General features: G+C 66.0%; 49 protein-coding genes (1 of these 49 running past the window's edge). 27 read left to right on the top strand and 22 right to left on the bottom strand.

The window, feature by feature from the left end; translation table 11 throughout:
- On the top strand, positions 1-643 hold the 3' portion of the coding sequence (locus tag ACU0B3_RS09475; protein ID WP_446260609.1) for a GspE/PulE family protein. Its footprint begins 860 nt before the window's first position; only the last 643 of its 1,503 coding nucleotides appear in the window; its start codon lies beyond the left edge, outside the window; its stop codon occupies positions 641-643.
- A gap of 1 nt (position 644) precedes the next feature.
- Positions 645-1,853: a type II secretion system F family protein gene (locus tag ACU0B3_RS09470; protein WP_446260608.1), complete on the top strand. Its 1,209-nt coding sequence runs from the start codon at positions 645-647 to the stop codon at positions 1,851-1,853.
- Positions 1,854-1,869: 16 nt separating this feature from the next.
- On the opposite strand, the gene ACU0B3_RS09465 is transcribed toward ACU0B3_RS09470, so the two are convergent.
- The gene (locus ACU0B3_RS09465) at positions 1,870-2,583 is read right to left on the bottom strand and encodes a hypothetical protein (RefSeq protein ID WP_446260607.1); all 714 of its coding nucleotides are present in this window, start codon (positions 2,581-2,583) and stop codon (positions 1,870-1,872) included.
- A 32-nt stretch (positions 2,584-2,615) separates the two neighbouring features.
- Here ACU0B3_RS09465 and ACU0B3_RS09460 point away from each other — a divergent pair, with 32 nt between their 5' ends.
- The 3 genes from ACU0B3_RS09460 to ACU0B3_RS09450 are packed head-to-tail and all read left to right on the top strand — an operon-like array spanning position 2,616 to position 5,022.
- On the top strand, positions 2,616-3,611 hold the full coding sequence (locus ACU0B3_RS09460; RefSeq protein ID WP_446260606.1) for an ABC transporter substrate-binding protein: 996 nt from the start codon (positions 2,616-2,618) through the stop codon (positions 3,609-3,611).
- A complete protein-coding gene (locus ACU0B3_RS09455; protein WP_446260605.1) occupies positions 3,608-4,156 on the top strand; it encodes a prepilin-type N-terminal cleavage/methylation domain-containing protein in 549 nt (182 codons plus the stop codon). The genes ACU0B3_RS09460 and ACU0B3_RS09455 overlap by 4 nt, the downstream gene beginning before the upstream one ends.
- Positions 4,153-5,022 carry a hypothetical protein gene (locus ACU0B3_RS09450; protein ID WP_446260604.1) on the top strand — a complete coding sequence of 290 codons (870 nt, stop codon included), beginning with the start codon at positions 4,153-4,155 and terminating at the stop codon, positions 5,020-5,022. The genes ACU0B3_RS09455 and ACU0B3_RS09450 overlap by 4 nt, the downstream gene beginning before the upstream one ends.
- A 104-nt stretch (positions 5,023-5,126) precedes the next feature.
- On the opposite strand, the gene ACU0B3_RS09445 is transcribed toward ACU0B3_RS09450, so the two are convergent.
- Positions 5,127-5,333 (bottom strand): hypothetical protein, encoded by a 207-nt coding sequence (locus ACU0B3_RS09445; protein WP_446260603.1) that lies wholly within the window; start codon positions 5,331-5,333, stop codon positions 5,127-5,129.
- 22 nt (positions 5,334-5,355) lie between these two features.
- Positions 5,356-6,915 carry a DUF4331 domain-containing protein gene (locus tag ACU0B3_RS09440; RefSeq protein WP_446260602.1) on the bottom strand — a complete coding sequence of 520 codons (1,560 nt, stop codon included), beginning with the start codon at positions 6,913-6,915 and terminating at the stop codon, positions 5,356-5,358.
- Positions 6,916-7,076: 161 nt separating this feature from the next.
- Between ACU0B3_RS09440 and ACU0B3_RS09435 the strand changes: the two genes are divergently transcribed.
- Positions 7,077-7,538 (top strand): prepilin peptidase, encoded by a 462-nt coding sequence (locus ACU0B3_RS09435; RefSeq protein ID WP_446260601.1) that lies wholly within the window; start codon positions 7,077-7,079, stop codon positions 7,536-7,538.
- Positions 7,539-7,613: 75 nt separating this feature from the next.
- On the opposite strand, the gene ACU0B3_RS09430 is transcribed toward ACU0B3_RS09435, so the two are convergent.
- Together ACU0B3_RS09430 and ACU0B3_RS09425 are read right to left on the bottom strand one after the other, a co-directional pair.
- Positions 7,614-8,636, bottom strand: a complete 1,023-nt coding sequence (locus ACU0B3_RS09430) for a sodium:calcium antiporter (RefSeq protein ID WP_446260600.1) — start codon at positions 8,634-8,636, stop codon at positions 7,614-7,616.
- Between the two features lie 82 nt (positions 8,637-8,718).
- Positions 8,719-10,299: a sodium:solute symporter gene (locus ACU0B3_RS09425; RefSeq protein WP_446260599.1), complete on the bottom strand. Its 1,581-nt coding sequence runs from the start codon at positions 10,297-10,299 to the stop codon at positions 8,719-8,721.
- A gap of 258 nt (positions 10,300-10,557) precedes the next feature.
- On the opposite strand from ACU0B3_RS09425, the gene ACU0B3_RS09420 reads away from it, so the two are divergent.
- The 13 genes from ACU0B3_RS09420 (at position 10,558) to ACU0B3_RS09360 (ending at position 26,761) form a co-directional block, all read left to right on the top strand.
- A complete protein-coding gene (locus tag ACU0B3_RS09420) occupies positions 10,558-11,922 on the top strand; it encodes a TrkH family potassium uptake protein (protein ID WP_446260598.1) in 1,365 nt (454 codons plus the stop codon).
- A gap of 3 nt (positions 11,923-11,925) precedes the next feature.
- Complete coding sequence (locus tag ACU0B3_RS09415) at positions 11,926-12,588, top strand: potassium channel family protein (protein ID WP_446260597.1); 663 nt, start codon at positions 11,926-11,928, stop codon at positions 12,586-12,588.
- Between the two features lie 63 nt (positions 12,589-12,651).
- On the top strand, positions 12,652-13,356 hold the full coding sequence (locus ACU0B3_RS09410; RefSeq protein ID WP_446260596.1) for a gluconate 2-dehydrogenase subunit 3 family protein: 705 nt from the start codon (positions 12,652-12,654) through the stop codon (positions 13,354-13,356).
- Entirely contained in the window at positions 13,346-15,130 is a 1,785-nt protein-coding gene (locus ACU0B3_RS09405; RefSeq protein WP_446260595.1) for a GMC family oxidoreductase, read from the top strand. Before ACU0B3_RS09410 ends, ACU0B3_RS09405 begins: the two co-directional genes overlap by 11 nt.
- Positions 15,131-15,140: 10 nt before the next feature.
- Entirely contained in the window at positions 15,141-15,917 is a 777-nt protein-coding gene (locus ACU0B3_RS09400; RefSeq protein ID WP_446260594.1) for a c-type cytochrome, read from the top strand.
- Between the two features lie 47 nt (positions 15,918-15,964).
- Positions 15,965-16,441, top strand: a complete 477-nt coding sequence (locus ACU0B3_RS09395) for a c-type cytochrome (protein ID WP_446260593.1) — start codon at positions 15,965-15,967, stop codon at positions 16,439-16,441.
- Complete coding sequence (coxB, locus tag ACU0B3_RS09390) at positions 16,438-17,376, top strand: cytochrome c oxidase subunit II (protein ID WP_446260592.1); 939 nt, start codon at positions 16,438-16,440, stop codon at positions 17,374-17,376. The genes ACU0B3_RS09395 and coxB overlap by 4 nt, the downstream gene beginning before the upstream one ends.
- Positions 17,373-19,874, top strand: coding sequence for a cytochrome c oxidase subunit I (gene ctaD, locus ACU0B3_RS09385; protein ID WP_446260591.1), 2,502 nt, complete (start codon positions 17,373-17,375; stop codon positions 19,872-19,874). The genes coxB and ctaD overlap by 4 nt, the downstream gene beginning before the upstream one ends.
- Positions 19,871-20,191: a hypothetical protein gene (locus tag ACU0B3_RS09380; protein WP_446260590.1), complete on the top strand. Its 321-nt coding sequence runs from the start codon at positions 19,871-19,873 to the stop codon at positions 20,189-20,191. The genes ctaD and ACU0B3_RS09380 overlap by 4 nt, the downstream gene beginning before the upstream one ends.
- A 14-nt stretch (positions 20,192-20,205) precedes the next feature.
- Positions 20,206-20,967, top strand: a complete 762-nt coding sequence (locus ACU0B3_RS09375; RefSeq protein ID WP_446260589.1) for a cytochrome c oxidase assembly protein — start codon at positions 20,206-20,208, stop codon at positions 20,965-20,967.
- Positions 20,968-21,008: 41 nt separating this feature from the next.
- Entirely contained in the window at positions 21,009-22,391 is a 1,383-nt protein-coding gene (locus tag ACU0B3_RS09370) for an NAD-dependent succinate-semialdehyde dehydrogenase (RefSeq protein ID WP_446260588.1), read from the top strand.
- 31 nt (positions 22,392-22,422) lie between these two features.
- Positions 22,423-23,571 (top strand): efflux RND transporter periplasmic adaptor subunit, encoded by a 1,149-nt coding sequence (locus ACU0B3_RS09365; protein ID WP_446260587.1) that lies wholly within the window; start codon positions 22,423-22,425, stop codon positions 23,569-23,571.
- Between the two features lie 4 nt (positions 23,572-23,575).
- Positions 23,576-26,761 (top strand): efflux RND transporter permease subunit, encoded by a 3,186-nt coding sequence (locus ACU0B3_RS09360; protein ID WP_446260586.1) that lies wholly within the window; start codon positions 23,576-23,578, stop codon positions 26,759-26,761.
- A gap of 158 nt (positions 26,762-26,919) precedes the next feature.
- Here ACU0B3_RS09360 and ACU0B3_RS09355 read toward each other — a convergent pair whose 3' ends face one another.
- From ACU0B3_RS09355 to ACU0B3_RS09320, 8 genes are all read right to left on the bottom strand, one after another.
- Complete coding sequence (locus tag ACU0B3_RS09355) at positions 26,920-27,801, bottom strand: intradiol ring-cleavage dioxygenase (protein WP_446260585.1); 882 nt, start codon at positions 27,799-27,801, stop codon at positions 26,920-26,922.
- Positions 27,802-27,810: 9 nt separating this feature from the next.
- Entirely contained in the window at positions 27,811-29,565 is a 1,755-nt protein-coding gene (locus ACU0B3_RS09350) for an FAD-dependent oxidoreductase (RefSeq protein ID WP_446260584.1), read from the bottom strand.
- Positions 29,566-29,569: 4 nt separating this feature from the next.
- Positions 29,570-30,625 (bottom strand): branched-chain amino acid ABC transporter permease, encoded by a 1,056-nt coding sequence (locus tag ACU0B3_RS09345; RefSeq protein WP_446260583.1) that lies wholly within the window; start codon positions 30,623-30,625, stop codon positions 29,570-29,572.
- The gene (locus ACU0B3_RS09340) at positions 30,625-31,488 is read right to left on the bottom strand and encodes a branched-chain amino acid ABC transporter permease (protein WP_446260582.1); all 864 of its coding nucleotides are present in this window, start codon (positions 31,486-31,488) and stop codon (positions 30,625-30,627) included. The genes ACU0B3_RS09345 and ACU0B3_RS09340 overlap by 1 nt, the downstream gene beginning before the upstream one ends.
- A 202-nt stretch (positions 31,489-31,690) precedes the next feature.
- The gene (locus ACU0B3_RS09335; RefSeq protein ID WP_446260581.1) at positions 31,691-32,398 is read right to left on the bottom strand and encodes an ABC transporter ATP-binding protein; all 708 of its coding nucleotides are present in this window, start codon (positions 32,396-32,398) and stop codon (positions 31,691-31,693) included.
- Complete coding sequence (locus ACU0B3_RS09330; protein ID WP_446260580.1) at positions 32,398-33,117, bottom strand: ABC transporter ATP-binding protein; 720 nt, start codon at positions 33,115-33,117, stop codon at positions 32,398-32,400. The genes ACU0B3_RS09335 and ACU0B3_RS09330 overlap by 1 nt, the downstream gene beginning before the upstream one ends.
- A gap of 87 nt (positions 33,118-33,204) precedes the next feature.
- Positions 33,205-34,479 (bottom strand): ABC transporter substrate-binding protein, encoded by a 1,275-nt coding sequence (locus tag ACU0B3_RS09325; protein ID WP_446260579.1) that lies wholly within the window; start codon positions 34,477-34,479, stop codon positions 33,205-33,207.
- Between the two features lie 31 nt (positions 34,480-34,510).
- On the bottom strand, positions 34,511-35,575 hold the full coding sequence (locus tag ACU0B3_RS09320) for a maleylacetate reductase (RefSeq protein WP_446260578.1): 1,065 nt from the start codon (positions 35,573-35,575) through the stop codon (positions 34,511-34,513).
- 91 nt (positions 35,576-35,666) lie between these two features.
- On the opposite strand from ACU0B3_RS09320, the gene ACU0B3_RS09315 reads away from it, so the two are divergent.
- Positions 35,667-36,617, top strand: coding sequence for a LysR family transcriptional regulator (locus ACU0B3_RS09315; RefSeq protein ID WP_446260577.1), 951 nt, complete (start codon positions 35,667-35,669; stop codon positions 36,615-36,617).
- 154 nt (positions 36,618-36,771) lie between these two features.
- On the opposite strand, the gene ACU0B3_RS09310 is transcribed toward ACU0B3_RS09315, so the two are convergent.
- The 4 genes from ACU0B3_RS09310 to ACU0B3_RS09295 form a co-directional block, all read right to left on the bottom strand.
- Entirely contained in the window at positions 36,772-41,037 is a 4,266-nt protein-coding gene (locus tag ACU0B3_RS09310) for a translocation/assembly module TamB domain-containing protein (protein WP_446260576.1), read from the bottom strand.
- Positions 41,037-42,851, bottom strand: coding sequence for an autotransporter assembly complex protein TamA (locus ACU0B3_RS09305; RefSeq protein ID WP_446260575.1), 1,815 nt, complete (start codon positions 42,849-42,851; stop codon positions 41,037-41,039). The genes ACU0B3_RS09310 and ACU0B3_RS09305 overlap by 1 nt, the downstream gene beginning before the upstream one ends.
- 130 nt (positions 42,852-42,981) lie before the next feature.
- A complete protein-coding gene (locus tag ACU0B3_RS09300) occupies positions 42,982-46,035 on the bottom strand; it encodes an efflux RND transporter permease subunit (protein WP_446260574.1) in 3,054 nt (1,017 codons plus the stop codon).
- An 8-nt stretch (positions 46,036-46,043) separates the two neighbouring features.
- Positions 46,044-47,087, bottom strand: a complete 1,044-nt coding sequence (locus ACU0B3_RS09295; RefSeq protein ID WP_446260573.1) for an efflux RND transporter periplasmic adaptor subunit — start codon at positions 47,085-47,087, stop codon at positions 46,044-46,046.
- A gap of 246 nt (positions 47,088-47,333) precedes the next feature.
- Between ACU0B3_RS09295 and repA the strand changes: the two genes are divergently transcribed.
- The 6 genes from repA (at position 47,334) to ACU0B3_RS09265 (ending at position 53,057) form a co-directional block, all read left to right on the top strand.
- Positions 47,334-48,560: a plasmid partitioning protein RepA gene (gene repA, locus ACU0B3_RS09290; RefSeq protein WP_446260637.1), complete on the top strand. Its 1,227-nt coding sequence runs from the start codon at positions 47,334-47,336 to the stop codon at positions 48,558-48,560.
- A gap of 2 nt (positions 48,561-48,562) precedes the next feature.
- The gene (repB, locus tag ACU0B3_RS09285; protein WP_446260572.1) at positions 48,563-49,483 is read left to right on the top strand and encodes a plasmid partitioning protein RepB; all 921 of its coding nucleotides are present in this window, start codon (positions 48,563-48,565) and stop codon (positions 49,481-49,483) included.
- A 173-nt stretch (positions 49,484-49,656) separates the two neighbouring features.
- Positions 49,657-50,706 (top strand): plasmid replication protein RepC, encoded by a 1,050-nt coding sequence (repC, locus tag ACU0B3_RS09280; protein ID WP_446260571.1) that lies wholly within the window; start codon positions 49,657-49,659, stop codon positions 50,704-50,706.
- Positions 50,707-50,851: 145 nt separating this feature from the next.
- Complete coding sequence (locus tag ACU0B3_RS09275; protein ID WP_446260570.1) at positions 50,852-51,556, top strand: ABC transporter permease; 705 nt, start codon at positions 50,852-50,854, stop codon at positions 51,554-51,556.
- Positions 51,550-52,263, top strand: a complete 714-nt coding sequence (locus ACU0B3_RS09270) for an ATP-binding cassette domain-containing protein (RefSeq protein WP_446260569.1) — start codon at positions 51,550-51,552, stop codon at positions 52,261-52,263. Before ACU0B3_RS09275 ends, ACU0B3_RS09270 begins: the two co-directional genes overlap by 7 nt.
- Complete coding sequence (locus ACU0B3_RS09265; protein WP_446260568.1) at positions 52,260-53,057, top strand: substrate-binding domain-containing protein; 798 nt, start codon at positions 52,260-52,262, stop codon at positions 53,055-53,057. The genes ACU0B3_RS09270 and ACU0B3_RS09265 overlap by 4 nt, the downstream gene beginning before the upstream one ends.
- Positions 53,058-53,063: 6 nt before the next feature.
- Here the strand turns inward: ACU0B3_RS09265 and ACU0B3_RS09260 are convergent, their stop codons facing one another.
- Genes ACU0B3_RS09260 through ACU0B3_RS09245 form a run of 4 tightly spaced genes read right to left on the bottom strand, consistent with a single transcriptional unit; the run spans position 53,064 to position 55,493 of the window.
- Positions 53,064-53,543: a DUF6505 family protein gene (locus ACU0B3_RS09260; RefSeq protein WP_446260567.1), complete on the bottom strand. Its 480-nt coding sequence runs from the start codon at positions 53,541-53,543 to the stop codon at positions 53,064-53,066.
- Complete coding sequence (locus ACU0B3_RS09255; protein ID WP_446260566.1) at positions 53,540-54,241, bottom strand: DUF4444 domain-containing protein; 702 nt, start codon at positions 54,239-54,241, stop codon at positions 53,540-53,542. Before ACU0B3_RS09255 ends, ACU0B3_RS09260 begins: the two co-directional genes overlap by 4 nt.
- The gene (apbC, locus tag ACU0B3_RS09250) at positions 54,238-55,302 is read right to left on the bottom strand and encodes an iron-sulfur cluster carrier protein ApbC (RefSeq protein ID WP_446260565.1); all 1,065 of its coding nucleotides are present in this window, start codon (positions 55,300-55,302) and stop codon (positions 54,238-54,240) included. The genes ACU0B3_RS09255 and apbC overlap by 4 nt, the downstream gene beginning before the upstream one ends.
- Positions 55,303-55,304: 2 nt before the next feature.
- Positions 55,305-55,493 (bottom strand): DUF6494 family protein, encoded by a 189-nt coding sequence (locus ACU0B3_RS09245; RefSeq protein ID WP_446260564.1) that lies wholly within the window; start codon positions 55,491-55,493, stop codon positions 55,305-55,307.
- 58 nt (positions 55,494-55,551) lie between these two features.
- On the opposite strand from ACU0B3_RS09245, the gene ACU0B3_RS09240 reads away from it, so the two are divergent.
- Positions 55,552-56,283 carry a hypothetical protein gene (locus ACU0B3_RS09240; RefSeq protein WP_446260563.1) on the top strand — a complete coding sequence of 244 codons (732 nt, stop codon included), beginning with the start codon at positions 55,552-55,554 and terminating at the stop codon, positions 56,281-56,283.
- Here the strand turns inward: ACU0B3_RS09240 and ACU0B3_RS09235 are convergent.
- Positions 56,277-57,671 (bottom strand): 4Fe-4S binding protein (locus tag ACU0B3_RS09235; RefSeq protein ID WP_446260562.1); only part of this gene is annotated, 1,395 nt, incomplete at its 5' end. The two genes, ACU0B3_RS09240 and ACU0B3_RS09235, sit on opposite strands and share 7 nt — an antisense overlap.

Here is a 57,671-nt window from a genome sequence, read left to right as displayed (position 1 = left end):
CGGCGTGGGCCAGATCCAGGTCAATGCGCGCACCGACATGACCTTTGCCCGCGGCCTGCGCGCGATACTGCGCCAAGACCCTGACGTCATCATGGTCGGTGAGATCCGCGACGGAGAGACGGCCAAGATCGCCGTGGAAAGCGCGATGACCGGGCACCTGGTGCTCTCGACGCTGCACACCAACACCGCCATCGGAGCGGTCTCGCGCCTGATCGACATGGGGGTCGAACGGTTCCTCTTGGCGCCCATGGTGCGCGGGCTGGTGGCGCAACGCCTCGTGCGGCAGCTCTGTCCGGAGTGCCGCGCGCCCCACGCCGTGACCGAGGCAGAGGCGGCGCTGCTCTCGGGCGCGCTTGCGCCGGGTGCGGAGGTTTTTGCGCCGGAAGGCTGCGAGGCGTGTGGCGGCACAGGCTATCGCGGACGCCTGCCGATCTACGAGATCGTCACGCCGACGTCGCGGCTCGAGACGATGATCCACGAAGGCGCCTCCGAGGCCGAGATGATTGCCGAGGCACGCAAGACGAGCCCCGGTATTGTGCAGGACGGCGCCGACAAGGTGCGCCGCGGCCTCACGTCGGTTGCCGAAGTCGCCCGCGCGGTGCGCGACGACGTCACCGCCGACGTGATCGCCGAGGCGCGCTGAGATGCCGGCCTTCTCCTACCGGGCCGTCGACGCGGCGGGCAAGCAGACCAAGGGCCTGATCGAGGCCGCCAGCAAGGCGGCAGCTCGCGCCGACCTGCGCAAGCGCAAGCTCCTGCCGCTGTCGGTGGACGCCACCTCGCAAAAGGGGACGGCGGCGCGGGGTGCGCGCGAGCACCGCCTCAGTCTCAAGCGGCAGGTGCTGGTGACGCGCCAGCTCTCGACGCTGATCGGCTCGGGCGTGCGGATCGAGGACGCGCTCAAGGTCGTGGCCGACCAGCTGACGTCCGCCCGCGACGCCTCGCTCCTGCTCAACCTGCGGGCTGCGATCACCGAGGGGCGCAGCTTTGCCGAGGCGCTCGAGGATGCGCCGCGCAGCTTTGACGAGAGCTATCGCGCCTCGGTGCGGGCCGGCGAAAGCTCGGACCGGCTGGCCGAGGTCATGGAACACCTCGCCCTCGCGCTCGAGGAGCGCGGCCGCAACCGGCAGAGCCTCGTGCTTGCGCTCATCTATCCCGCGCTCCTGGCGCTGGTGTCGATCGGCGTGATCGTGGCGCTGCTCGTCTTCGTGGTGCCCGACATCGTGCGCGTCTTTACCGCGCGCGGGGCGGATTTGCCGGGGCTGACCAAGGGGCTGATCGCCGTGTCGGGCTGGATGCAGGTCTGGGGCGTGCGCCTCGGCGCGGGTCTGGGTCTCGCGGTGTTGGCCGGCCTGGCGCTGCTGCGCCGTCCGCAGGCGCGGATGGCCTGGGACCGGATGCTGGCGCGCGCGCCGGGGATCAGCCCGATGGTGCTGCGGCTTAACTCGGCGCAATTTTCCGGCACTCTGGCCACGCTGGTGCAATCCGGGGTGCCGCTCGCGGACGCGCTCGGCGCGGCATCGGGGACGGTGCCCAACCGCTTTGTCCGCAGCCGCGTGGCGCAGATCACGCAAGAAGTGAATGACGGCGCGTCCCTGTCCAAGGCGGTCGAGGCGGCGGGCGTCTTTCCCGCGATGCTGGTCGCGATGATCGCCAGCGGCGAGGCGAGCGGCAGGCTTGGCGACAGCCTTGCCCGCGCCGCCGCCGATCAGTCTGCCTCGCTCCGCGCCACGGTCAGCACCATCGTCGCGCTCGTCGAACCCGCCGTCCTGCTGGTGATGGGCGGGATCGTGATGCTCCTCGTCATGGCGATCCTGATGCCGATTGTGGGGCTCAATGCGCTGGCGGGGTGAGCGCAGGCCCGCGCGGTCAGAACGGCAGCTGGAGCGCGATGGGTCCCGACCTTGGCAATACTGGAAAGACGTCCGCGGCGCGCGGCTCGATGGTGATGTCGAGCTCCCGCGCGCGCCGGATCACCACCTGCGCCATGGGCGGATCGCCTGGTTCCGCGAGTGTCATCCGGGCGTCGCGGCCCGCCTCGCCCAGCGTCAGCACAAGCGGCGGGATGGCCTGCGTGCGTCCATCTTTGGTGCATTGCCCGGCGGGCGTGGTGATCTCTCCCCCCGCCGAGGCGCTGCGCCAGCGCCAGGCCAGCCGCACATCCGAAACGCGGGCCGTCATGTCGCACAGCCACGCGCCCTCGACCAGCCCTGCGAGCCCCGGTCCCGCACGCCCCGCCGCCTGTGTCAGGATAGCGCCGCGCGGCCCTGCACGCAGGACGCCCGTGACACGCGTGTCCGAGCCCTCGAGCACGATGTCCGACGCAAGGTGCGGCAGTCCCGCAAAGGACACGGCGCTGTCCCATCGCACCCGGTAGCCCCCTGCGAGTGTGGCGCGTCCCCGCCAAAGCGATCCGTGCAGGGCTTCGACGCTTGGCGGCAGGCGCAGGGAGTGTGTAAGCAGGCTCAAGGGCGCATTAAGCGCAAGCGCCACCAGCATCGCACCGAGGAGGCACAATGTCAGAACAGACAGACCGAGGCCGAATAACACGCCGCCGCGCCGTGTCGTGCTTGTCCCTGGCATCCGTTGGCTCCTTGCTGGCCGGCTGCGGCGACGTGGCGCCCCTCTCGGGCGGGGGCCTGTCCCGGAACCGGAACGCGGGCCCGGGCAAGTCCGCGCTGCTGCTGCCGCTGTCTGGCACGTCGTCCGAGTTAGGTCAGACATTGCGCACCGCCGCAACCCTCGGGGGTGGCCCCGGGATCGGCATCGAGATCCTCGACAGTGGATCGACGCCCGAGACCGCGGTGGCCGCCGCGCGCCGCGCCGTCGAGGCGGGCGCCGAGGTGATCGCGGGACCTGTCTTCAGCGGGCAGGCCGAAGCGGTCGGCAACGCCGTGCGCGTGCCCGTTGTGACCCTTTCGAACAATGCAAGCCTGGCGGGCGGAGGCACCTACGTCTTTGGCGTCACACCCACGCAATCGGCGCGCGCGATCCTGTCGATGGCCGCGCAGCGCAACCTGCGGGACATCGCCGTCGCCGTGCCGCCCGGCACCTTCGGCGCCCAGTCGGCTGCGGCGGCGCGTCAGGTCGGCGCGGCGCTTGGCCTCGGCGTACGCCCCGACGTGGTGCAGGCCGGCAGCGGCGACCTGCTGGCGGCGCTGCAGGCGGGCGGCGGGATGCCGGATGCGGTCTACCTGCCTGTCGTGGACGCCAGCCTCGCCCCCACCGCCGAAGCTCTGCGCGGACAGGGTGTGCAGCTTTTGGGGTCGACGCAATGGTCCGCGCTCGACCTGTCGGGCCGGCCCGCGTTCCGCGATGCCTGGTTTGCGGCGCCCGACCCGCTTCGCTTTGCCGCCTTTGACGATGCGTTTGCGGATGCCAGCGGGCAACAGGCGGGCATCATCGCGGGACTTGCGTTTGACGCGGTGGACCTTTTGCGCGTGCTCGGCCAGCTTGGTCAATTGTCGGCGCGGGGCCTCACGCGGAGCGAGGGCTTCACCGGCGTCGTCGGTCCCTACCGGTTTGCCCGGTCAGGACTTTGCGAGCGGGGGCTTGCCGTGCTCAAGGTCGGCGCCGCCGATTTCAGCCTGATCGGCAGCACCTCCGTATGACCACACGCCGCGGCGAGGCGGGCCTCACCTTGATCGAGGTGGTCGTCTCGCTCGCGATTTTTGCCATTATTGGGCTGGCCGGGCTGGCGCTGCTGAACACCGTGGCGCGCACGGGGGACCGCACCGAAGGCCGGCTGGACCGGCTGTCCGAGATCGACCGCACCTTTCTGGTGATCCGCCGTGATCTTGCGCAGATCGCGCCGCAGCCGGTGACGCTCGAGGGCGGCGCGCTGACCTTTGCCCGCGCGGACGGAGACGGGACTGCCACGCTCACCTACCTGTTGGACGATGGCGCTTTGATCCGGCAGATCGAGGCCGCGCCGGTTTTGTCGCAACAGCTGCTCTCGGACATCACGGACATGCGCTGGCGTTTGATGGATCGGGCACGGACCTGGCACGACAGCTGGCCGCCGCAGGGTATTGGACCGGAGGCACGGCCCGCAGCGGCTGAGCTTTACCTAGAGGCTGTCAGGGTCGACCAGCCGGGCCTGCCGCCCGCGGGCGTGACGCGCCTGATCGCGCTGCCGGCAGGGCAGGGTCTGTGACCGCCGGGGACCCGCGGCGCGCCGAGGAGGGCGTCGTCCTCGTCAATGTGCTCGTGGTGCTGGCGATCGCTGGCGGGCTCGTGTTCCTGCTGATCGGCGCGCAGGAGGCGGCTCTGGACCGCGTGTCGCGCGCCGCCGATGCGGCCATAGCCGAGCAGATTGCGATTGGCGCGGAGGCATCCGTGGTCGACGCGCTGCGCCGCGATCTCGACACCGCGCCGGACACCGACCACCTTGCCGAGCCCTGGGCACGCGCGGTCGTGCAGGAGGAGGTGGCCCTCGCGACGGGCCGGTTTTCGGTCGCGGTGACGGACCTTCAGGCCAAGTTCGACATCAACCGCCTCGCGGCGCCATCGCTTGGCACGCAGGAATTTGCCAAGCGTCTTTTTCGCGCGCTCGACCTGCCGGAGGAGCGTGTGGGCGACGTCATCCGTCTGCTGCGCGCCGTGGGCCGGGTGGACGCGCTCGACGATCTGGCAGCCTTTGGCGTGCCGCAGGAGACGCTGGACACGTTGCGTCCCCATGTGACGGCCCTGCCTGTGGAGGGCACGATCAATCTAAACTCTGTCGACCCTTTCCTGCTGGGCGTCATGCTGCAAAACGACAGCCACGCGCTGCAACTGGTCAGCCGTCGCAGCCGGCAAGGGTTTCTGACGCGGGGCGATCTGGCCGCGATCGGGGCGCTGCGCCCGGAAAACAGCGGCTTTCAGTCGAACGTGTGGCTGGTGGATGTGACGGCCGAGGCCGGCAGCGCCGCCACCCGGCTGCAGACGGTGCTGGTGCGCCGCAACAGGCTGGGAGTGAAGGGGGTGGACATCCTCAGCCGCCGGTTTGTCTATGACGTGCCTGCGCCGGACACAGAGTAGGGCCTGCCGGGGAGGAACGATCAAATGTCGGTGGTGATGACTGGCACACAAAAACGGCCCCACGCGAGTGCGCAGGGCCGATTGTCTTCTTTCAGGTCTCCCGATCAGGGGTTGAACGGGTCCGCGGTAAAGCTGATCGACGCGATGTCGACCTCTTGTGCATCGACGGGTTCAGCCGTCTCTTCGGCACTCAGGACCGCGACGAAGTCGGCTCCGAGGGTCCCGATGCCAGAGGTGCTGCTGGAGCCGCCGGCACAGGCAGCCAGGACAAAGGCGCCAACGGAAAGCAGTGCTTTGGTTCTAAGCGTCATCTGTTGGTCTCCTCTGATGGCTTCAGTTCACGGCGCCGGGCAGGGGCGTGTTCAGGTAGGGGAACACAGCCTGCATGTCGCTTGCCGAGATCGGTGCGCCGTCGATGAACGGCTGATCGCCAACCGGTGCATCTTCGGGTGCGCAGAGACCGAGGTTCACGAGGTCGCTGTCGGTGTCCTCCACCGCGCCTTCGACGCCAAGCTCGGCACCGAGCGGGACGGGGTGGCAGAGGGCGCCCATCACGACGCGCAGCGCGATGTCGACGGTGTCGTCACCCGGGCGGCGTCCGTTCGGGAAACCGGCGAGGTCTTCACCCACGACGCCAAAGTTGCTCTGGCTCGCTTGCGGGGTCGGCGGGATGGCCGTGTTAAGGCGCATCATCTCGGACGCGGTTACCGTTGCCTGCTGGTTGAGGCCCGGAAAGCCCGTCAGGAAGGCTGTGACAAGGTCGTTGCGCGGGAAGTTCGACGGCGCGATGTTGTCGCTCGCACCGAGCGCATCGCGGAAGAGGATGTCGATGAGCGCCGGCAGCGTCGGGTTGGTCACGTAGGTGGCCAGGGCGCTGTCCTGCGTCGGCTGAGCCGCGTTGAACAGATCCTTGTCCGGCAGACCGATCACCACTTCGTTCACCAGAGGCGCAGAGAGGCGCGACTGCTGCACGAAGGCACCGCCGTAGACCGAGGTTGCGGCGTAAGTGGGCGAGGGATCCTCGACCTCACCTTGCGGCAGGCTCGACGTGGTCCAGGCGCCGATCACGCCGTTGCCATCCCCGACGACGCAGGCGATCGGCACTTCGATGGCCAGCGAGGTCACGTTGAACCGCCCGACGAGGTCATCGTTCGAACGGTCGTTCGAGATCGACCCTTCGAGCGGCACGAGGTTCACGAGGTCGAACACCTCGCCGAGGTTGACCGCAAAGGCCTCCTCGCGCTGGCCGACGAACACCTTGCCCGGAATATCGCAGCCCGGAATGTTCATCGTGTGGATGAAGTCGTTCGCGTAGCTCTCGTAGTCCGGCAGCGTCTTTTCACCGATGTAGTCCAGCGGCTTGGCAAAGACTTCGCCGTTCGAGCCTGTCACGTGGTTGCGGTCGCCCGAGCGGCGGTCGCCTGCGATGTGCATCAGCGTGTAGGTCTCGATCTCGTTGAGCGGATCGCCGTCCGCGCCCGTGATCTGGCCCGCGGTGCGCAGCGGGATCGCGACGGTTGCGTCGCCGACTTCAAGCGCGATGCCGGCGCCGTCGTTGGCCAGCTCGTTGTTGAAATCGAATTGGAAGGTGATGTCTTCGACCGCGTCGCCGTCGTTGTCGATGTGGATCTCGTAGATCGCATCGGGATCCATCGTGAAATAGTTGGGGCCACCATACGGCGCCTGCAGAGGCTGGTAGTTGGCGATGAACGTGACATAGCCCGCGCGACCCGGCTCGTAGCTGCGGAACATGTAAAAGTCCGACGCGTCGACCTTGGGTTGCTCGGTGATGCCGGGCGCCTCGCGGTGCGATGAGCCCGAGGCGGACGTCGCGACAAGCGCGGCAACGCCGGCTGTCACGGCAAGCCTCGAAACGGTTCTTTGGAAATTCATGCGTAACTCCCTTCGGACGGCGCCATGCGTTGCCACCGCCAACGTGTGAAAAGGTGCCTACTTTCCAGGCACATACTCGACTCACGTTTGGATGAAGGAATAGTTTCAGTGCCCGGGACTTTTTTTCGTAATTTCGCGCAATTCGTGTCAGCGTGCCGGGCATGTTGCTCGTTGTCACGCTGGGGCTTGCCCTCGTCCTTGTCAGGCTTTCGCTGATCGATCTGCGCGAATTCCGCTTGCCTGACGTCTACACGCTTGGCCTCCTGGCCACCGGGTTCGCCGTCACCGTGCTCTTCCGGCAGGTGTCGCTTGTCGAGGCGCTCATTGGCGCCATCGCGGGGTACGGTCTGTTCTGGGCGCTTGGCGCGTGGCATTTCCGCCGCCACGGGCGAGAGGGCCTGGGTCTTGGCGACGCCAAGCTCTTTGCCGCGTGCGGCAGTTGGCTCGGTTACGCGATGCTGCCGTTTGTCCTGCTCGTCGCAAGCCTCGGCGCCCTGATCTTTGTTCTGCTGATAAGGGGCGATCAGAGGGCGCGCATCGCGTTTGGACCCTGGCTCGCCCTCGGCTTCTGGGTAGGCTGGTGTCTGCTCGTCTGGCGCGGCGGGCTGGCGGGGCTGGTGTAGACGCGCGGATCACAGCAATCCTCGCATCTCGCGTTGGATGCCGAGGGATTTCAGTCTGTCCGCGTCATCGCAACTCTAGGCAAACTGGAGGGCGACAGCCCCGACGTAGAGCAAGAGGATCAGCGCACTCTCGAAGCCGATTCCCGCAGGGCCCTGCCGCTGGCGGATGATGAGCCCGAGGAGGAGGACGCTCGTCATGGCGAGGCCGACGCCGACCCAGAGCAGATCGGCATTCCCGACCGCATGATAAAGCGATCCCTGCCGGTAGGCCATGTCCCCGGCGGAGAGGAAGAGCACATCGAACGCGTTGCCGCCGATGATGCCACCCACGGCCAGCTGCAACGCGCCCCGGCGTACCGCCGCGAGCGTCGTGACAAGTTCGGGCAGGGAGGTCGCGACGGCTGTCATCAATGTTCCGACGAGGGTCTCGCTGAGACCGCTGCGGTCCGCGATGATGCCCGCGGACTTTGCGATGACCCATCCGGCGCCGGCGAGGATCAGGGCGAGGGCTGCGAAACGGGTGAACAGGGTCCGGGCAGGCACATCGTCGGCGGGATCGTCCGAGGGCGCGTCCTCGCGTGTGTCGTCTGTCCTGACCGGGCGCCACATCGGCTCCTTGCGGAGCTGCGCGCCCGCGCGAAGTCCAAGCACATAAAAGACCGGCAGCAGGAACGAGACGGGATGCACGCCGATGATCGTGATGTCAGGTCCCGTCGCGGCCACCACCGTCAGGCTTAACAGCAGCGTCAGCATCGCCGCCTGAAGCACGTTGGAAAGCTCCGCGGAGGCGTGTTCGAGGTTGGCCCGGCGAAACATGATATCCGCAAGCGACAAAAACGCCGTCTGCGCCGCGATGCCGCCCACGCCGTTGGCGAAGGCAAGGGACGCGCGCCCGTCGAGGGCTGCCGTAACGGAGACGACCGAGCCCGACAGCGAGGTTGCCATGCCGAGGAAAATGGCGCCGACCATGGCCTCGCCGAGGCGCGTCTTGTCGGCCAGGCGGTCCGCATCCTTTGTGATGACGATACCCGCGGCTCCGATGACGAGAGCGGCCGCCGCAAAAATCATCAGGATGTAGGGCGTTGCCAGACTGGTCATGCGAAATGCGCTCTCAGTCGCGCGGCCTCTAGCGAGGTGTGCGCTCCGGCGCGCGCCATGTCTTCACCATGCCTCTGTTCCATTACCAGAAGGCGACCGCGATGAGGACGATTGCCGCCAACAGCACCGCCGCATGGAGGCGCACGTCGCTCAACAGGCCGCCCTGGAAGCCGCCTTCGTGATCGAGGGCCTTTTTTGGTGACCAGATGACGTCATCACTGACCTCCTGGCGGTCGTCGAGAAGGCTGAAGACGACGAAGATGACCGCGCTGACCACCGTCATGATGACGACGTTGATCGTGTAATGCAGCGGCCAGACCTCGAGCATGCGCAACACGAACAGCACCGCGCCGAGGCCGTGACCGATAATCAGTGTGTAAAAAGCCGCTGGCCCCGTCCCGCGGCGCCAGAGGGCACCGCCAAGGAACAGCACCACGAGCGGCGGCACGAGGACCGAGAACATCTGCTGCAGGTAATCCCAAAGCCCGCCCGCGTACTGGATGAGCGGAGCCCAGGCGATGGCGATGATCATAAAGGTGATCGTCGCCATCTGTCCGTAGCGCTTGGATTTCTCGGGCGCGAGCTTTTCATCGGGATCGCTGATGAAGTCATGCACAACGAGGGTGGAAGACGAATTGAGGGTCGAATCCACGCTCGACATGATGGCCGCGATCAGCCCGGCCAGCACGAGCCCCGTGAGGCCGGCCGGCAGGATCTCCGTGATCATCATGGGAAAGACCTGATCGTTTTCGGGAATGTCGGGCAGGAGCGACACCGCCATCGCGCCGGGCAGAACCATGATAAAGAGCGGCGTCAGCTTGAGCATACCGCCCAGGATGGCGCCCCATTGCGCGTTCTTGAGGTCCTTCGCACCCAGCACCCGCTGAACGATGTACTGGTTGGTGACCCAGTACCAGAACCCCAGCAGCCAGACCCCGAAGAACAATCCGAACCACGGCAGTTGCGGATCGTCGATGGGTTTGACGACGCTGAGATGACCCTCGGGCAGCTGCGACCGCAAGTCCTCCCACGAAAAGCCCAGGTCGCGGAACATCATGAAGGCGAGGATCGCACAGCCCGCCAGAAGCACGACCGACTGCAGCACATCCGTAAACACAACGGCCTTGAGCCCGCCAAAAGCCGTGTAGATCCCGGCAAAGAGTCCGATGGCGAGACAGGTCATCCAGATGTCGACGTCGGGGAAGAAAACCTGCATCACGACCGCCCCGGCGTAAAGGCCACCCGCCGTGTCGACGATGACGGTAAAGATGATCGTCAGACCCGAGAAATAGAGCCGGACCCGGCGCGAGTACCGCAGGTCGAGATATTCCGGCGTCGTCGTGATCCGCGACTTCAAAAAGAGCGGCGCAAAGACAAACGCCAGTATCAAAAGCGGAATGCCCGACATCCATTCATAGGCGGAGACGGCGATCCCGTCGCCATAGGCAGACCCCGTGAGGCCGATGAGGGTGGAGGTGGAGATGTTCGACGCAAAGAGCGAGAAACCGATGGTTCCCCAGGCCAGCGAACGACCTGCGAGGAAGAGATCCTCGCCGCTTTTCGTGGACCGGCTGACCCAGATGCCGATGCCGATGATCAGGGCGAGATAGGCTCCGATCACGATCAAATCGAGTGTGGCGATTTGATTGGAAACGCTCTCCATCGCGGTCCGTCCTCGCTTGTGTCGATATGACACATCAAGCGACAGCCGCGCCCAAAGTTCCCGGTTATTCGGGCTCCCTTCCTCCGGCCTCTCGCGTGCAGGCCGTTGGAACTTTGCCGTTTCGCGCCCTGTTACTCCAAAGAGGTGAACGCGCAAAAAACTGGAGCTTGCGATTGTCACGCGATGGTTGAGGCAACGGCACATAGCGTCAGACCGCGGGAGTTGGGTCTTGCCGTGGTGCAACAGGCTCCTGTCCTCATGGCGCTTTTCCTGCCCCCCGCGCTTGTGTTCACGGCCTATGGGGAGCTCGCGTTGGCGGCATCGCTCCTCCCGCAAATCGCTCTGCTCGCCGCCCCTATTGTCTGGATGCGCGCGCCGGTCTTTCGCGACGGCCTCCGGCAGATCGAAGCGCTCACGGCATTCGCGCTGCTCTTCGTGATCGCGGGTTTTGGCGTTGTGCCGCCTTTTCTGGTCTTGGGATTTTCGCCGCTGGATGCCGTGTTCGAGGCAGCCTCGGGCATCACATCGACTGGTCTGACCGTGGCGCGTGATGCGGAGAGTTGGTCCCCGTCAGCGCATCTGTTCCGCGGTTGGGTGCAATGGTGCGGCGGGTTCGCCATCGCCTTTGCCGGCATCGCCATCTTCAGCGGGTCGCGCGGCGCATCTCTGGCCATGGCCGGATCGAATTTTACCGAGCGCGACCGGCTGAGCTCCGTTCGGGCGCAGGCGCGGCACATGCTGGTGATCTACGCGCTGTTGTCGCTTCTGGCCGTTGGCCTCTGCCTCGTGCTCATTCCGGGACCGGCAGAAGCCATCAGTGTTGCGCTTGCAGCGGTGTCGACGGGCGGCTTCGCGCCGCGCAGCGAGTCTCTGGCCTCTTACACGCCCCTGGCGCAGGGCGTGGTCATCTCGATCTGCGTCCTCGCGGCCGTGTCGTTCCTGTTCTACGTGCTGGCCTGGCGCGACGGTGTCCGAACGGCGCTGTCACGGTCACATGTCGTGGCGACTTGTGTGCTGATGATAGGAGGCGCCGCCGTCTATACGGCCGTCGCGGCGCTCACGGTGACCAGGGATCCCGCCGAGCTATTCCGCCACGCGCTCAACTTTCTGAGCGGCATCACCACCGCAGGCTTTTCAACCGGCGACCTCGCTGCCGCGCCGCTCCTGTTGTTGATCCTGGTGGCAGGCATGATCGTCGGCGCCGATCAGGGCTCCACGGGCGGCGGGATCAAGATCAGCCGCGTGGTGCTTGCCCTCTCCATGGTGCGCCTGTCGTTCCTGCGGGCGCGCGTGCCTGCCAGCGCGCGCACGCATCTCAAGGATACCGATGGTCTGGTCGTGACGGACAGGGTGATCGCGGTGGCCACGATCTTTGGCCTCTACGTCGTGTCGCTGCTGGCGGGTTGGGCCGTCTTCCTAGCGTCGGGCGCGGATCCGCTCGGCTCCCTCTTCGATGTCGCCTCCGCCCTGTCCACAGTCGGGCTGAGCAGCGGTGTCACATCGCCTGACCTCGCGCCGCATCTCAAGGCGACGCTGATCGCGGCGATGTATCTGGGGCGGCTGGAGTTCATCGCCCTCCTCGTCGTGCTGTTGCCGGGCACATGGAACACTCGGAAAGGATAAGCCATGCGAATTGTCGTCGTGGGTGCATCGCGGCTTGGCCGCGCAACGATCAAGGCGCTGCTCGAGAAAGGGCACGATGCCGTTCTGGTGGACAAGTCCGCCGAGCGTCTCGACGCGATGGCTGACGAGCTCGACTGCGGCATGATCGAAGGGGATGGCACCTTCCCACAAATCCTGACCGATGCCTTCGGCGACGGGGCCGATGGCTTGCTGCTGATGACGAACCACGACGACGTCAACATCCTGGCCGCCGTGGTGGGACGGTCCATCGGGTACGAGCGTGTGACGTTGCAGATCGTCAGGCCGGAACTCCTCAGTATCTGCGAAGAGCTGGGCCTCGAGGATATCGTCACGCCGCATGTGACGGTGTCCCAGTCCATCATCAGATCGCTCGAGGACGATGCCGATGTCTGGACGCAGCTCGATGCGACGGATGACCTTCATTTTGGCCGTTACGACGTGCCCGCCGATCTCGACGGGCAGACGCTGGGCGCGCTGGACCTGCCGGGAAATGCGCGCGCCGTGGCCGTGCTCGAGGATGGCAAGCAGGCATCGACCGACCCCGACACCTCGCTGGCGGAAGGCCAGACCATCGTGATCGCGACGAGCCAGGATCATCGCGGCGCGCTGGACGAGGTGTTCAGCGGCACTCGAAAAAATTCGTGAAAATTTCGGAACGACGCCGTGCGCGCGCCGTTAAAGAATCAGGCAATCAGCGTGGTACACACCATGACGACAGCGCGATTTTCCAGACGACAGGTCCTCAGCGGAGCGCTCGCTTCGTCCGTCGTGGCCTCCATGCCGATCAAGCACGCATTTGCGCAGATCGACGACCAGCCGTTCTTCTTTTTATCCAACAACGAGGCGCGGTATCTGGCCAGCCTGTGCGATACGCTGATCCCGCGCGACGATTATCCGAGCGCCAGCGAGGCCGGCGTGGTCGACTTCATCGACCTGCAGATGAGCAGCGGTTACGGCAAGGGTGAGGGCCTGTTCCTCGAGGGTCCGTTCGACGAGGGCACGCCCGAGCAAGGATACCAGCTGCCGCTGACCCCCGCGGAGTTCCTGCGGCAGGGCCTCGAACAGGCGATGCAGGGCGCCCCTGCAGACGCCGAGGGGTTTGAGGCGCATGCGACCGCATTGTCCAAGGACGAAGTGCCGTTTGGCGATCTGTCCTCCAAGCAGTTCTTCGACGAGGTCTGGAAGCTCACCAATCAAGGGTATTTCGCGGACCCGATCTATGGCGGCAACACCGACTATGCCGGGTGGAAGATGGTCGGGTTCCCCGGCGCGCACGCCTACTACCTGAGCTTCGTGGACAAGCACAACCGGCCCTACCGCCAGCCGCCGATGGGCGTGAACCACCAACCCGGCGGCAATGGCGCCATGCCGCGCCCCCACCCAGCAAACACAGGTGGAACAGATGACCGATAGGACGCTCCCGAAAACCGACGTCGTCATCATCGGCGGCGGTTGGACAGGACTGACGGCCGCCTACGAGCTCGCCAATGCGGGCCAGCGATGCGTGATCATCGAGCGCGGAAAGACCCGCCATGACGCGACCAGCTTTGCCGGACCCGAAGAGCACGATGAGCTGAAGTACGCCCTGCACTACGGGCACATGATGGACGTGAAGCAGAACACGCTCACGTTCCGCAACAACCGAGGTCAGCGCGCTTTGCCGATGCGCCGCCTCGGATCGTTCCTGCCCGGTGAGGGGCTGGGCGGGGCAGGGATCCACTGGAACGGACAGATCTGGCGCCCGCTCCCGTCGGACCTCACCATGCGCTCCCATTATGAAGATCGGTACGGTGCAGGCTTCATTCCCGAGGACCTTACCATTCAGGATTGGGGCGTCACCTACGACGAGCTCGAGCCGCACCTCGATTTCTTTGAAAAGGTCTGCGGCGCTGCGGGTTATGCCGGCAATCTGAACGGGGAGACGCGCAAGGGCGGCAACCCGTTCGAGGGGCCGCGCAGTTCCGAATACCCGACACCCGCCATGAAGCAGCCGATTTCATCGACGCTCTTCAAGGAAGCGGCGGAGCGTGCCGGGCTCAATCCCTTTCCCATGCCCTCCGCCAACGTGACAGAGCAGTACGAGAACCCTTATGGTGCCACGCTCCATGCCTGCCCCTATTGCGGGTTTTGCGAGCGTTTCGGGTGCGGGTACTTCGCCAAGGCCGATCCCATCATCTGCGTCTACGACCGCATCAAGGATCACGAGAATTTCGAGATCCGGTTCGAAAGCACCGTTTTGCGCGTCGAGAAATCGGAGGACGGGAAGACCGCAACCGGCGTGACCTATGTGGATGCCGACGGGCAGGAGGTGTTCCAGCCTGCCGATATCGTCTGCATGGGCGCCTATTCGCTGTGGAACGTGCACCTCATGCTCGTGTCCGGTCTCGGCACGCCCTACGACCCGGAGACCCGGACCGGGACGGTCGGGAGGAACTATTCCTACCAGACCATCGCGGCGGTCGACGCGTTCTTCGACGACAGCGTCACGACAAATCCCTTTATGGGAGCGGGCGCCCTCGGCGTGATCGTGGACGACTACAACGGCGACAACTTCGACCATTCCGGCCTCGATTTCGTGGGCGGCGGTTACATCGCCTGCAAACAATACAATGGCCGCCCCATCAGCTATCAGCCCACGCCGGAAGGCACCCCGGCCTGGGGCGCCGAGTGGAAGCGTGCGGTGCGCGAGAATTACCTGCGCCACGCAGACTTTGTGATCCACGGCTCGTCGATGTCGACGGCGGAAAATTACCTCGATCTGGACCCCACCTGGACCGACAAGTTCGGACGCCCGCTGATGCGGATGACGTTCGATTTCCCGGACAACGACCGCCGCATGATCAAGTACGTCCTGGATAAGACGGTCGAGCTGGCCGAGAGCATGGACCACGTCACGTCGGTGTCGTCCGCCAATCTCGCCGCGGAGGGCAGCAGCTACTCGATCGTGCCCTACCAGACGACGCACAATGTCGGTGGCGCGGTGATGGGCACCGACCCGACGACCAGCGTGGTCAACCGCTTCGGGCAGATGTGGGACCACCACAACGTCTTCGTGTTCGGCGCGTGCCTCTTTCCGCAAAACCTGGGCTACAACCCCACGGGGCCGCTCATGGGGCTGGCCTACTGGACGCTCGATCACATGAAAAACGACTACCTTGGCAATCCGCGTCCGCTCATGGACGCGTGAAGGAGGCTGCATGTCCCTGTCCAAAAAACTCTCTCTCGTACTGGCGGGGCTGTCGATCGTCCCGTTCATTGCCGTGGCCCAGATGAGTTCGGGTATTGAGGACAACAGCCTCGCGGACCTCGAGGCGCGGCTCTCGGACGAACGGACGCTCTTCAACGTTACAGTGGACGAGGCCCCGGACGATGACCTCCTCGAGCTTGGTCGCCTCGTGGCGATGGGTGGCGCAGAGAACGGCGGCTCGGGCATGGCCTGCATCACGTGTCACGGCGCGGCAGGCGCAGGGGAGGGGTCCGGCGCGTTTCCGCGGCTGACGGGGCTTCCCGGGTGGTACAGCTACAAGCAGCTCAACGACTACGCCTCCGGCGCGCGCCCCAATGAGATCATGAGCGGCGTGGCCCAGCGGTTGACCGATCGCGAGCGGGAGGCCGTCTCTGCCTACTACGCGGCCATGCGTGCGCCCCACATCCCGTCCATCGGAGAAGTGGATCAGGCGCTGCTCCAGTGGGGCGGACAGCTCGCGGCCGTTGGGTCGGCAGAGAGGGGCATCCCGGCCTGCGTGAATTGCCATGGCGCGCAAGGCACCGGCAATCCGCCCTCTGTCCCCTATCTGGCGGGTCAATACGCCGACTACATGGTCTACCAGCTTGAGCTTTGGAAGGATGGCGTGCGCGACAACGACGCGATGAATGTCATGTCCGCCATCGCCGAGAAGATGTCGAGCGAGGACATGCGCGCGGTCAGCGAATACTACGCGCGCGTCGCCAATCCCCTAACCGAGCCGGAGTAACGCGCGTGGGCGGAGCGTCGGGACCTCGATTTGTCCGCACCGCGCTCATGGCGTCGATGGTTCTGGTCGCCGGGGCCGTGGTGACACTTTGGGCATTGGCCTCGCCGAGCCGTGATGTCGTGGGCCAGCTTGTGTCCTGGAGCGAGGCCCGTTGGACCGAGCTGCGCGCATGGTACATTTCCCAACCGCTCGATGGGGAGCTGGAGTGGGACACGGCGCAGCTTCAGGTGCGCGGCGCGGACGCGGCGCAGGGGCCGGCGCTTATGGTCGCGTACGGGTGCGGCTCGTGCCACGTCATTCCGGGCGTCAGCGGCGCGCGGGGGACGGTGGGGCCATCGCTGACCCGCTTTGGAGAGCGGGCCTATATCGCGGGCATCCTCCCGAACGGGCCAGGCACGCTGACGAACTGGCTCATCAACCCGCCGCTCTACGCGCCACAGACCGCCATGCCGGACATGGGCATCACGCAGGAGGATGCGGAGGATATGGCCGCCTACCTTTTGGCACTCGGGCATGACCGATGAACGGTGACGAGAGCACGCTCGGACAATTCGCCAGCCAGTCCGCTCTGAACCCAGCCGGGCTGGGGGCGGACCTGACGCTGACATTGACGACGGCGCTGCACATCGCCGGGGCGCTGATCTTTGTTGCGGTGATGGGCGCGCTTGCATGGGCGTGGTTTCGCACGACCGGTGCGCGAACCTGGTGGCTCTGGGCGGGCGGCGTCGCGGCACCCGCGGTTGCGCTCGTCGTGCTCGTGGTAGGCTCCACGCTTACATTGGCCGCCATCCGCGCGGGCGGTGAGAACGCCACGATCATAGACGTGCGCGGCTACCAGTTCTGGTGGGATGTGACCTATGACCCGACGGGCGATCCGGTACGCGACGGCAACGAGGTCTTCCTGCCGCTGGGTGAACCCGTCACCTTTCGCCTGACATCGGAAGACGTCATCCACTCCTTCTGGATCCCTTCAATCAGCGGCAAGATGGACATGATCCCGGGCCGCGTGAACGAGCTGACGGTCACGGCGCACGAGCTGGGGCGGTTTCGCGGGCAATGCGCCGAATTCTGCGGCCTTTCGCATCCGCTGATGGCCTTCGAGGTCGTGGTCGTCCCGCCGGACGACTTTCGCGCCTTTGTGGCGGACCTGCGCGAGGAGGCGCGCGATCCCGATACGATCGCGCTGCGCGAGGGGCGCGATGTGTTCATGAATGCCGGCTGTGCCGCCTGTCATGCCATCCGGGGGGAGGCCGAGGGCGGCGTCCTCGGTCCCGATCTGAGCCGCGTCGGCGCGCGCGCCTCGCTGGGTGCGGGCATGTGGCCGATGAATGTCGGCAATCTCGCCGGATGGATCGCGGACGTACAGGATATGAAGCCGGGTGCGAACATGCCCTCCTACAATCACCTGACGGGGCCGGAGCTTCGCGCGGTCGCGCATTACCTGGACAGCCTCGAATGACGGACAGGGTGGCAACCGAACCGCACGAGCAGGGTCCGATCCTCAAAGGATCGCTGCCGACCTACGAAGAGGTCTGGGCGACGCCGAAGGGGTGGCGCGCACTCTCCTCCGTTTCCCACCGGGTGGTCGGCAAGCGCTTTATCGTGACCGGGCTGATCTTCTTTCTCATCGCGGGATTTCTGGCGCTTTTGGTGCGCACGCAGCTCATCGTCCCCAACAACACGTTCCTCGATGCGGAGACCTATAACCAGGTCTTCACGATGCACGGGACGCTCATGATGTTCCTATTCGCGATCCCGATCCTCGAGGGGTTTGCGATCTACCTGCTTCCGCTGATGCTCGGGGCGCGGGACATGGTGTTTCCCCGGCTCGGCGCGTTCGGATACTGGTGTTACCTGTTCGGCGGGATCATCGTGCTGTCCTCGTTCCTCTTCGATGCCGCGCCCGATGGTGGGTGGTTCATGTACACCCCGCTCTCGACCCGGGAATACACCGAAGGTTTGTCCGCCGATTTCTGGCTGATCGGGGTCACCTTTGCCGAGATCGCCAGCGTCACGGCGGCAGTAGAGATCATCGCCACGATCCTGTGCACGCGCGCGCCAGGCATGTCGCTGACGAAGATGCCGATCTTTGGCTGGTACATGCTCGTCACGGCCTTCATGATCGCGATCGGCTTTCCCCCCTTGATCATCGGCTCGCTGCTGCTGGAAGCGGAGCGGGTCATGGGCCTGCCCTTCTTTGACCCGGCCATGGGGGGCGATCCGCTGCTGTGGCAGCACCTTTTCTGGCTGTTCGGCCACCCGGAGGTCTACATCATCTTCCTGCCCGCCGCGGGCATGGTGGCGACGATGCTGCCGACCTTCGTGCGTCAGCCGCTCTTTTCCTACGGCTTCGTGGTGGCGGCCGTTGTGACGATGGGCTTCATCAGCTTCGGCCTCTGGGCGCATCACATGTTCACCACGGGGCTGCCGACGATTTCGCTGTCGCTGTTTTCGGCGGCGTCGACGGTCGTCACGATCCCGACGGGGGTTCAGATCTTTGCCCTGATCGGCACCCTCGCGCTGGGGCGTCCGCAGTTGAAGGTGCCGATGCTGTTCATCCTCGGGTTCCTGTTCATCTTCGTGATGGGCGGGCTGACGGGCGTCATGCTGGCGGCGGTGCCCTTCAACTGGCAGGCCCATGACAGCTACTTCGTGGTGGCGCACCTGCACTACGTGCTGATCGGTGGCATGGTCTTCCCGCTGATCGGGGCGTTCTACTACTGGACGCCGCATTTCACCGGGCGGATGATGTCCGAGCGGCTCGGGAAGTGGGCGTTTTGGCTGATGTTCTCGGGCTTTCACATCACCTTTTTCCTGATGCACATCACCGGGCTTCGCGGGATGCCGCGCCGGATCGCGACCTATCCCGAGGGGCTGGGCTGGGATCGGCTCAACATGCTCTCCACAATCGGGTCCTACATCTTTGCCGCGGGGGTGCTGGTGTTCGTCCTCGATTTCATCCGACACCGCTGGAGCGGGAGAGCCGCCGGACGCGACCCCTGGGGGGCAGGCACGCTGGAATGGCTCTATCCCGCTGTGGCGCCGGGCCACAACTTCCATGCGATCCCGCGCGTGACCTCGCGGGAGCCGCTCTGGGACGATCCGCACCTGATGGAGCGTGCCGCCCACGAGATTGACGGCAGCCTGCGCGGCGCACCGCATGGTCGGCGCGAGACGATCGGGTGTCATCCGATCACCGGGGAGCCGCACCAGATCGTGCGCCTTCCGCATCCCACCTTCATTCCGCTGTGGGCGGGGCTGAGTGTCGCGGTGGCCGCCGTCGCGCTTTTGGCAGGGGCGTATCTGGTTGCGGCTGCCGCCACGCTCGCGACGCTGGTGATATTCTGCATCTGGTCCTGGGAGCCGTCCTTTACCGGCGAGACCCACGACAGCGGTCCCGATGGCGTGCTGCCGGTGAACGCCGTTTCACGCCTCGGCCACACCCACGTGGCGATCGTCGGCACGCTCCTCATCGTTGGCTCGCTCTTTGCTTCGCTGTGCTTTGCGGTGCTCTACCTGTGGAACGTGTGGCCTGATTTTACGACGACGGCCGGTCTGGCGGATCCGGTCTATGCGACTGGCGCGGCGGTGCTGGGCGTCGGCCTCGCCGTGATCTGCGAGCTCGGCAAGAGGCGCACGCATGTGCTGGCCGACACGTTGTGCGGTCTCGTCTCGCTCGGGGCAGGGGCCGCGCTGCTCGCGTCGATGCGGGTCACCGATCCTCTCGCCTCGGCCCTCGGTGCGACACTCATGGTGATGGCGGTCTTCGTGGCGATCCATTGCGGCGTCCTTGCCCTCTGGAGCGCGATCATGGCCGCGCGCAAGCTTGCCGGTCAGGTGCGTGCAGAGCAGACCCTGCCGGAGCTGAACCGTGCGACCTATGCCAAGGTCACGGGGGCGATGCTGGTCATCACGGCGCTCTTGCTCTGCGCGCCGCAACTGGGGGGTCTGTCATGACCGAAGGCGACGCCGCACCCGACATCCCGAAGCTGTTGCGCGGCATCGCGCGCCCTGCGCTGATCTGGACGGCGCATTTCATCTTTGTCTATGCCGCGCTCTCGGCGGCCTGCGCGGACCGCGGTGTCGTGTCTTACGGCATCGTCGATCTTACCATCGTCATCATCACGATCCCCGCAGTGGTCGCTGCGGGATGGAGCATTTTCCGGTCCGGCAAGGCCGAACTCGCCGTGGCGGCGCGCTGGACGGGCATCATCTCGGTCGTGGCCATCCTCTTTACCGCCGCTCCGGCGCTTTTGATGAACAGCTGCGGCTAGCAAAAGGAGGCACTATGGACCCCTACATCCCCTTTTGCGGGACCCCCCCGACACCCCAGGAGCTGATGTCTCGGTGGCTTTTCGATCCGGCGCTGCTGACCGGTCTCGCGCTCTTCGGGGCGGTGCTGGCGTGGCGTGCGCCGAACCGTTTGTCCGCCGTGGGGTGGTCGCTTGTGGCGCTTCTCTTCATCTCGCCGCTCTGCGCGCTGTCGATGTCGCTCTTTGCGGCGCGCGTCGCGCAGCACGTCTTGCTGACGTTGGTGGCGGCGCCGGTACTTGCGCTGGCCTGGCCGCTGGTGAGCCGTCGCATCCCGGGCCAGGTCTGGATGGCCGCCTTCTTGTTCGCGGCGCTCTTTTGGCTCTGGCACAGCCCCGTGCCGTACGCCGCGACGCTGCAATCGGACCTGATCTACTGGCTGATGCACCTGTCGCTTGCCGGCGCGGCATGGTGGCTGGCCTCCAGCCTGATCGCGGGGCTCGCCGCGCAACCCGGGCAGGGGGTGCTCGCACTGGCCTTTACGGCGGGCCAGATGACGCTCCTGTCCGCCGTGCTGCTGTTCTCCACGACCGCCTGGCACCCGTGGCACGACCTCACCGCTGCGCCTTATGGGTTCACGGCTTTGGCGGATCAGCAACTGGCTGCGGCGATGATGTGGACCGGGGGCGGCGCGCTAATCCTTCTGTCCGTCGCGATGCTGGCATATCGCTTCGTCGTGCCGATCGCGCTTCGCGAACCGCAGGGCCGCGCGATCAACAAGATGGAACTGCCGCTTTAGCCAAACGTTGGCGGGGCGAACCCCCGTAAAGGATTTTGACGATGACCAGGCAGATCACGACCATCAACCCGGCGACCGGCGCGAAGATCGCGGACCATGACCTCATGACCGATGCCGAGCGGGATGCCGCCATCGATGCGTGCGACGCGGCTTTCCAGACGTGGCGCCACCGGTCTCTTGAGGACCGGGCGAAAGTCATCAAGGCGATTGGCAAGGGATTGCGCGACAATTCGGACGTTCTCGCCAAGCTGATGACCGACGAGATGGGCAAGCTCATCAGCCACAGCCAGCAGGAAGTGGAGCTGTGTGCCGCCATCTGCGATTGGACGGCCGGGCAGGGGATCGATGAGCTCCGTGGTGAAGACCGGGACCTGCAGGGGGGCGGACAGGGTCACGTCGCCTACGCCCCCATCGGCGTGATCTACGGGATCCAGCCGTGGAATTTCCCCGCCTATCAGGTGGTGCGCTACTCGATCGCGAACCTGATGGCCGGCAATGGCGTTCTGCTCAAACATGCCAGCAGCGTCACCGGAAGTGGCAAGATGCTCGAGCGCATCTACCGCGAAGCCGGGCTGCCGGAGGGCCTCTTCACCGTACTGACAATCAGCCATGACCAGTCGGACGCCGTGATCGAGAACGATGTCGTGCGCGGTGTCACGCTCACCGGCAGTTCCGCGGCCGGTCAGATCATCGCCGAAAAAGCCGGGCGCGCGCTCAAGAAGACAGTGCTCGAGCTCGGGTCCAACGATGCCTACATCGTGCTCGAAGATGCCGACATCAAGCTCGCTGTCGAGACCTGCGTGCAGGGGCGGATCTACAACAACGGCGAGACCTGCATCGCGGCTAAACGCTTTATCGTCGTGGAGGAGGCGTATGACGCGTTTGTCACCGCGTTCGTCGACGCCATGCAGAACATCGAACACGGCGATCCCTATCAGAACAACGTCGATCTCGGGCCAATGGCGCGCAAGGACCTGCGCGACGACTTGCACAAGCAGGTCGAAGAAAGCATCGAGAAAGGCGCGCGTTGCCTCTGCGGCGGTGCCATCCCGGAAGACGCCGATGGGTTCTTTTACCCCGCGACGGTACTCGACAACGTCGCGCCAGGGCAGCCCGCCTATGACGACGAGCTTTTTGGCCCGGTCGCCGCGGTGATCCGTGCGACAGACGCCGAGGATGCCATGCGCATCGCCAATGACAGCCGCTTCGGCCTTGGCGGCGGTATCATCACGAAGGATGTTGAACGCGCCCGCGACCTTGCGGTGAACCACTTCGATACCGGCATGGTCTTTATCAACGGCTTTGGCCTCGCGACGCCGAACATGCCGTTTGGCGGGGTCAAGAACTCCGGCTACGGGCGTGAACACGGCGGTTTCGGCATCAAGGAATTCGTCAACGTCAAGGCGGTCCACGTCGCGGCATGACGGAGCGCCGGGATCACATGGCAGCCGCCGCATGAAGGTCGGATCGATCTTGCTGACCGGGCTGGGCGCCGCGGCACTTGCGGGTGGCGTGGCGTTCGCGTTGCTCCAGGGTGACGATGAGCAAGCGGAGGCCGCAGAGCCGGAAGCGCCGGTCGTGGAGGTTGTCCGCCCCGAGCCGCTGGACGCGGCACCGGCCATCGTCACGACAGGTTTCGTGCGCGCCGCCGATGCGCTGGATGTCACTGCGCAGGTCGCGGGGGAGGTGAGCGAGGTATCGCCGGATTTCGAGATCGGGCGCATCGTGCCCGCGGAGACCCCGCTCGTGCGGCTCGCCTCCACGACGTTCGAAGCCGAGCTCGCGCAGGCCGAGAGTGCGCTGGCAGGAGCAGAAGCCGCGCAACGCGACGCCCGGAACTCGCTCGACCGTCAGGAGGAACTCGCCCGTGAGGACTTTGCCTCCGAGGCCACGATCGAGCAGCTTTCAGCCGCCGTCGCCGGAGCCGAGGCCGATGTCGCCTCCGCCCGCGCGGCCATCGTTCTTGCCGAAGAACGGCTCAGCGACACGCAAATTTCGGTGCCCTTCGATGCGATCGTCCTCGGCGCCGATGCGCCGCCGGGATCGGTTGTGCAGCCCGGTCGGATCCTGGGACGTGTGGCGCGCGCAGATCACGCAGAGCTGAGGACGGCGCTGACGGAGGCGGAGTTCACGCAATTCACCAATGCCGGCGTGCTCCAGGACACCGATATCACCTTTTCCGTGCAGGGCGGCGAGACAGCGCGGACCGCTCGCATCTTTTCCGTGTCGCCGCAACTGGAAGCTCAAACCCGCCTCATCGAAGTGCTCGCGCGCATTGAGCAGCCCTTCGCCGGAGACGCGCCGCTTGTGCTCAATCAACTGGTCGACGTGGAAGTGCCGCTGCCTGGCCCGCGCGAGCAGCTCTACGCGCTTCCGGCGCGGGCGCTCCTGCCGGGTCAGGAGCTGTGGCGCATCGGTGACGAGGACACGCTGGTGCCCGTCGCCTACACACTGCAGCGGCGCGTGGGCGGCCGTGTCATCGTGCAAGCCGAAGACCTGACGCCGGATACGCCGATCCTCGTAACGCCGCTGCAAACCCTCGCCGAAGGCATCGCAGTGCGGGTAGAGGACGCGCAAGAGGCCGGCCAAGGGGCCGGGGGCTGAACCGGTGTCCCGCCTGATCCGCACCGCTATCGACAACCGGGTGTTTCCGAACCTTTTGATGCTGGCCCTGCTGGCCATCGGCCTCTTTGGGCTATCAAACCTGACAGTGAAGAACTTTCCCGAGATCTCGACCGGCGCCGTGTCCGTCACGGTGCCTTTTCCGGGCGCCTCGCCGCAGGATGTCGCGGACGGGATTTTGAAGCCCATCGAGAACGAGGTTCGCGCCCTGGAGGGCGTGCGCAAGATCACCGGATCGGCGCAGCAAAGCCTGGCCACCGTGACCGTCGATCTGCAGCGCGGCGCGGATGTCGCCACCGTGCGCGACGATATCGAAACCGCCGTCGCCGGGATAACCACCTTCCCCGGCGGTGCTGAGGACCCGGTCATCGTCGAGGTCGACCCGCAGGAACTTGCCATCCAGTATATCCTGTCCGGCGATATCGCCTTGCCGCAGCTGCGCGACATCGCGCGCGCGGCGCAGGACGGGCTGCAATCGCTCGACGGGATCAGCTCGGTCGAAGTGACGGGCGCTCCCGGCGATGAGATCAGCGTGGAGATCGACCGCCGCGCCTTGCGGGCCTACGGGCTGAGCCTGAACGGCGTCGCGGATATTATCGCCGCGGAGAACCTCGATCTGTCCGGCGGCATTCTGCGGTCCGGGGAGACGCGCCTGCAGGTCCGTGCGCTCGGTGAGGAAGTCACCGGCGCCGATCTGACGGACATCGTGATCGTATCTGACGGGGAAGGGCCAACCGTGACGCTGGGCGACATCGCCACGATCCGTGACGGGCTGGCCGAGGACGCGACGCTGGCGACGCTGGACGGAGCGCCCGCAATCTACCTGACTGTCTATCGCTCCGGCAACGAGCAGGTCCTCGACATCGTGGAGACGTCGCGGGCCTTTCTCGAAAACGACTTCGCCGCCTATCTGCCAGAAACCGTGACGCTCACCGAATGGCGCAACGAAGCCGACAGCCTGCGGGGCCGCATCGACCTCCTGGTCAAGAATGCAGCCATCGGCGCCGCGTTGATCCTGCTGCTGCTGACGCTGTTCCTCGATCTGCGGATTGCGTTCTGGGTCTCCGCGGGGATCGCCGTGAGCTTTTTCGCGACGTTCGGGCTGATGTTGGTGTTCGGCGTGAGCATCAACCAGTTGTCGCTTTTCGGATTCATTCTCGCGCTCGGCATCGTCGTGGATGACGCCATCGTCGTGGGCGAATCCGTCTACGAGGAGCGACAGCAGGACGCCGAAGGCATAGAGGCCGCGAAAACCGGCGCCTCGCGCATGGCACGCCCGGTCGTCTATGCGGTTCTCACCACCATCGCCGCCTTCGTGCCGCTGCTGTTTCTGCCGGGCACGTCGGGGTCCTTTATCGGGCCGGTGGCGGCGGTGGTCATCATGGTGCTGGCGCTGTCACTGGTGGAGAGCTTCCTGATCCTGCCGCAGCACCTCGCGCATCTGTCGACAGACCCGCCCCGCCGCTGGTCGCCCCGCCGCGCCACGGACTGGGCCCGCGACCGGGTGGGCCGCGGGTTCGACCGGTTGCGCGACGGACCCGTCCACGGAGCCGCCCGCTTTGCGGCACGGCAGCCTCTCTTTGTCATCCTTGCCTTGTGCGGCGTGCTCGCCGCATCGACGGCCTTGTTGACCAGCGGCAAGATCCGCTTTGTCTTCTTTCCCGAGATCGAAGGCAATTTCATCGCATCCACCGTCGAGCTGCCCGCGGGAACGAGCGAAACGCGCACCTTGGAGGTGGCGCAGGATATCGCGGAGGCCGCCGGGCGGGCCGTTGAGCGGCTTGCCGACGCGCAAAGCCTCGACGCGGAGCGCGTCTTGCAGGCCACCGCCATCGCCGTCGGTTTCAATTCCGGGTCGGGTGGACCGGAAGGCTCGGGCGGCGGAGGTTTCCCGAACCGGGCGACGATCGATCTCAAGATCGAAGACTCGGAGACACGCGACTTTCCTGCCGCCGACCTCGAACGCCTCTGGCGCGAGGAGGTGGGCGCGATCCCCGGCGCACGGGAATTGACATTTTCTGCCAGCCTGGTGGGTGTGGGTGCTCCGATCTCGCTCCAGGTCTCCGCAGCGACCGAAGACGCCCGGGAGGGCGCCGTTGCAGAGCTGCGCGCTGCCTTGGGCGAACGTGACGGCGTCTTCGCCATCCGCTCGAGCGATGCGACGGCCGCCGAGGAGGTGCGCATCCGTCTGTCACCGGAGGCCGAAGCCCTCGGGGTCCGCCTGGCCACCGTCGCCTCCGAAGTCCGTGCCGCCGTCTTCGGCGCCCTTGCCGCCGACTTCGTGCGGGACCGTGAGGAGGTGGAGGTTCGCGTCCGCCTGCCCGAAGACCAGCGCATGACGCTTGCCGACATCGCCGAATTGCGGATCCCGGTGGGCGAGGCGCGCGTGCCCCTGTCCAGCCTCGCCAGCCTGACGCTGGCGCCAGCGCCCACAAGCCTGACGCGGCTCGATGGGCGCGAGATCACCGCCGTCGAGGCGGATGTGGATATCGCCGTGACCTCCGGGAGCGTGGAGACGTCACACGTGCTCGAAACCGTCCTTCCCGAGCTGCAGGACAGCTATCAGGGTGTCGAGATCTCGCTCGGCGGCGAGCAGGAGGAGCAGGGGCGTTTCGGCGCGGCGATCACGCAGAACTTCACGCTGGCGCTCTTTGCGATGTTCGCGATCCTGGCGCTCGCGTTCCAGTCGTTCACCAAGCCGATCCTGATGCTGGCCACGGTGCCTTTCGGGCTTTTTGGCGCGCTGGTCGGCCATGCGCTTGTCGGCATCAACCTCACGCTGCTGTCCATCTTCGGCATCATCGGTCTGTCGGGCATCCTCATCAACGCATCGCTTCTGATCCTGAACGCCTACGAGACCCGGATCGCCGGCGACACTGCGCCCGACGACACGACCGAAGCGATTGCCGATGCCGTGGCAAGCCGGACCCGGCCCATCGTCCTGACCACACTCACCACAGCCCTCGGCATCACGCCGCTCATCCTGGAGCAGAGCCTGCAGGCTCAGTTCCTGATCCCGACGGCGGTCTCGCTTGGGTTCGGCATCTTTTTCGGCGCGATCTTCGTGCTGTTGCTCATGCCAGCCCTGATCGGACTTCATGTGCGCGTTGCCGACATTCTCTCCCGCGACGTTGCGCTGCCGTTTGGGAAGTACCGGTCCGACGAGGGCTAGGGTCGGGACTTTGGCAACACCCCGTTCGGGGTTCTCGAACCACGCGACCCAACAGCGCGCACGGGCGCCGCAGACACGCGCGACGACCTGGTGGGCGGACTAAGGGCTTTCGACTTGCTCGGAGCCGGTGATGGCGGTGCAGAGGATGCAGGGTTTGCTCATGTGGCGGGGGCCAGGACGAAGTCGTGGATGACCTCATAGAAGGGCCCTTCGGCCCGTTCCGCCGCGATGCGCGCGGGGTCGTCGATGAGGTCGAACTTGGCCAACAGGCTCTCCTTGACGCCGAACACCGCATCCGAGCGGATGTACTCGTCATCGGGGTCAAAGATGTGCGTGACAAGCGTTTCGTAGCCCTCGGCCTCGAGGATGTAGTGCAGATGCGCCGGGCGGTAGGGATGGCGGCCGAGGCTGCCCAGCAGCTTGCCCACCGGACCGTCGTCCGGGATCGGGTAAAAGCGCGGTTTGGCCCCCCAGAAGGTGTAGCTCCCATCCGCCCCGGTGCGAAACACGCCCCGCAGGTTGAAGTCGGGCTGGATGCCCTTTTGCTGCACGTCGTAAAAGCCGTCGTCGTTGGTCTGCCAGACGTCGATCTTGGCGCCGTCGATGGGCTGGCCTTCGGTGTTGAGGATGCGCCCCTTGATCAGCATCGGGTGCCCCTTGCCGTCGAGGCAGATGTTGGCGCCCATCGGCAGTTCGGGCGCGTCTGGGACGTGAAACGGTCCGAGCACGGTGGATTCCGAGGCGCCCGAGGGTTTGCGGTTGTTGATCGCGTCGACCAGCATCGACACGCCGAAGATGTCGCTGAGCAGGATGAACTCCTGCCGCCAGTCGTCTGACATCTGACCCGTCCGGGTCAGGAACATGATCGCTGCCAGCCATTCCTCCTGGGTCGGCTCGATCTCCTTGACCGCGGCGTGGAGGTGCCGCGTGATGGCCTCGATGACCTGCGCGAGCCGCGGCTCGGTGGTCGCGGCGATCTGGCTGACGACGACGTCCGCCGAGTTCTCTTCGGTGAAATAGCCTTGTTCCTGAATGGACATGGTCGCCTCCTATCGCGCCAGAATCTGCGTCATCACGCGGGTCAGCTCAGCGACGGGATCGTCCGCCGCCCCGTCGTGCCGCCAGCACACGTGCTGGTCCGGGCGGGTCACGATGCACCCGGCATCGCCGATCTCGCGTGCGCGCGCCCAGTCGCCGGTGTGGTCGATGAACTCCTGACGCGGTCCGATCACGTGTGCGTCGAGCGTGATGCCGAGCGCGCTCGCAACCTCGGCTGCAGCCTCCGCCCACGCCTTGCCCCCCAGCCCGGTAAAGAGCGTGAACGCCCCGCCGCCCGCGAGATCGAGCGTCGAGTGCTGCCCGCCTTCCTGGTCGAAGAGCCACGCATGGGGAATGCGCGCCCCGGGCCAGGTGGTCGGCTGGTAGTGCAGGTCCGCGTCGAGCGCGAAGTCCGGCTCGATCTGGCCGTCGGTGACCGTCGCGTCCGAGCTGTAGCGCTGGTTCATCTCGACCCCGTGCGCGTCGAACTCGTACTTCTTGAAGGCAATCGCGGCATTGAGCGCATCCCGCTGCGCTTCCGCCTCGGGCGTGGCGTCGCAGCGCGCGTCCATGTTCGCCTTGATCCTCTCGACATCGTCGCCGCCGGTCATGCCGAGCGCTTCGAAGATCGGGCCGAACTCGCCGATGGACTGGTTGGCGCGGGTCACGATCTGCTTGGCCACCGGCGCGCGCTCTTGGGAGTAGCTGTCGAGCAGGCGCTCGCCTGCCTGCCCCTTGACCACGGCCGCCAGCTTCCACGCGAGGTTGAACGCATCCTGGATCGACGTGTTCGACCCCAGCCCGTTCGAGGGCGGGTGCCGGTGCGCCGCATCCCCCATGATGAAGACGCGCCCCTTGGACATCTGCGTGGCATAGGCGTCATTCACCGTCCAGGTGTTGGCGCTGATCAGGTCGATCTCGAGCTCCGGGTCACCCACTAGCTGGCGCGCCACTTCGGTCGCCATCGCCTCATCCACCACAGGTGCAGGCTCGTTGATGTCGTACCCCCAGACGATCAGCCACTCGTTCCACGGGCGGATGCAGCGCACCAGCCCCATGCCGATCCCGCCCACGTCCGCGCCCGGCTGCATCACCCAGTAAAGGACCGACGGCCGGTGCGCGACGTACTTCGACAGGTCCGCGCGGAAGTAGATGTTCATCGACCCGCCGACGCCCATCTTGCCCTCCATCGGCAGGTCCTCGTGCTGCGCGACCAGAGAATTGCCACCGTCGGCGCCGATCAGGTACCTGGACCGGATGGTGAACTCCTGCCCCGTCAGGCGGTCGAGACAGGTTGTCGTCACCCCTTCGGCGTCCTGCACGTGGCTCTTGTATTCCGTGCTCATCCGCGCCCGCGTGCCGCGCTTGCAGGCGGTCTTGAACAGGATCGGCTCCATGAAGGTCTGCGGCAGATCGTTCATGAACGAGGGCGAGGACAGCAGGTGCTCGGCCTTTGACAGCGGGTGCGTCCCCCAGGACTTCATCCGCCCGATCTCCTCGCCCGCGAGGCTTTCGCAAAAGACGTTCTCGCCCATCAGGCTTTGGTCCATTGCGTTGAGGTAGACCTCGTCCTCCACCTCGCGCCCCAGATCGCGCAACACCTCCATCGTGCGCTGGTTGGTGATATGCGCACGCGGTGTGTTGGCCAGCCAGTGGTAGCGGTTGATGACGATGTTCTCGACGCCGTATGTCGACAGGAGCGCCGCGCTCGTCGAGCCCGCCGGGCCGGTGCCGATGATCAGGACTTCGGTGGTGATGTCAGCCATGGTCTTACTCCTCAGAGGGCTTGAGCGCGCCACCCGTCAGGCGGCGGCGAATGGGAAAGAAATGCAGGCCCGTGCGCTCCGACAAAAGGCCCCAGAGGCCACGGGGCGCCACGAGCATGATCGCAATGGCGAGCACCCCGAGCGTCAGCAAGTACCAGCTGCCAAAGTCCGCAAGCAGCGATTGCAGCGCAAAGAAGACGAGGACCCCGATGATCGGACCCTCGATGGTGCCGATCCCGCCGATCACGACGATAAAGATCACATAGGCCGTCCAGTCGGTCACGCTGAAGGCCGCATCGGGGGAGATGCGCGCCTTTTGCATGTAGATCAGCCCCCCGGCGAGACCGGTGCCAAAGGCGGAGGACAGGAACACGACCCACTTCATCCGGCCGGCATCGACGCCGACGGACCTGGCGGCTTCGGTGTTGTCACGTACCGCCGCCAGCGCCAGCCCGCGCCGCGTGCGCAAGAGCCAGTAGATGCCGCCGATGGTGGCAAGCGCCAGCACGAGCGCCAGCCAGTAGGCCAGGATGTCCCGCGCCGCCGCCGAGCGCACGCCAAGCGTCTCCTCGATCAGTTCGACGAACCACATGTCGCGCGTCGCATCGCGGGGCAGGGAGGTCCCGGTGCCGCCGCCCAGCGTCTTCCACTGCGCCACCATCAGGCGCACCACCTCGGCAATTACCCAGGTCCCGATCGCGAAATAGGCGCCGTTGAGCCGAAAGGCGAAGAACGCCGTCGGCACGGCAATGACCAGCGCGGCCACGCCCCCAAGCAGGATCGCAGGCACCGGATCCATCCCCCAAAGGATCACCGCCCCGAACAGCGCATAAGCCCCCATCCCGACAAATGCCTGCTGCCCGATGCTCACAAGGCCCCCATACCCCGCCAGCAGGTTCCAGAACTGCGCCAGCACCAGCATCGTGAGGATAAAGAACATGTCCTGGATCGTGCCCCGCCCGGCGAAGACCGGCAGCGCGATCAGGGCGAAGATCGCCACGGCCGCCGTGATGGCGAACAGGCGGGAAGCCGGGGTCTGGGTCGTAACGGAATAGGCCATCAGTCGTTCGCTCTCGGAAAAAGGCCGCGCGGGCGGACCAGAAGGACCAGAAGAAAGGCGAGATGCCCGGCAAGGATCTGCCACTCGGGATTGATCGCCGCGCCCACGGTCTGCGCGACGCCGATGATGATCCCGCCGATGAGCGTGCCCCAAAGCGAGCCCAGCCCGCCGATGATCACCGCCTCGAAGGCGTAGATCAGCCGCGCCGGCCCGATGTTGGGATCGAAATTTGCGCGCAGCCCCAGGTACAGCGCCGCAATCGTCACGATCACCAGCGCAATGCCGGTGGCCGTCGCAAAGATGTTGGCCGGCTTGATCCCCATCAGGCTTGCCGTGGTCGCGTCATCCGAGGTCGCCCGAAACGCCCGCCCCAGCTCGGTGCGATAAAACAGCTGATTGAGCCCCACGATCACCAGCACTGCCGAGGCAAACGTCAACAGCGGCATCACCCCCAACGTCACCGGCCCCACATCGACCGAGGCCACCGTCAGCGCATTGGTCGGCAGGCGCTGGCTGTCGGCGGAAAACCCCTCGAGCAGCGCGTTCTGGAGCGCAATCGACAAACCAAAGGTCACCAGCAGCGGCGGCAGGATGTCATCCCCCAGCGTCCGGTTCAGCAGAAACTTCTGCAACACCCACCCCAGCGCAAACATCAGCGGCATCGCCAGGAACACCGCCACAAACGGCGAAAGCCCCAGGAGCGTGACAAGCACCAGGATCAGATAGGCCCCCATCACGATCAGGTCCCCATGCGCCAGGTTCACCAGCCGCATGATCCCGAACACGAGGCTCAGCCCGGCGGCAAAAAGCGCATAAAGCCCGCCCAGCAGAACGCCCTGCAACACCGTATCAACCCAGATCATAACAGACCCCTCCCACCGCAAGCAGCGCGCACCGCCCCCAGCTTCTTCTGGCGAAAAATATCCCGGGGGTGTGGGGGCAGAGCCCCCATGCAAAAGCCACATGCGCAGCTGGCAGAGCCCCCAAACCTTTTGCCATGCATGCGGGGCGCGCAGCGCCCCGCCCGCCGCGACGCCGAAGGCGGCGCAAAACCTCGCCCGCCGCTCAATGCCCCGCTCCGAAATAGGCGTTGTGGATGTCGTCGCGTGACAGGCTGTCCGGTGTCCCCGACAGCGTGATGCGCCCCTCCATCATGCAATAGACCCGGTCCGCGACGGCCATGGCCTGCGCGATGTCCTGCTCGACCACGATCATCGAGGCGCCCGCCGCCTTGATCTGCGGGATCGCCTTGTAGATGTCCTTGATCACCACCGGCGCGAGCCCGAGGCTGATCTCGTCGCACAAAAGCACGCGCGGGTTACTCATCAGCGCGCGCCCGATGGCGACCATCTGCTGCTGCCCGCCCGACAGCGCCGTGCCCGGATTGTGCCGCCGCTCGCGCAGGATCGGAAACAGGTCATAGACCGTCTCGAGGCGCCAGTGCCCGTGGGCTTTGCGCCCATAGGTGCCGATCAGGAGGTTCTCCTCGACCGAAAGCGAGGGGAAGAGCTTGCGCCCCTCCGGCACCATCGCCACGCCGCCCGCCATGATCTCGTCCGCCGAGGCAGCCCCGATCGGGGTGCCGTCATAGGTCACCGCCGCCGCCGCGTTGCGCAGGACACCGGCGATGGAGCGCATCAGCGTCGTCTTGCCCGCGCCATTCGCGCCGATGATCGCCACCGTCTCGGCCTCGCCAAGCTCGATGTCGACCCCGAAGAGCGCCTGAAAGTCGCCGTAGTGGGCCACCAAACCTTGTGTCTGCAAAAGCGCCATCAGACTTCGATCCCCAGATAAATCTCCTGCACCTCGCGGCTGGCCATGATCTCCTCGGGATCGCCGATCCCGATCACCTTCCCGAAGTCGAGCACCAGAAGACGTTCCACCACCGACGTCAGCGCGTGCAACACGTGCTCGATCCAGATGATCGTGACCCCCTGCGCATGAATGTCCTTGATCGTGCCGATCAACGCCTGGCACTCGCCTTGCGTGAGCCCGCCCGCGATCTCGTCGAGCAGCAAGAGCTTCGGCTGCGTCGCCATCGCCCGCGACAGCTCGAGCCGTTTGCGCTCCAGGAGTGACAGCTGCCCCGCCGGTACGTTGGCGCGGTGGATCAGCTCGGTGCGCTCCAGCACATCGGCGCAATCGTCCCGCACCTCGCGCTCCGAAAGGTTCCGCCCGTGCGTCGCCGCGACCAACAAGTTCTCGTAGACCGTCAGCTTCTCGAACGGCTGCGGGATCTGGAACGAGCGGCCGATCCCGGTCAGGCACCGCTCCATCGCCGAGACCTTGGTGACATCGCGTCCGTCGAAGTGGATGCTGCCCGCGTCCGCCCGGATGTTGCCGGTGATCAGGTTAAAGAGCGTCGACTTGCCCGCCCCGTTCGGCCCGATGATGCCGAGCGCCTGACCCTCCGGGACCTCAAAGCTGGCATCGTCCGTCACCTTCAAGGCGCCAAAGCTCCTGGACACGTTCCTGAGCGCAAGCATGGTCATAAGGGCTCACCCGTCCCGGACCTGATCCGGGACCTCTTAGATGACAAGGAGAGGCCCCGGGGCTTGCCCAGAGCACGTCGGCATGGGTCAGGACATGGCTTCCATCGTCCCACCCGTCGGGATGTTCGGATGGTCGGAATTGTCGACGATCACCAGATCGTAGCCGCCCCCGTCCTTCAGCCGCCACTGACCGCCCACCAGCGGGGTCTTGGCCACGTTCTGCACCGCAAAGGGCGGCAGGCCGGCGCCGTCGAAGGCGATCCGCCCGACCATCGAGGCCAGCTCGGTGGCGGCGATGGCGGAGGTGACCTCGTCCGGGTCGCGGCTGTCCTCGACACGCGCCATCACGTCGGCGGCCATCTCGAAGAGCGCATGCACGAACCCGATCGGCTGCGTCCACTGACGCCCCGTGGCCGACGTGTAGCCCGCCGCCAGGTCACCCGCCGACTGCCCCGTCAGCGAGGACGAGAACGGATGCGACGGCGACCACCAGACCTCCGAGCTGAGGTTGTGACCCTGATCGCCCAGGGCCTCGACCGCCTGCGGGAAGAGGATCGCCTTGCCGATGCTCGCCGCCTTGGGATTGAACCCCTGCTGCTTCGCCTGCGTCCAGAAGGTGGTGAAGTCCGGCGGGATCGGCACACCGGTCACAATCTCGCAATTGGCCGCCTTGAAGGCATTGATCTGCGCGCTGAAATCGTCCGTCAGGTTTTGGTAGCGCCCGGTGTCGGTGAGCGTGAAGCCCTGCGCGTCCAGCACCGGCGGGAAGCCGACGTTCGGGTCACCCCAGGCGTTGCCGTCCCCGTCGTTGGGGAAGATCGCGCCGACGGACTTGTTGGTGTCGAGCTGGTTCCACATCGCCGTAAAGACCGAGATCACGTCCTCGAGCCCCCAAAAGAAGTGGAAGCTGAAATCGAACGGCCGCCAGCTGCCCGGATCGCCCGGGTTGCCCTGCTGGCCGATGAAATAGGGCTGCCAGGGCGCCACGGTCGAGATCACCGGGATCTCCTCCGCCTCGCAGGTCGTGGCGACCGGGTTGGTGGTCTCAGGCGTGGAGGCGACCAGCATCATGTCGATCTCGTCGTCGATGATCAGCTCCTTCGCGACCTCGGCGGCGCGGTTCGGGTTCGACTGGCTGTCCTTGACGATCACCTCGAAATTGGCCCCCGCCTCCGAGCCCAGAAAGCCGTCGATGATGAACTGGTCCGCCTCCGAGAACGCCGCCAGCGGCCCCGATTGCGGGCTGACATAGCCCAGGCGGATCTTGGCGCCCTGTGCGAGGGCCGGCGCCGCGAGGCCGCCCGCGGCCAGCGTCAGCCCGCTCGCGGCAGAGGTTTTGAGAAGGGTACGGCGTGTGATCATGGTGTCCTCCCAGACGTCGTGGTCTTGATCGTTATGTGTTCGGCGGGTCCCCGGCCCAGGCGGCCTGCAAAAGCGTGCGGATGTCGGCGCGCGTGACGGCACTGGGGTTGGGATAGGGTTTGCTCACCGCCAAGTCGGCGGCGCGGTCGAGATCGGCCTCGGCCAGGCCGAGGCCCTCGAGCGTTAAGGGCGCATTCATCTTCTTGGCAAAGTCGTAAAGCGCAGCGCCGGGCTCAGCGCCGCCAAGAAGATCGCAGATCGGCTGCAGCTCGGTCCGCGCGGCGCGGGCGTTATAGGCGATGGCGTGCGGCAGCACGATAGCGTGGGTCTCGGCATGCGGCAGGTCGAACGTGCCGCCGAGCGTGTGGCAGAGCTTGTGGTGCAGTGCCATGCCCACTTGTCCCAGCACCGTCCCACAGGCCCAGGCGCCGCGCTGCGTGGCCTCGCGCGCGGCCAGATCGGCGGGATCGTTCAACACCTGCGGCAGGCCGGTCACGAACGCCTCGAGCCCCTCGACCGCCAGCGCGTCGCTCGCCCGGGTGCGGTCGGGCGCATAAAGCGCCTCTGCCGCGTGCGCCATCGCATTCAGGGCCGACGTCACAGTCATCACAATCGGCAGGGTCTGCACAAGCTCCGCATCATAGAGGATGACCTCCGGCAAGACGCGCGGATCGCTCAGCGTCGTCTTCACGCCGTCCTCGGTCTGGCCCAGGATCGGCGTGCATTCGCTGCCTGCATAGGTCGTGGGGATCACGATCTGCGGCAGGTCGGTGCGGTAGGCGATGGCCTTCCCGAGCCCCGTCGTCGAGCCTCCGCCAATCGAGACCACGCAATCCGCGCCCGTCTCGGCCACATGGGCCATTGCCGCATCGGTCACACCGACCGGCGTGTGCATCTCGGCCTTGCAAAAGACCCCGGCGGCCAGATCGCCAAGCGCCTCCGCAATCTCGAGCGCACTGGCGCGTTGGTTGGGCGTGGAGAGGACCAGCGCCTTGCGCAGACCCATCCGCCGCGCCTCGGTCGCGACGTCCAGCCGCGTGCCCGCGCCAAAGACGACACGGACGTCCGGGGCTGTGATCTGGGCTGGCTGCGCCACGCTGCGCTCCTTTTGCATCGAGATGCCCGAAGCGTAGCAGCGAAAAATGCGGTGTTGATCGAATCTGAGCGCTGCAACATACCATAAAGGTATGAAGATCGATCCAAACCACCTGCAGATGCTTGCCGCGATCATCGACGCCGGCGGCCTGACCGAGGGCGCGGCACTGCTCAACAAGTCGCAGCCCAGCGTCTCGCGCTCGGTGTCGATGCTGGAGCAACGCCTCGGCTCACGCCTGTTCGAAAAGGGCAAACGCCCCCTGCGCCCGACGGAGCTTTGCCGCATTCTGGCGGCGCAGGGCCGTGTGATCACCGACGCAGGGCAGGCGGCAGAGGCCGCCGTCACGCTCTATTCCCGGGGCAAGGCGGGCACCGCACGGATCGCCGGCACGCCGATCTTCATGGACGGCGTCGTCTCGACCATGATGGCCTCTTTCCAGACGGCATTCCCCGAGGTCACGATCCAGCAGACCTACGGCTACTTCCCGGAGCTGTCCGAGCAGCTGAACGTCGGGACCATCGACCTCGCAATCTGCCCCGCGCGGCCCGACGATATCCCGCCCCACCTGACGTTCAAACCGATCCTGCGCGGCCGCAATGTCATCGCCTGCGCACCGACCCACCCGCTGGCGCGCAAACCAGCGGTCAAGCTCGAAGATATCGCAGCATTCCCGTGGATCGCACCCCCCGCAGGCAGCCCGCTCTATACCGACCTGAAACGCGCACTCGAAGATATCGGGATCACCGACTTCCGCGTCAGCTTCACCGGCGGCTCACTCGCCTCGATCCTGAGCGTCCTGGCAGGCTCGAACTCCCTGACGGTGCTGCCGTATTCCGTGGTCTTCACCCAACGCCGGGCAAACACGGTCACCGCCTTGCCGGTCCGGCTCGAGCATCCCAACCGCGAACTCGGCTTCCTGCGCCGCGCCAAGCGCCCTAAACGCCCGGTCGTCGCCCGATTCCAAAGCTACCTGGAAACCGAATTCAAAGTCCTGGCCCGCCGCATAAACGACCACGGCCGCGCCGACACCTGGCGCAGATAATGGCTTAACGCTGCTGTATTACCATAATTAACCTTATAGGCACCTTGCACTTTCACCGGAGCGCGTCACGCAACCGCTCACCCTGCCGTCGCCTTGCAACGGACATGACGCGTCCCAAGCGTCCATGGGCGGCGCTGCCGACGTGCGACGACATTCAGTAGTCCTTCTCGAAGAACACTCCGAGGCTCGTGTTGCCGTCGCTGCCGGTCGAGCCGCGGACGGTGACGTTTGGGGTGACGTCAATGTTGAGGTTGATCTTGGTCCGGCCCGAGCTCGTCGTGGTAAAGTCCGAATAGATGTTTTCCGACAAATACGCGCCTGCGCGCACGCCAATGCTGCCGTCGTCCTCGGTCACCACATCCAGATCGTCGAGGCGGAAGGTCTGACGCAGCCGGCCGACCACGTCGTTCCCGTCGCGCCCCAAGAGCGTACCGACCGCCGCCGCCAGACGTACCGCCTGCAGCGGGCTGATCTTATCGAGACCCCGGCCAAAGAGCAGCCGCGCCAGCACTTCGTCCTGCGGCAGATCGGGGATCGACGTCACGCTCACCTGCGGCGACGAGGCGAACCCTTCCACCAGGATGCGCACCAGCACGTCGCCAGCCTGCGTCTCCGCGATCAGCCGGATGAAGGGATCGAGCGCGCCGCGCAGCTGCGCCGTCCCCTCGGTCAGCTGCAGACGCTTGCCAAGCAGGTCGAACCGGCCCCGGATCAGGCTGAACTCGCCCGAGGGCACCACGTTGGCCGTCGTGCCCTGCACGCGGACCGCGCCGCCGAGCTCGGCATCGAGCCCACGCCCGCGCGCAAAGATGCGGTTAGGCGCGGAGATCCGCACGTCGAGGGGGAAGACGACCCGCGGCGCACGCCGCTCGGCCGCCGGATCGACGACGAGACCGGCACGCTCTCGTGTTTCGCGCACGTCGCGCGGCTCGTTGATATGCTCGAGACCGGGCAGCCCGGCAGCCACGCTCCCCGTCGCATCGGCGACACGGATTTCGGCCTGCTGCACGGACAGGTCGCCGCCAATGCGCGCACCACCCGTCAGCGGTCCCGAGATGGTCAACTGACCATCGATTTCCGTCTCGAACACACCCGGTTGCCGGATTTCCACATTGCGCAGGTCCGCGCGCAGATCGGCGCGGAACGGCGGCTCGAGAAAGATCGGACCCTGCACGCGCAGCCCTCCCGCGGGACGCAGGTCCGCGGTGGCGTTCACGTCGGCGCGCCCGCCGCCAAGGGAGACCTCCGCGGCCACGTTCTCCAACCCGATCGGCTGCCCCGGCAGCGCGATCTGCGCATTCTCCGTCCGCACGCGCCCCGACAGCGCGTCAAGCCCCGGCGCCCCGTCGATCCTGAGCGCAAAGACCGCATCCCCGGCCAGCCGGTTGGCGCCCGTGAACTGATTGACCAGCGTCAAAGGCGCCCGCCCCGAGGCGGCCAGGTTCACCCGATCAAAGCTTTGCGCCGCCGTGCCGTTCACGTTGGCATTGATCCCCGCCGGCCCGGTCACGCTTGTCTCGATCCGCCAGGGTCCCGACCCGCGCGACAGCTCGCCCATCGCAGTTGCGCGCCCGGCCAGCTCCGGCACAAGCACGCCGAGGTTCGCGAGCGCCAGATCATACCGCAGCGCAGCCTGCGCCGGAGAGACCTGGCCCGACGCCGTCCCCGACAGCTGCGGTCCTGAGATCCGCGCCTCATCGATCACGGCGGTCTGCGGCCCGGTGGCGCGCACGCGCAGGTCCACGGACGTCGTGCCTGCTAGCAGGGCATCCGCCTGCGACTGGTTGAGCCGCACATCGCGCGTCACCACCCGCCCGGCAAAGACACCCGTCTGCGCCGCGAGGTCACCGTCCACATCCGCGTCCACCTCCAGCGCGCCCCGCAGGGGTTGGCCCAGCAGCCGCGCATAGGCGGCGAGCGCCGGGATCTGGACGTCGAGGCTTGCACGCACCGGCCCCGGCGCGCCGTCCACCAGCGTAAGCGTGCCATTCACCGCACCGTCGAGCCCGCCCGGCCCGGTCACATCCGTGCCGAGCGTCAGGCGATCTCCGTCCTGGCTCAACTGCCCGACCGCCGTGGCCGTCCCCTGCAATGCGGGTGCCAGCACACCCATGTCCTCGAGCACCAGATTATAGCGCAAGCGGCTCTGATCCTGCCCAACTTGCCCCGAGGCGGAGCCCTCCGCCCGCGGCGTGTCAAAGGCAAAGACCTCGATGTCGACCGTCGGAAGGCCCGCACTCGAGAGCTTGGCAACCAGCGTGCTTTGCCCCTCCAGCAGGCGATCGGCAATCTCGATCCCTGTCGTCAGATCCCGCCCCGCCACATCCAGCGTTCCGGCAAAGCTCTGCGCCGGCACCACGCCCTCACCGCTCAGCGTCAGCTGCGCCGACCCGCTCAAGGGGCGACCCGCGACCGCCGCATAGGGCGACAGATCCGCCACGCGCGCGGCGATTTCCGCGGAAACAGTCTCTAAACCGGCCTCCGTGACCGTCAGCGTGCTGTCCACATCCGCCACGACACCGCCCGGCGCCGTCAGGTCGCCCGCCACGTCCCAGAGCTCCCCCGACTGCGCGGCAGAGCCGACGAACCGCACGGGTCCCGTGACCCCGTCGAGCGCCCGGCCAATGTCGCTCACGGTGACATCCGCGTCGAGCGCGGTGCCTTCCGTCTGCAGCCGGCCACTGGCGCGGATCGAAGCATGCGGCGTCGCCACCGAGGCTGCGTCGATAAACGTCCCGTTCAGATCCCGCCGCGCTTCGACGCGCAAGGTGCCCGCCCCTTCCAGCAGCGGATCAAGCTGCGCGATGTCCGCAGAGAGGTTCTGCGTCGTCCCGTTTGCCTTGAGATTGAACGTGCCCGCCAGTGGTGCAAGCCGCCCATCGACGCGCAGCGTCGCAGCGCCCGCCAGATCGCGCCCGGCAAGGCCAGAGAACCGCGCCAGCTCCGGCGCCACAACCGTCACGCCCGGCGCAATCTGCAGATCGAGGCCGTCCTGCAGCCCCGTCAGCTGCACCTGCCCCGTGAGCTGCAACCCGTCACTGACCAGTTCCAGCTCGTTCAGCTCGAGCGGCGCGCCCGACGTGTAGGCAAAGCGCAGCGCGCCCGAGGGAGCCTGTCCCACCGCCTCCGTCAGCGCCGGATCGTCCAGCGTCAGCGTCGTCGCGGCGACGTTCAGCTGGCCGGCCACCGACCGCAGCGGCGCCGAGCCGTCCCCGTCGATCGTGCCCGTCCCCGCAAGCGTCGCCGTGTCGAGCGCAAAGCCCGGACCTTCGACGTCCACGACGCGCAAAGTCCCCTGCCACTCGTTGCCCTCTGCCGCGTCAAACGTCAGCTCCAGCTCGGCATCCGCCAGCGCAATGTCGCTGCCCGGCAACGCCACGCGCGGCCCCTCGGGCGGGGCGATCTCGGCGGTGACGTCAAACGCCTCCGGCCAGAACTCCGGCGACAGCGCCGCCGTCCCACTCAGGTCAAGCGCATCGGTGCGCAGCACCAGCTGATCAAGGTCGAGGCCCCCATCGGCCCGGAACCCCACGTTTGAGGCAAACTCGCTCGACGGACCAAAGAACCCGCGCCGCTCCGGCGGCAGCAGCGGCGACAGATCGCCCACCAGCTGCGCCGAAAGGCGCCGCGTGACCGACGGATCCGAGCTCTCCTGCACCGCGACCCGGCCCGTCACACGCTGCTGGCCATCCGTGCTCAGCGCGATGTCCGCGGCAAAGGCGTCGAGAGGACCCGCGCCTTGCACCGACAGCGCCACCGGCGGCAGCCCCGGAAGGTTGAGCAGCCGTGCCGCGATACCCTCAGCGGCCTCGTCCAGCGTGATGTTGAGCAAGAGCTCACCGTCGGCGTTGTCGTACCCGCCCTCGATCTCGAACCGGCCCGCTGGCCCATCGACGCGCGTCAGTGCCAGATCGGCCTGCCCTGCCCCGCCCGCCAGCTCCGCCGACCCGGCAAAGGACAGCGACACCGCCTCCCCCAAAATCGGCGCACCGAGGTCCGCGCGTTCGATGGCAAGGCGGGCGATGTCGATCTCCACCGGCAGATCCGGCAGGCTGAACCCCTGCGCCTCCGGCGACGGCAGCTCTTCGCTCTCCCCGGTCTGCGGCAGACGCGGAACGATCAGCTCCGCCGCGCTCAGCTCTTCGACCTCGAGACTGCCCCGGAACAGCGCCGACCGGTTCCAGTTCAGCGTCACGTCATTCAGCGTCAGCCAGATGCCGGCGTCGTCGGCAATCGTCAGCTGCTCAAGCGACGCTTCCGAACTCAGCAGGCCACGAAACCCGACGATCCGCACATCGCGCCCCGCCTCCGACAGCGTGTCCTCGAGAAACGCCTGGATGCGCCCGCGGTCCTGATCTTCGGTCTGGGCGAGAGCCAGCGACGGCCACAGCAGGATAAGGAATAGAGCAAACCAGCGCATCAGAACGCCTGCCCGATGCCGAGGTAGACCTGGATGCCGTCCCCGGTCGACCCACCCGTCGGCCCGGCCACGTCGAGCCGGATCGGCCCGATGCCCGTCTGGTAGCGCACGCCAAGGCCCGCGCCACTGTGCCATTCCCCGTTGCCGGCGGACCCCTCGCCGATGAACCCGGCATCGGCAAAGGCCACGAGCCCGAAGCGATCGGTGATCCCCGCGCGGAACTCCGCCGTCAGCCCGGCGAAGCTGCGCCCGCCAAACGTGCCGTCATCCGTCTCGACGTTGAGCGACTTGTACGGCTGGCCGCGCACGGTGCCCCCGCCCCCCGAGAAAAAGAGGAAGTCCGGCGGCGTGTCCTCCACCTCCGGCCCGACGATGGAGCCGAGCTGCAACCGCCCCGCCAGCGTGAACCGACCCTCGTCCGACAGGCTGTAGTAGGCGCGCGCATCTGCAGTGAACCGCGCCCCGCTCTGCGTGTCGCCAAGGCCAAGGAACGGCGTCGTGCCAAGCTGCACGTAGACACCTTCCGTCGGGTTCAGGGTGTCATCCCTGCGGTCCAGCGTCACCTTCGTCGGCAACGAGACATACTGGAACTCCCTCTCCCCCAGATCGTCGCGCGTCCGCAGAAAGGTGTAGTTCACGCCCAGCTCGCCGCTCACCGTATCCGAGAACCGCCGGCTCACCCCGATGCCGAACGTCAGACGATCGCTCAGCAGGTCCGGCTCGTCCTCGCGCGCCGCCTGCGCGGTGATGAACCCGGTCGTGTCGGGACCCAGCGCGGCCGGCCGTTCGAGGCGCACGCCGATGGAATAGTCGATGCCGCCCTCGTAACCGCCCGCCTGCCCGCCGATCTGCGCAACGCGTGCATCGAACCGCAAGCGCTCGGCACCGTCAAAGATGTTGCGGTGCAGCCAGAACGTCGACAGCGTCAGCCCCTCGAGCGTCGACAGCTCCGCGCCAAAGCCAAAGCGGCGCGGCTTGGCGTCGACCACCTCCAGCGCCACATCAAGCGTGCCGTCCGGGTTGACCGTCTCCGCCTCGGTCAGCGTGACCGACGAAAAGGCGCCCGTGCGGCGCAGACGGTTGGCGGCAAGGTCCAGCTCGTCCGGGTTGAACACCTCGCCCGTCGGCAGGCCCGCAATCATGCGCAGGCGCACGTCCTTGACCGCACTGTCGCGCACGATGTCGAGGTCCCCGAACCGCAGCCGCGGCCCCGGCGCCAGCTGCACCGACGCATCGAGCGTCTGGCGCGCGTGATCGGCGACAAGGTCCTGCCCGGCGACAGCCGCCTTGGCGTGTCCCACGGAGCGCCAGCCCGACACGCCGGCATCGACTGCGCCGCGAATGGCGCTCGCCTCCGCCCGCTCGCCCGGCGCAAATTGCTCCGGCACCTCGGTGCCGTCCGCCAGCGGCGCGATCTCCGCCCGGCCAAACACGAACTTGGGACCGGCATCGACCGTGACCAGCACCCGCGACACCCGCGCCGGCGTCTGGAGGAGCGGGATCTCCGCCGCCTCTCTTCCGTCGAGCCGGATGCTCACCGTCGCACTGTAGTGGCCCGCCTCGTAGAGCGTCACCAAAAGACGCCGGTAATCGCTCAAAGCGGCGCCGATCACGTCGTTCGGATCGCGCCGGCCCTCGGATTCAAGCTGCGACAACAAAGCGGCGTTTTCCAGAGAGGTCTCCACCTCCTCCGACACGCCGGAGATGTTGAAATCCAGCTCGTCCAGCGCCGCAGCCGCCCCTGCAGAGAGGCAGAGCGCGCCCGCGCACGCCATGCGCACGGCCTTGAGCCGAAAGAGAGTTGGACGTCCCACGGTGCCTGCTCCAATCGCCGCGCCTGCGCGCGTACTTCTTTTGAGCAACCTTACGATTCGAGAACGGTTCCCGCAATCAGGTCAATCCATCACAATTCCGCCATATTGTTGCCGCAATGCAACGCGGCTCTCAGGCGTGCGCGGTTTCCGGCGCAGGCGCGGACCGCGAGCGCATGAAGAACACGTAATAGAACACCGGCGCCGCGATCAGCGTCAGGATCGAGGCAAACGCCAGACCGCCCATGATCGTCGCCGCCATCGACTGAAAGAACGCGTCTCCGAGCAGCGGGATCATCCCAAGGATCGTCGTCGCCGCCGCCAGGATTACCGGCCTCAGGCGCGAGGTGCATGCCTCGACGATCGACGCCTTGAGCGGCTGCGCGGGGCTTTCTTCCCGCACGATATCGATCTCCTCGACCAGCACGATCCCGTTCTTGATCAGCATCCCCGAGAGGCTGAGCAGCCCCAGCAAAGCGGTGAACGAAAACGGCAGACCCGATGCCAGCAGCGCGATGCTCACCCCGCAGATCGACATCGGGACCAAGAGCCAGATGATCAGCGGCTGGCGCAGCGCGTTAAAAAGCAGCACCGAAATCAGCACCATGATCAGCCCGCTCAGCGGCAGCTGCTTGGCCAGGTTCGCCTGCGAGTTGCGGGAGTTCTCGTACTCCCCACCCCACTCCATCCGGTAGCCCGGCGGCACCGGCATCGTATCGATCGTCTCCTGCACTTGCGCCTGCACCGTCGCCGCGTTCATGCCCTTGGTCACATCCGCGCCCACCGTGATCGTCGGCACCCGGTCACGGCGCATGATCAGCGTGTTCTGCCCCTCGAACCGCATCCCGTCGGTCACCTGATCAAACGGCACGAATGTCTGCGCCGCGTCCGAGTAGATCACCTGATCGGTCAGGCTCAGCCCCGCATCCGGCGGCGAGCGCAGGATGATCGGGATTTGCCGCTCCCCCTCGCGCAGCACGCCAGTCGTGAGACCTGTCGTGGCAAAGTGCAGCGTCTCGGTGATGTCGCTCCGCGAAATGCCCGCCTCCTGCGCGCGGTCGGTGGCGTAGATCGGGCGCAGCACCTGCTCCATCTCGCGCCAGTCGGTGCGGGGCGCGACGATGTTGTCCGAGGCCGCCTCCAGCCGCGCAATCGCCTCGTTTGCCAGCTCCCGCAGCACCTGCGCATCCGGCCCGGAAAACCGCACCTGGATCGGATCACCGCCGCCGGGACCAAACGCGAGCCGCTTGGCCCGCAGCTCCCCCTGCGGCAGGTTTTCGTCCGCGTATGCGCCCAGCTCGTCGATGAGCGGCGCGATCTTGTCCAGCGTCTCCGTCCGCACGATGATATGCCCGTAGGATGGGTTCGGATCCTCGGCTTGATAGGTCAGCTGAAACCGGCTCGCCCCCTGCCCGACAAAGGCCGTGGCGGCCACCACGTCCGGCTGCTCCGTCAGCCAGTCCTCAAGCATAAAAAGATCGCGCGAGGTTTCGTGGATCGACGCCCCCTGCGCCAGCTTGTAGTGCACAAAAAAGAGCGGCGTGTTGCTGTCGGGAAAGAACTGCTGCTTCACTTGGCCAAAGGCCATCAGACACACGATGGTGACCCCCACCAGCGCCGGAATGACCGCCCACCAGAGCTTGAGACACGCACGCAAAAGGCCGGCATAGAGCCGAAAGAACGGCCCGCCATAGGCGTCCTCCGCATCACCCCCCTGCCCTACTTTGAAAAAGTAATGCCCGAGCATCGGTGTGACCGTCAGCGCCAGCACCCAGCTCAGGACCAGCGAAATCCCGATCACCGCAAAGAGGGAGAACATGAACTCTCCCGTGCTGTCCGGGCTGAGGCCAATCCCGGCAAAGGCCATGATCGCAATCACCGTCGCCCCGAGCAGCGGGATTTGCGTCTTGGCGGCCGCCTCGTCCGCGGCCTCGCGCGACTTCTTCCCCCTCTGCATCGCGACCTGCATGCCCTCAGCCACGACAATGGCATTGTCGACCAGCATCCCCATCGCAATGATGAGCGCGCCGAGCGAAATCCGCTCCATCTCGATCGAGAAAATCCACATGAAAAGGAGCGTGCCAACCACGGTCAAAAGCAGCGTCGAGCCCACGACCACCGCCGCGCGCCACCCCATCGCCACCGCAAGCACCGCGACCACGATGGCAACCGACATGGCAAGGTTCACGATGAAATCGTTCGACGCCTCCTCCACCACGAGGTGCTGCTGGTAGATCGGGTGGATCTGCACACCCAGCGGGATCTGATCGGCAATCCCGGCAAGCTTGGCGTCCACGCGGTACCCCACATCCACGATGTTTTCGCTGCCGACACCCGCCACGCCCAGCGTAAAGGCGTCCCGCCCATTGTGCCGGATGATCAGCGTCGGGTTCGCCTCACGCGCGCGCCGCACCTCCGCCACATCCCGCACGTTGAGCAGGTTCCCCCGCACCGAAAACGCCAGCCCCGCGATCTCTTCAACCGAGTCGCTCCCCTCCGGCCTCTGGATCAACGTCCGCCCGCGCTCGTCCTGCAAAACACCCGCATCGACCACCTCGTTGGCCGTCGCGATGGCTTGCTGCAGGACCCCCATCGACACGCCAAGGTTGGTGCTCAGCACCGGGTCCGGCTCGACGTAGATCGTCTCGTTCGGCACCCCCGCCAGCGCCACGTCCGCAACCCCCGGCACCGCCAACAGCTCACGCCGTAGGAACGTCGCCAGCTGGTAAATCTCACTGTCCGTGTAACCCGGCGCAGTGATCGCATAATAAATGCCGTACACGTCACCAAAGCTGTCATTTACAAACGGCTCGGAGGTCCCCTGCGGCAGGCGCGCCTCCCCCACCCGGTTGCGCAGCTTCGACCAGATGCGGGGAAGCTCATCACCGCCATAGGTGTCCTTCATATCGACCGAAATGCGCGAGAGGCCCGGCTGGTTGACCGACCGGATTTGGTCGACTTCCGCCATCTTCTGGATCTCGGATTCGAGCGGCTCGGTCACTTCGCGCGCCACCTCCTGCGCCGAGGCGCCGGGATACTGCGTGATCACCACGGCGGTCTTGATCGTAAAGGCCGGGTCCTCGAGCCGCCCAAGCGACATGAACCCCCAGAGCCCGCCCAGAAGGCAAGTCAGGATCACGATCCAGGTGTAAAGCGGGCGTTCAATCGAAAGGCGCGCGATGGTCATGGCGGCGCTCAGCTATCAAAGCCAGTGAAGCGGCGCACCGCGTCGCCGTCACTCAGCAAAGCGGCACCGCTGGCAATGATCTGGTCGCCCGGACTCAGCCCTTCGGTCACCAGCACGTCGCCGTTGGCCGAAGGTGTGATCGAGACCTCGGTGACTTGCACCGTGCCGATGTCGGGGTCGGTCCCAGACGGGGTGAACAGCATCACCCGCGGCGCGCCACTTGTGTCTGCGATCAAGGCTGATTGCGGGATGACAATCTGAGGCGCGTTCCCAAGAAGCGACGCGGTCACGTTGACCGACGAGCCTGGCAGCACGACCAAGTCGCCCGGATCGGTGAGCGCGAGCGTGATGCGGTAGGTCTGGCCTTTGTCCGACGTCTCCGCATTGAACTCGCGGGGTTCAAGGTCATAGCTCCCCGGAAGGCGGGGAAAGGTCGCGGTCAGCTCAAGGTCAGGATCCCGCCCGGCGCGCTGAAACAGCACCTCCGGCACTTCGATATCCACCCGCAGCTCGGACATGTCATGCATCCGCACAATCGGCATGCCCGCCTGCACGGTGGTAAAGTTCGCCACGTTCCGTGAGGCGATGATCCCGTCAAAGGGCGCATTGAGCGTCGCCAGCTCCAAATTCCGCGCCGCGTTGCGCGTGGCAATCGCAGTAAGATCGGCCTGGGTCGTGGCATCGTCCACGGTCACCTGACTGACAGTATTGCCCTCCAGCTTTTCCATGCGCTCGAGGGTGCGGTCGGCCTGGTCCTGCTGCGCTTGCGCTTGATCGAGCGCCAGTTGGAAAGGCTCGGTATCGAGCCGTGCCACAAGACTTCCCTTGGTCACGGGCGTGCCTTCAAGAACCGGAAGCTCGACAATCTGCCCGCCCACCTGGAAAGCCAGATCAACCGTCTGCTTGGCCACCACGTGGCCAAAGAACTGCCGCGTGATTGCGCCGTCCCCTTCGGCGACCGTGAGGATCTTGGCCAGCGGCGGCGCGTCTTGCGCCATGGCCACATGCGGCAAAGACAGCAGTCCAGCGGCAATCCATCTGAGCATCTGCATGGCTCCCTTCATCGTCCCTGAAGGAGGTATAAAGACAGCCCCTCACCCTGTCACGTTCTTTGGCATTACGTGACAGCGCGCCAAACAGAGCCTAATCTGGCGCAAGCGCTGCATCCGGGGCTTGGCCTCAACTTTGCAGCCTGTGGAAAAATCCCTTGCCCGAATCCCCGGCGCCTGCCTAATACTTACGGTTAAAGGCGAACAATACGCCACATTCCGTAACAAACGGAGGCAGCGGTGGACCAGATCACAGGTGATCCAAGGATTGGGCAGCAAGAGCTCAGCCAAGAGCGGCGCGAGCGCATCGACCTTGTCGTGGGCGATCACGCCCTGCGTTTGTCGGAGCGGCTGCAGGCACACCGCGCGCAGCTCTTCCCCCCCGATGCAAAGAGGATGCTGCGGAAGTTCACCAGCGGCGAGGTTGCAGACCTTCTTGGCGTGAAAGACGCCTATTTGCGCAAGCTTAGTCTCGATGGGAAGGGTCCGCAGCCCGAAACCCGCGCCGGCGGGCGGCGCTATTACTCGCCCGAAGACATCCAGGCGTTGCGCGAGTATCTCGAGGCGGGCGCCAAGGTTCCAGGCACATATCTGCCCGGCCGCCGCGAGGGTGATCACCTGCAAGTCATCGCGGTCGTCAACTTCAAAGGCGGCTCGGGCAAGACCACCACCTCTGCGCATCTGGCACAAAAGATGGCGCTCGACGGGTACCGGGTGCTCGCCATCGATCTCGACCCTCAGGCCTCGCTCTCGGCGCTGCACGGGTTCCAGCCCGAGTTCGACCTCCTCGACGGCGGCACGCTCTACGATGCGATCGCCTACGAGGACCCGGTGCCGCTGAGCCAGATCATCCAGCAGACCTATTTCAAAAACCTTGATCTGGTGCCCGGCAACCTCGACCTGATGGAGTTCGAACACGAAACGCCTCGCGCGCTTGTTGCGCAGGATTCGTCTCTGTTCTTCACGAAGGTCGGGCTGGCCCTCGCCGAGGTCGAGGACCGCTACGACGTGGTTGTCATCGACTGCCCGCCCCAGCTCGGATACCTCACCATGTCCGCCCTCTCGGCAGCGACGGCGGTGCTGGTGACCGTGCATCCGCAGATGCTCGACGTTATGTCCATGTGCCAGTTCTTGCTCATGACCTCTAACCTGCTTGGCGTGGTGAGCGAGGCGGGCGGGGACATGTCCTATGACTGGCTGCGCTACCTCATCACTCGTTACGAGCCCGGCGACGGTCCGCAAAACCAGATGGTCAGTTTCATGCGTTCGATGTTCGGCGATCACGTGCTGAACCACACCGCGCTCAAATCCACCGCCATCTCGGACGCGGGGATCACCAAGCAGACGCTCTACGAGGTCGAGAAATCCGCCTTCACCCGCGCCACATACGAGCGCGCAATCGAGAGCCTGAACGCCGTAAACGGCGAGATCGAGGCGCTTGTCCAACAGGCTTGGGGGCGCGGTCATGGAGGCTGAGCATGGCGCGTAAGGACCTGATGAAGGGGCTGATGGACGCCCCCTCCCCGACGCCGCCCGCCGAGGCCGAGACGGCGCGCGTGGACGCCGCTAAGCCGCGCTACCAGAAAGGCGCCATCGGCGCGGTCAGCCAACAGATCGCCGATCTCAAGGCGCGCTCGGTGCAGGAGCTCGACCCGCGTTTGATCGACGATGCCGGGATGCGAGACCGGCTCGGCGCGGACGAGGATCATGCTGCGCTGACAGCCTCGATTCAGGAATACGGCCAGCAAGTGCCCGTTCTGGTCCGCCCGAACCCCAACGATCCCGAGCGGTATCAGGTGGTTTATGGACGGCGGCGCGTGGCAGCGCTCAAGGCGCTTGGCCTGCCGGTCAAGGCGATGGTGCGCATCCTCGACGACCGCGACCTGATCCTCGCGCAGGGCCAAGAGAACGCCGCCCGCAAGGACCTGTCGTTTATCGAAAAGGCGAACTTTGCCCGCCAGATGCGCGACGCCGGATATGACCGGAAGGTGATCTGCGACGCACTGCACATGGATAAGACGCTGATTTCGCGCCTGCTCTCCGTGGCCGACCGCGTCCCCCTCGACTTAATCGAAGCGATCGGTGCTGCGCCCAACGTCGGACGCGAACGATGGCTGGCGCTGGCGGACGCCTTGAATGGGCGGGACATGGTGGAAGCGGCGCGAGGCGAGAGCTCGGACACACGGTTCGACGCCGTTGCCAAAGCGCTGACCCCAGACAAGCCCGCACCCCCTGCCCCGCACGCAGTCATGACCGCCGAGGGCAAGGCATTAGCGCAAGCCAAACGCGCGGGCGGGAAGACGGTGCTGACCCTCGACAAGACACAAGATGACGGGTTCCACGATTGGCTCATCGCCAATCTGGCCCGCCTGCACGGCGAGTGGAAAACCACGCGCTGACACCCTGAGGACGAGCAACCAAGGAGGCACAACAGGCAAAAGAAAAGACCCCCCGAGACGGATCCCGAGAGGCCAATTCGTGTTCTAGCACCTCCGAATCTGCCCCTCTTGTTGACAGCTGTCAACGCATCCCTGCCCTGGGCGGACAAAAAAGTTTTGCCTTGTGAAATTTCATGCGACGGATCACCACCACGTCTTTCGGGGCGCGGCCCATTTCGGCTGCGCTCAAAGCACATATCACCCGGGCCGAGGCACCCGCCCCCTGCACCAGCGTCGACAAATGGGCGCTTTTCCAGCAGCTCTGCGCCGCGCGCGAGGCGTTCAGCGTTAGCCACCGGAGCCTCGCCGTGCTGAACGCGCTCCTGACGTTCCACCCTCGCAGCGACCTGCGCGACGGGGACAGGCTAATCGTCTTCCCCTCCAACCAGACGCTCTCGACGCGGTTGCAAGGCATGCCCGCCAGCACACTCCGCCGCCACATCGCGGCCCTCGTCGCGGTTGGTCTCATCTGCCGGCACGATTCGCCCAATGGCAAACGGTACGCCTGCCGCGGCGGCGGGCCAGTGTTCGGCTTTGACCTCCGCCCTCTTTTGGTGCGTGCCGATGAGATCGCCAAAGCTGCCGACGCCGCCGAACAGGTGGCATCCCGCATCCACGCCTTGCGAGTCACGTTCCTCTCCCTCCGCCGCGACCTCATCGTCGCCGGACACGAGACGCACGCTTGCCTTGTCGCGCTCTCTCGCATCCTTCGCCGCAAGGTCACTGTGAACGCGTGGGAAGACGCGCTCGATGCGCTTGCCCAGCTAAGGACAACCCTGCTCGGAGGTCCCCTCAAAACATCACAACTAAGCGCCACCGACACCCAAAATGAGCGCCATCAATCTAATTCAAAGAAAGAAAAAGAAGATACCACACGATCTGTGGACATCGTCACCCACTGCCCCAACGCTCTGCAGTTCGCAGAAGCCCCGCCAAGGCAGTGGTCAGACCTTCACGCCCTGTCTCAACGGCTCCTTCCCATGATCGGGGTCGCGTTTTCTGCTTGGGAAAGGGCGCGCCGTGTCATGGGAGACCAAGCGACCACAGTGACGATTCTGGCCATCACCGAGCGTATCGCGCAGATCGCCAATCCGCCTGCCTACCTCAACCGTTTGATCGCGCAAGCAGAACGCGGACAATACGATCCGAACCGATTGTTGCGGCTTGCGGGGCAAGGCAGTTGACAGCTGTCAACCGGTGGACGGGATGGCCCTCAGTCAAGAACTTGGCCGAGAACCCAAGGGCAACTTGTCCCCCGGTCGCTTCCCCTCTCGACGCCGCCGCAGGCATGGGTTTTGATGGAGGCGGAACCGAATTGGAATACTTCGCATGAGCGACCTTTGGGGCGGACTCACTCAGGCCTTTTGGCTAGTGATCCAGGGCGACCCCGACCTCATCGACATCACTCTACGCTCGCTTCAGGTCACCCTGACAGCGCTTGTGATTGCGTCGCTGATCGCGCTCCCCCTCGCCGCCGTGCTCGCCGTGCGCCGCTTTCGCTACCGCCGTCTGACCATTGCCCTGCTCAACGCGCTTATGGGACTGCCGCCCGTCGTCGTCGGCCTGATCGTCTACATCCTGCTCAGTCGCTCGGGCCCCTTTGGCGTGCTCGGCCTTCTCTTTACCCCGACCGCTATGGTCATCGCGCAGGTCATCATCATCGTGCCGCTCATAGCCTCCATCGCGCACCAATCCCTCCGCGATCTGTGGAGCGAGTATCACGACCTCCTCATCTCGATGAACGTCACGCCTTGGCAAAAGATGCGCACGCTCCTCTGGGATGCGCGCCGCGCCTTGCTCACCGCGTCGCTGGCTGGCTTTGGCCGCGCAATCGGAGAGGTCGGCGCGATCATGATCGTCGGCGGCAACATCGACAACGCGACGCGCGTGCTCACCACCGCCATCGCCCTCGAAACTGGCAAGGGGGACTTTGCCCTCGCCCTCGCGCTCGGCTTTGTCCTCATCTTTCTCGCCATCGCGGTCAACCTCGCCATTCACGCGCTCGGCCGCACGGAAAGGGAGGGCAGATGGTAGACCTCTTCCCCCTGACCGTGACCGGCGCGCAGACGTCCCGGCGGGGCAGGGTTCTTGTCGGACCAATTGATCTGACGCTGGAAGGGCAGGGGCTGACCGCCCTCATCGGTCCCAACGGCTCGGGCAAGACGACGCTGCTGCGTCTGCTGCATGGCACGGCGCGGTTGACAGCTGGCAACATCACATGGGCGTGTCCGACCGAAGCGGCGCGCGCGCGGCAGGCATTTGTGTTCCAGCGGCCCGTGATGCTGCGCCGCTCGGTTGTCCAGAACATCGCCTATCCCTTGCGTCTGCGCGGCGTTCGACGCGCCGACGCCACAGGGCGGGCAGAGGCATGGGCGGACCGCATCGGCCTCTCCCAGATGCTCGCGCGCCCGGCCACCGTGCTTTCGGGCGGGGAGATGCAGAAACTTGCCCTTGCCCGGGCTTTCATCTCCGGGGCAGACTGCATCTTTCTGGACGAGCCCTGCGCCTCCCTCGACGGGCGCGCCACGCGCGAGATCGAGGCTCTCCTGACCGAGGCCAAGGACCGCGGCACGCGGCTGATCCTTGCCACCCACGACATGGGACAGGCCCGGCGTCTGGCGGACGATGTCATCTTCATGCAGGCTGGCCAAGTGGCCGAGCACGCACCCGCCTCGCAGTTTTTCGAGGCGCCGCGGACCGCGGCCGCCCGCGCCTTTCTCAAAGGAGATATCGTCGAATGAAACGTCTCTACGCCGCCCTTTTGTCTCTGTGCATCGCCGCTCCCGCCACCGCGGAAACCCTGCGCATGGCCGTCACGACGTCTTTCCACAACTCTGGCCTCGCGGACGTTCTGTTGCCCCGGATCCAAGAGGACACCGGCCTCGAAGTACAGCTCCTGATCGTCGGCACCGGACAGGCGTTGCGGCTCGGGCGGGCAGGGGACGTGGATGCCATTCTCGTGCACTCCCGCGCAGCCGAGGAAGCCTTTGTCGCGGACGGGTCAGGCATCCACCGGCGCGAGATCATGTACAACGACTTCGTCATCGTCGGACCCAGCGCTGACCCCGCAGGCACCCAAAGCGCCGACGACGCGAAATCGGCTCTAAACCGCATCGCAGAGACGCAAAGCACCTTCGTCAGCCGTGGCGATGACAGCGGGACGCACAAGAAGGAGATCGCGCTTTGGCAGGACGCCGGGTACGATCCAGAAGGGTTTGACAGCTGGTACAATGCCGTCGGCGCCGGCATGGGCGCGGCGCTCAACACCGCCTCCGGCCTCAATGCCTACATCCTCTCCGACCGGGCGTCCTGGCTCAACTTTGGCAACAAGGGCGATCTGGCGCTTCTTTTCTCCGGCGACCCGGTGCTCTTCAACCAGTACGCCTTCCTGCCGGTGAACCCCGAAAAGCATCCCCATGTGAAAAACGCAGAGGCTTTGCAGCTCGAAGCATGGCTCGTCTCGCCCACCGCGCAAGGGTTGATCGATGCCTATACGATCAACGGGGAGACGCTCTTTACCTTCAATGCGGAGTAAGGTGGGCTAGTCGTCCAGCGAGCCGTGGATCGCGAATTGGTCGAGGCCGGCATCCTGCGCCTCGATCGTGCGGTACGCCTCGCGAACGCCCGCATCCGACAGCTCGCGCGCCACGGTCAAAAGCGTGTTTGGGCTGTGTTCGTCACACAAATCCGCCATTTGGGCGATCTCTTCGGCCGCCACGGGGCGGGCCGCCTCGACCGAAGGCGCGCCGTAGTAGGTGACGAAGTGCTGGGCGAGGGTGTCGGTCAGAGCGGCTTGTTCGGCTTCCTGGATCTGGGTGACCGCGACGAATGTCACGCGGCCCCCGGTCTCGATCCCGAACCAGCCGTTGGCAAAGGCCTGACGGGCTTTGCCAGTGAGGTCGCCTTCGGTCCAGTCGGAGAACTCGAACCCACCGGAAATGCACCACTCGCCGGTCCGCGCAGGGCTGGCAAAAACGCGTTGGTCGCTTTCGTCAAAGTGGATGGCGCGGGCAAGTTTCATGGGCTGGTCTCCACCAAGGTCGTGAGCGGCACGAGATGCGTTGTGGTCTCGTCACGGATGAGCATCCCGAAGCGTTCGTCGACACCCAGAAACGTCCCTGCATGGCCGTTTAGAGCCACATCCTCGCCCATACCATGCGCGAGGCCGCGCCATTCGGCGTGCAGGGGTTTGGTGCCGTCGCTCTCCCAACGGCCGAGCCAGTTGAGCGTGTGGCGCGCCCAAGCCTCCACCAGGGTCGGGGCCTGCACATCGGCGCAGCCTTCGGCATAGAGCGCGGTCTCGTCCGGTGTATCGCCGGGCCTGTCGGAGACGGGCCAGAGGGGCAGGGTGAAGCCGACTATGAGCCAGTCGGGTACCTCGTCCGGGTCAGCGGTCGAGGCCAGCAAACGGAAGCCGCCACACGCCGCGCCGTTGATCCGCAAGCCGCCGGTCCAGTCGAGGTGCACGGCTACCTCGGGCGGGGCGAGAGCGCCGAGCGCGTTTTGGAAGCCGACCATGCAAAGGGGCAGCATTGCTGACGCATCTGCCAGCGGGACCTCGGGCGCAAAGATCAGCGCGGCGCTGACCTCGTTGGCGCCCAGGTCGTGCAGGATCAGACCCGCATCCACCCCTTGCACGGCGCGCAGGACGGCGTGTTCGAACACGTCGCCCGCGACCTCTTCGCCGGACATGAGGGGAGGGAGGGTCAGCTCGCTCATGCGGCGCCTTTTTCGATCAAACTGTCTGCCAAATCGAGGAAGGCCGCCGCCTGCGGGCTGTCCGGTGCGGAGGCCACGATGGGGGCACCGCCGTCTGCGGCAAGGCGGATGTCGAGGTGCAGGGGCAACTCGGCGAGGAGCGGGACGCCCATCTTTTCGGCCTCGGCTTTGACGCCGCCGTGGCCGAAGATGTGCTCCTCATGGCCGCAGTTCGAGCAGATGTGCATCGACATGTTCTCGACCATGCCGACGATCGGGACCTTGAGCTGGTTGAACATGTCCACGCCCTTGCGCGCGTCGATCAGGGCGACGTCCTGCGGGGTGGAGACGATCACGGCGCCGGTCACGGGCGCCTTTTGCGCGAGGGTCATCTGCACGTCGCCGGTGCCGGGCGGCAGGTCCACGATCAGCACGTCGAGCGCGCCCCATTGCACCTGGCGCATCATCTGTTGCAGCGCGCCCATGAGCATCGGGCCACGCCAGACAACGGCTTGATCCGGGTTCACCATCAGGCCGATCGACATCATCGTGACGCCATGGTTGCGCAGCGGCATGATGATCTTGCCATCCGGGGACGACGGCCGTCCTGAGACACCCAGCATGCGCGGCTGAGAGGGGCCGTAGACGTCCGCGTCGAGCAGGCCGACACGGCGTCCTTTGGCGGCCAGTGCGCAGGCAATGTTGGCAGACACCGTGGACTTGCCGACGCCGCCTTTGCCGGAGGCGATGGCGAGGATGCGATCGACGCCGGGGATGGGCTCGGGGCCGGAGGGTTCGGCCCGGCGGGAGGGTTTGAGGTCGGGCGGGGGCGTCTTGGTCTCGTGCGCGGTCATCACGATGGAGATGCTCGAGACGCCGTCCATGGCCGCCAATTCAGTCTCTAACGCTGCCTTGATCGGCTCGTATGCCTTGGCCAGCGACGGCGCGATTTCCATGACGAAGCGGACGCTGCCGCCATCGACATTGAGCGCGCGCACGACGCCTGCCGCGACGATGTCGCCGTTGCCAGCGGGGTCGGCGTGCTGTTTGAGCCGCTCGAGGATCGCTTCACGCGTTGCCATACTCAGCCGCCTTTGATCTCACCGGTGACCTCGTGGGTCAGGTCCAGCTCTTCGATGGTGATGGTGGCGCGCACGGCGTAGGTCTTGCCCGCCTCGCCCTTTTCGCGGATAGCGCCTTCGATGGCCTGCTGCGAGGTCACGCCGACCTGTTTGAGGAACTTGCGCATCGACATGTTGAAATCGTCGCTCATGGCGGGGGTCCTTTCGAAAGTCTTGTCAGATCGCGCCTGCCGGCCTTAGGCTGGCCGCATGCGCTGGATTTTGGGATGTGTGATGCTGGTCTGGGCTGCCGTGGCGGTGGCCGAGGAGCGGGTGGTCACGCTGCATGCGCCGGACGCGCTGGTGGAAACGGGTCTGCTCAAGCACATCCTTCCGCGGTTCTCCCTCAAGACGCAGGTGCGTGTTCTTGCCGTGCCGGAAGGGGAGGCGCAAGTGGTGCTGGGCTCGCAAGGCAGGGCGCTCTTCGAGGGGGCGGGGCAGGTCTGGCATCTGGACGTGCGCGAGGAGACGGCCTTTACCGAGCGGTTCGTGGGCTGGCTGACGGGGGACGTCGGCATGCGCACGGTCATGGGGTTTGCGCCTGGGGGCGAGACGCTTTTCGGAGCGCCTGCCGCGCCGAAGGTCGAGGTGGTCCGGGTCGAGATTTCGGACGATGCCGAGACCGGCCACAAGGTGAGCGTCGTCAAATGCGCGCGCTGTCATGCGGTGGACAAGGCGACAGCCTGGAACTCGATCGGGTCGACGCCGAGCTTTATGGTGCTGCGCGCGATGCGCGATTGGGAGGAGCGGTTTACGGCGTTCTACGTTCTCAATCCGCACCCGGCCTTTACCCAGATCGAGGATGTGACGGAGCCATTTCCCATCGACCGGCCGTCGCCCATCGTTCCCATCGAGCTGACGCTGGACGAGATGGAGGCGGTGCTCGCCTATGTCGCCGTACTGGCGCCGGCGGACCTGGGCGCGCCGCTCGATCATCAGTGATCGCGCCGCTTGCTGAGGTAGTCGTCGGTGGTCCGCACCTTGGGGCGGGCGGCACCGGCAAAGGGTGAACCGTCGGCGTGGAACTGCGCGTTCACGCGGCAATCGTCACACATCTGGATCATCTTGAGCGCGTCTGGATTGCTGAACATCGCGTGGCTGGTCAGCTTTTCGGTGATCTTGTCGATGGTCGATTTCACGCCAAAGAGCGCGCCGCAATCGATGCAGGCAAAGGGTTCCTCGGCGTTGAGGATCGTCTGGTCAAGTGCGGCGTCGGTGAGGTTGAGGCGCGGCTCGAGCGCGATGGCGTCCTCGGGGCAGAGCGCCCTGCAAATGCCGCATTGCAGGCAGGCGTCCTCCTGAAAGCGCAGCTCGGGGGCGTCGGGGTTGTCCCCCAAAGCGCCGGAGGGGCAGAGCGAGACGCATGACAGGCAGAGCGTGCAGGCGCTCTTATTGACGAGCACCGCGCCGTAGGGCGCGCCGGCGGGCAGGGGCAGGCTCTCTGCCTCGGGGTGCAGTGCCTTGACGGCTTGGCGGGTGATCTGGCGGCGGGTGCCCATGGGGCGGACCGGCGTATGGGTGATTTCGGCAAAGTTAGAGCCGAAAAGCGCGGCGCTCATGGCGTCCGGGTCGGGTGTGTCGATGACGTGCACGGCGTCTGCGCCGGAGAGCGCGCGGGTCAGGGCGACCTGAGCCTCGAGCGCGTCGCGGTCGGTCTTGGGGCTGGCGAGCCAGATGACCTCCGCAAAGCCCGCGGCACGGGCGGCGAGCGCCTCAGCGTGGCCGAAAGCGTTTAGGGCGTCTAGTTGCAGGGGGATCACATTGGCGGGCAGGCCGTCGCCGTGGCGGGCGGAGAGGGCGATCATCTCACCCCCGTGTGCGTCGTGGACGAGCAAGCGCGCGGTTTTGCCACCGGCGTCGCGGTAGGCTTTGGCGAGGGTCTGCACCCGGCGCATGGTCAGGTCCACGGGCGGCGCATCGTAGCTGATGGCGCCCGAGGGGCAAACCGCCGAGCACGCGCCGCAGCCGGCGCAGATCATCGGATCTACGGTGACGTGATCGCCGTTCGGGGTGATCGCGCCGGTCGGGCAGAGGTCGAGGCAGCGGGTGCAGCCGGTCTGCTCGGCGCGGGAATGGGCGCAGAGGATCGCCTCGGTCTTGACGTAGAGCGGTTGTTCGAACGTGCCGGTAAGGTGGCTGGCAGCGAGGATGGCGGCGGCGACCGCAGGTGGGTGTGCCGGGTCGGCGCGCAGGTAGCCCTCGCGTTTCTCGTGCGCGGGAAAGAGAGGCTGTCCCCCGGTGAGGTCGATCAGGATGTCGCAGCCGGAGGCGGCGCCATCCTGCGGGGCGGTGAGCGTAAAGCCTCCACGCCCGCCCGGCACGATCTGCTG

The organism is Pseudaestuariivita sp., from assembly GCF_052825805.1.
The sequence above is the reverse complement of the archived record's forward strand: the minus strand, read 5'-3'. Positions and strand labels throughout refer to the sequence as shown.

Bases quoted from the DNA above. Each gene is read 5' to 3' on its own strand.
- ACU0B3_RS09470 (WP_446260608.1), top strand. From the start codon at position 645: ATGCCGGCCTTCTCCTACCGGGCCGTCGACGCGGCGGGCAAGCAGACC.
- ACU0B3_RS09465 (WP_446260607.1), bottom strand. From the start codon at position 2,583: ATGCCAGGGACAAGCACGACACGGCGCGGCGGCGTGTTATTCGGCCTC.
- ACU0B3_RS09455 (WP_446260605.1), top strand. From the start codon at position 3,608: ATGACCACACGCCGCGGCGAGGCGGGCCTCACCTTGATCGAGGTGGTC.
- ACU0B3_RS09445 (WP_446260603.1), bottom strand. From the start codon at position 5,333: ATGACGCTTAGAACCAAAGCACTGCTTTCCGTTGGCGCCTTTGTCCTG.
- ACU0B3_RS09440 (WP_446260602.1), bottom strand. From the start codon at position 6,915: ATGAATTTCCAAAGAACCGTTTCGAGGCTTGCCGTGACAGCCGGCGTT.
- ACU0B3_RS09435 (WP_446260601.1), top strand. From the start codon at position 7,077: ATGTTGCTCGTTGTCACGCTGGGGCTTGCCCTCGTCCTTGTCAGGCTT.
- ACU0B3_RS09430 (WP_446260600.1), bottom strand. From the start codon at position 8,636: ATGACCAGTCTGGCAACGCCCTACATCCTGATGATTTTTGCGGCGGCC.
- ACU0B3_RS09425 (WP_446260599.1), bottom strand. From the start codon at position 10,299: ATGGAGAGCGTTTCCAATCAAATCGCCACACTCGATTTGATCGTGATC.
- ACU0B3_RS09420 (WP_446260598.1), top strand. From the start codon at position 10,558: ATGGCGCTTTTCCTGCCCCCCGCGCTTGTGTTCACGGCCTATGGGGAG.
- ACU0B3_RS09415 (WP_446260597.1), top strand. From the start codon at position 11,926: ATGCGAATTGTCGTCGTGGGTGCATCGCGGCTTGGCCGCGCAACGATC.
- ACU0B3_RS09410 (WP_446260596.1), top strand. From the start codon at position 12,652: ATGACGACAGCGCGATTTTCCAGACGACAGGTCCTCAGCGGAGCGCTC.
- ACU0B3_RS09405 (WP_446260595.1), top strand. From the start codon at position 13,346: ATGACCGATAGGACGCTCCCGAAAACCGACGTCGTCATCATCGGCGGC.
- ACU0B3_RS09400 (WP_446260594.1), top strand. From the start codon at position 15,141: ATGTCCCTGTCCAAAAAACTCTCTCTCGTACTGGCGGGGCTGTCGATC.
- ACU0B3_RS09395 (WP_446260593.1), top strand. From the start codon at position 15,965: ATGGCGTCGATGGTTCTGGTCGCCGGGGCCGTGGTGACACTTTGGGCA.
- coxB (WP_446260592.1), top strand. From the start codon at position 16,438: ATGAACGGTGACGAGAGCACGCTCGGACAATTCGCCAGCCAGTCCGCT.
- ctaD (WP_446260591.1), top strand. From the start codon at position 17,373: ATGACGGACAGGGTGGCAACCGAACCGCACGAGCAGGGTCCGATCCTC.
- ACU0B3_RS09380 (WP_446260590.1), top strand. From the start codon at position 19,871: ATGACCGAAGGCGACGCCGCACCCGACATCCCGAAGCTGTTGCGCGGC.
- ACU0B3_RS09375 (WP_446260589.1), top strand. From the start codon at position 20,206: ATGGACCCCTACATCCCCTTTTGCGGGACCCCCCCGACACCCCAGGAG.
- ACU0B3_RS09370 (WP_446260588.1), top strand. From the start codon at position 21,009: ATGACCAGGCAGATCACGACCATCAACCCGGCGACCGGCGCGAAGATC.
- ACU0B3_RS09365 (WP_446260587.1), top strand. From the start codon at position 22,423: ATGAAGGTCGGATCGATCTTGCTGACCGGGCTGGGCGCCGCGGCACTT.
- ACU0B3_RS09355 (WP_446260585.1), bottom strand. From the start codon at position 27,801: ATGTCCATTCAGGAACAAGGCTATTTCACCGAAGAGAACTCGGCGGAC.
- ACU0B3_RS09350 (WP_446260584.1), bottom strand. From the start codon at position 29,565: ATGGCTGACATCACCACCGAAGTCCTGATCATCGGCACCGGCCCGGCG.
- ACU0B3_RS09345 (WP_446260583.1), bottom strand. From the start codon at position 30,625: ATGGCCTATTCCGTTACGACCCAGACCCCGGCTTCCCGCCTGTTCGCC.
- ACU0B3_RS09340 (WP_446260582.1), bottom strand. From the start codon at position 31,488: ATGATCTGGGTTGATACGGTGTTGCAGGGCGTTCTGCTGGGCGGGCTT.
- ACU0B3_RS09335 (WP_446260581.1), bottom strand. From the start codon at position 32,398: ATGGCGCTTTTGCAGACACAAGGTTTGGTGGCCCACTACGGCGACTTT.
- ACU0B3_RS09330 (WP_446260580.1), bottom strand. From the start codon at position 33,117: ATGACCATGCTTGCGCTCAGGAACGTGTCCAGGAGCTTTGGCGCCTTG.
- ACU0B3_RS09325 (WP_446260579.1), bottom strand. From the start codon at position 34,479: ATGATCACACGCCGTACCCTTCTCAAAACCTCTGCCGCGAGCGGGCTG.
- ACU0B3_RS09315 (WP_446260577.1), top strand. From the start codon at position 35,667: ATGAAGATCGATCCAAACCACCTGCAGATGCTTGCCGCGATCATCGAC.
- ACU0B3_RS09310 (WP_446260576.1), bottom strand. From the start codon at position 41,037: ATGCGCTGGTTTGCTCTATTCCTTATCCTGCTGTGGCCGTCGCTGGCT.
- ACU0B3_RS09300 (WP_446260574.1), bottom strand. From the start codon at position 46,035: ATGACCATCGCGCGCCTTTCGATTGAACGCCCGCTTTACACCTGGATC.
- ACU0B3_RS09295 (WP_446260573.1), bottom strand. From the start codon at position 47,087: ATGCAGATGCTCAGATGGATTGCCGCTGGACTGCTGTCTTTGCCGCAT.
- repB (WP_446260572.1), top strand. From the start codon at position 48,563: ATGGCGCGTAAGGACCTGATGAAGGGGCTGATGGACGCCCCCTCCCCG.
- repC (WP_446260571.1), top strand. From the start codon at position 49,657: ATGCGACGGATCACCACCACGTCTTTCGGGGCGCGGCCCATTTCGGCT.
- ACU0B3_RS09275 (WP_446260570.1), top strand. From the start codon at position 50,852: ATGAGCGACCTTTGGGGCGGACTCACTCAGGCCTTTTGGCTAGTGATC.
- ACU0B3_RS09270 (WP_446260569.1), top strand. From the start codon at position 51,550: ATGGTAGACCTCTTCCCCCTGACCGTGACCGGCGCGCAGACGTCCCGG.
- ACU0B3_RS09265 (WP_446260568.1), top strand. From the start codon at position 52,260: ATGAAACGTCTCTACGCCGCCCTTTTGTCTCTGTGCATCGCCGCTCCC.
- ACU0B3_RS09260 (WP_446260567.1), bottom strand. From the start codon at position 53,543: ATGAAACTTGCCCGCGCCATCCACTTTGACGAAAGCGACCAACGCGTT.
- ACU0B3_RS09255 (WP_446260566.1), bottom strand. From the start codon at position 54,241: ATGAGCGAGCTGACCCTCCCTCCCCTCATGTCCGGCGAAGAGGTCGCG.
- apbC (WP_446260565.1), bottom strand. From the start codon at position 55,302: ATGGCAACGCGTGAAGCGATCCTCGAGCGGCTCAAACAGCACGCCGAC.
- ACU0B3_RS09245 (WP_446260564.1), bottom strand. From the start codon at position 55,493: ATGAGCGACGATTTCAACATGTCGATGCGCAAGTTCCTCAAACAGGTC.
- ACU0B3_RS09240 (WP_446260563.1), top strand. From the start codon at position 55,552: ATGCGCTGGATTTTGGGATGTGTGATGCTGGTCTGGGCTGCCGTGGCG.